General features: G+C 63.5%; 33 protein-coding genes and 2 pseudogenes (1 of these 35 running past the window's edge). 13 read left to right on the top strand and 22 right to left on the bottom strand.

Annotation, left to right across the window (positions count from 1 at the left end):
• The coding region (locus BW971_RS18915) for an MlaD family protein (protein ID WP_159441889.1) at nucleotides 1-437 on the bottom strand (437 nt) is incomplete at its 3' end.
• Nucleotides 438-617: 180 nt separating this feature from the next.
• Nucleotides 618-1,259: a TetR/AcrR family transcriptional regulator gene (locus tag BW971_RS18920; RefSeq protein WP_076482646.1), complete on the bottom strand. Its 642-nt coding sequence runs from the start codon at nucleotides 1,257-1,259 to the stop codon at nucleotides 618-620.
• A 93-nt stretch (nucleotides 1,260-1,352) separates the two neighbouring features.
• Between BW971_RS18920 and BW971_RS18925 the strand changes: the two genes are divergently transcribed.
• From BW971_RS18925 to BW971_RS18955, 7 genes are all read left to right on the top strand, one after another.
• Complete coding sequence (locus tag BW971_RS18925; protein WP_076482647.1) at nucleotides 1,353-2,363, top strand: NADP-dependent oxidoreductase; 1,011 nt, start codon at nucleotides 1,353-1,355, stop codon at nucleotides 2,361-2,363.
• Between the two features lie 258 nt (nucleotides 2,364-2,621).
• Nucleotides 2,622-3,158 carry an alternate-type signal peptide domain-containing protein gene (locus BW971_RS18930; RefSeq protein WP_076482648.1) on the top strand — a complete coding sequence of 179 codons (537 nt, stop codon included), beginning with the start codon at nucleotides 2,622-2,624 and terminating at the stop codon, nucleotides 3,156-3,158.
• Nucleotides 3,159-3,160: 2 nt separating this feature from the next.
• Nucleotides 3,161-3,745 (top strand): hypothetical protein, encoded by a 585-nt coding sequence (locus BW971_RS18935; RefSeq protein WP_083710397.1) that lies wholly within the window; start codon nucleotides 3,161-3,163, stop codon nucleotides 3,743-3,745.
• Nucleotides 3,742-4,311, top strand: a complete 570-nt coding sequence (locus BW971_RS18940; RefSeq protein ID WP_076482649.1) for a signal peptidase I — start codon at nucleotides 3,742-3,744, stop codon at nucleotides 4,309-4,311. The genes BW971_RS18935 and BW971_RS18940 overlap by 4 nt, the downstream gene beginning before the upstream one ends.
• Nucleotides 4,308-4,874: a SipW-dependent-type signal peptide-containing protein gene (locus BW971_RS18945; protein ID WP_076482650.1), complete on the top strand. Its 567-nt coding sequence runs from the start codon at nucleotides 4,308-4,310 to the stop codon at nucleotides 4,872-4,874. The genes BW971_RS18940 and BW971_RS18945 overlap by 4 nt, the downstream gene beginning before the upstream one ends.
• Before the next feature lies 1 nt (nucleotide 4,875).
• The gene (locus BW971_RS18950) at nucleotides 4,876-6,372 is read left to right on the top strand and encodes a signal peptidase I (protein ID WP_076482651.1); all 1,497 of its coding nucleotides are present in this window, start codon (nucleotides 4,876-4,878) and stop codon (nucleotides 6,370-6,372) included.
• Between the two features lie 20 nt (nucleotides 6,373-6,392).
• On the top strand, nucleotides 6,393-6,812 hold the full coding sequence (locus BW971_RS18955; protein ID WP_234974494.1) for a DUF1801 domain-containing protein: 420 nt from the start codon (nucleotides 6,393-6,395) through the stop codon (nucleotides 6,810-6,812).
• A 19-nt stretch (nucleotides 6,813-6,831) separates the two neighbouring features.
• Here the strand turns inward: BW971_RS18955 and BW971_RS18960 are convergent, their stop codons facing one another.
• Nucleotides 6,832-7,494 (bottom strand): hypothetical protein, encoded by a 663-nt coding sequence (locus BW971_RS18960; RefSeq protein ID WP_143690469.1) that lies wholly within the window; start codon nucleotides 7,492-7,494, stop codon nucleotides 6,832-6,834.
• 368 nt (nucleotides 7,495-7,862) lie between these two features.
• Here BW971_RS18960 and BW971_RS18965 point away from each other — a divergent pair, with 368 nt between their 5' ends.
• Complete coding sequence (locus BW971_RS18965; protein ID WP_076482654.1) at nucleotides 7,863-8,306, top strand: hypothetical protein; 444 nt, start codon at nucleotides 7,863-7,865, stop codon at nucleotides 8,304-8,306.
• An 82-nt stretch (nucleotides 8,307-8,388) separates the two neighbouring features.
• Here BW971_RS18965 and BW971_RS21995 read toward each other — a convergent pair whose 3' ends face one another.
• Genes BW971_RS21995 through BW971_RS22010 form a run of 4 tightly spaced genes read right to left on the bottom strand, consistent with a single transcriptional unit; the run spans nucleotide 8,389 to nucleotide 9,983 of the window.
• On the bottom strand, nucleotides 8,389-8,676 hold the full coding sequence (locus BW971_RS21995; RefSeq protein ID WP_327202000.1) for an NrtR DNA-binding winged helix domain-containing protein: 288 nt from the start codon (nucleotides 8,674-8,676) through the stop codon (nucleotides 8,389-8,391).
• Complete coding sequence (locus BW971_RS22000; RefSeq protein WP_234974496.1) at nucleotides 8,677-9,084, bottom strand: NUDIX domain-containing protein; 408 nt, start codon at nucleotides 9,082-9,084, stop codon at nucleotides 8,677-8,679.
• Nucleotides 9,081-9,584 (bottom strand): AAA family ATPase, encoded by a 504-nt coding sequence (locus BW971_RS22005; RefSeq protein ID WP_076482655.1) that lies wholly within the window; start codon nucleotides 9,582-9,584, stop codon nucleotides 9,081-9,083. Before BW971_RS22005 ends, BW971_RS22000 begins: the two co-directional genes overlap by 4 nt.
• Nucleotides 9,585-9,983, bottom strand: a complete 399-nt coding sequence (locus tag BW971_RS22010; RefSeq protein ID WP_234974497.1) for a hypothetical protein — start codon at nucleotides 9,981-9,983, stop codon at nucleotides 9,585-9,587. It lies immediately after the preceding gene.
• 349 nt (nucleotides 9,984-10,332) lie between these two features.
• On the opposite strand from BW971_RS22010, the gene BW971_RS18985 reads away from it, so the two are divergent.
• The gene (locus BW971_RS18985; protein WP_159441890.1) at nucleotides 10,333-15,150 is read left to right on the top strand and encodes an AAA domain-containing protein; all 4,818 of its coding nucleotides are present in this window, start codon (nucleotides 10,333-10,335) and stop codon (nucleotides 15,148-15,150) included.
• Nucleotides 15,147-16,874 carry a DEAD/DEAH box helicase family protein gene (locus BW971_RS18990; protein WP_076482658.1) on the top strand — a complete coding sequence of 576 codons (1,728 nt, stop codon included), beginning with the start codon at nucleotides 15,147-15,149 and terminating at the stop codon, nucleotides 16,872-16,874. Before BW971_RS18985 ends, BW971_RS18990 begins: the two co-directional genes overlap by 4 nt.
• Before the next feature lie 1,505 nt (nucleotides 16,875-18,379).
• Here BW971_RS18990 and BW971_RS22015 read toward each other — a convergent pair.
• Nucleotides 18,380-18,601: pseudogene (locus tag BW971_RS22015) on the bottom strand (IS3 family transposase); the annotation flags it as partial.
• On the opposite strand from BW971_RS22015, the pseudogene BW971_RS22020 reads away from it, so the two are divergent.
• A pseudogene (locus BW971_RS22020) lies at nucleotides 18,601-18,717 on the top strand (IS3 family transposase); the annotation flags it as partial. The pseudogenes BW971_RS22015 and BW971_RS22020 sit on opposite strands and share 1 nt — an antisense overlap.
• A 456-nt stretch (nucleotides 18,718-19,173) precedes the next feature.
• On the opposite strand, the gene BW971_RS19005 reads toward BW971_RS22020, so the two are convergent.
• The 14 genes from BW971_RS19005 to BW971_RS19070 form a co-directional block, all read right to left on the bottom strand.
• Nucleotides 19,174-21,273, bottom strand: a complete 2,100-nt coding sequence (locus BW971_RS19005; protein ID WP_076482660.1) for a DEAD/DEAH box helicase — start codon at nucleotides 21,271-21,273, stop codon at nucleotides 19,174-19,176.
• Nucleotides 21,273-22,553, bottom strand: a complete 1,281-nt coding sequence (gene brxD / locus BW971_RS19010) for a BREX system ATP-binding protein BrxD (RefSeq protein ID WP_083710399.1) — start codon at nucleotides 22,551-22,553, stop codon at nucleotides 21,273-21,275. The genes BW971_RS19005 and brxD overlap by 1 nt, the downstream gene beginning before the upstream one ends.
• Nucleotides 22,550-25,216, bottom strand: coding sequence for a BREX-2 system phosphatase PglZ (gene pglZ / locus BW971_RS19015; RefSeq protein ID WP_076482661.1), 2,667 nt, complete (start codon nucleotides 25,214-25,216; stop codon nucleotides 22,550-22,552). The genes brxD and pglZ overlap by 4 nt, the downstream gene beginning before the upstream one ends.
• A complete protein-coding gene (locus BW971_RS19020) occupies nucleotides 25,213-28,920 on the bottom strand; it encodes a BREX-2 system ATPase PglY family protein (RefSeq protein WP_076482662.1) in 3,708 nt (1,235 codons plus the stop codon). The genes pglZ and BW971_RS19020 overlap by 4 nt, the downstream gene beginning before the upstream one ends.
• Nucleotides 28,917-30,788 (bottom strand): GmrSD restriction endonuclease domain-containing protein, encoded by a 1,872-nt coding sequence (locus tag BW971_RS19025; RefSeq protein ID WP_076482723.1) that lies wholly within the window; start codon nucleotides 30,786-30,788, stop codon nucleotides 28,917-28,919. Before BW971_RS19025 ends, BW971_RS19020 begins: the two co-directional genes overlap by 4 nt.
• Nucleotides 30,785-34,372, bottom strand: coding sequence for a BREX-2 system adenine-specific DNA-methyltransferase PglX (pglX, locus tag BW971_RS19030; RefSeq protein WP_076482663.1), 3,588 nt, complete (start codon nucleotides 34,370-34,372; stop codon nucleotides 30,785-30,787). The genes BW971_RS19025 and pglX overlap by 4 nt, the downstream gene beginning before the upstream one ends.
• Entirely contained in the window at nucleotides 34,369-38,643 is a 4,275-nt protein-coding gene (pglW, locus tag BW971_RS19035) for a BREX system serine/threonine kinase PglW (protein WP_076482664.1), read from the bottom strand. The genes pglX and pglW overlap by 4 nt, the downstream gene beginning before the upstream one ends.
• 828 nt (nucleotides 38,644-39,471) lie before the next feature.
• Nucleotides 39,472-41,295: a DUF2075 domain-containing protein gene (locus BW971_RS19040; RefSeq protein ID WP_407701238.1), complete on the bottom strand. Its 1,824-nt coding sequence runs from the start codon at nucleotides 41,293-41,295 to the stop codon at nucleotides 39,472-39,474.
• A gap of 116 nt (nucleotides 41,296-41,411) precedes the next feature.
• Entirely contained in the window at nucleotides 41,412-42,128 is a 717-nt protein-coding gene (locus tag BW971_RS20940; protein WP_200799475.1) for a DUF6308 family protein, read from the bottom strand.
• On the bottom strand, nucleotides 42,128-44,866 hold the full coding sequence (locus BW971_RS19050) for a helicase-related protein (RefSeq protein ID WP_076482666.1): 2,739 nt from the start codon (nucleotides 44,864-44,866) through the stop codon (nucleotides 42,128-42,130). The genes BW971_RS20940 and BW971_RS19050 overlap by 1 nt, the downstream gene beginning before the upstream one ends.
• Complete coding sequence (locus tag BW971_RS19055) at nucleotides 44,854-46,869, bottom strand: phospholipase D-like domain-containing protein (RefSeq protein WP_076482667.1); 2,016 nt, start codon at nucleotides 46,867-46,869, stop codon at nucleotides 44,854-44,856. Before BW971_RS19055 ends, BW971_RS19050 begins: the two co-directional genes overlap by 13 nt.
• Nucleotides 46,866-48,089: a hypothetical protein gene (locus BW971_RS19060; RefSeq protein WP_076482668.1), complete on the bottom strand. Its 1,224-nt coding sequence runs from the start codon at nucleotides 48,087-48,089 to the stop codon at nucleotides 46,866-46,868. Before BW971_RS19060 ends, BW971_RS19055 begins: the two co-directional genes overlap by 4 nt.
• 321 nt (nucleotides 48,090-48,410) lie before the next feature.
• Nucleotides 48,411-50,195, bottom strand: coding sequence for an RBBP9/YdeN family alpha/beta hydrolase (locus BW971_RS19065; protein ID WP_076482669.1), 1,785 nt, complete (start codon nucleotides 50,193-50,195; stop codon nucleotides 48,411-48,413).
• Between the two features lie 140 nt (nucleotides 50,196-50,335).
• On the bottom strand, nucleotides 50,336-51,421 hold the full coding sequence (locus tag BW971_RS19070) for a hypothetical protein (RefSeq protein WP_076482670.1): 1,086 nt from the start codon (nucleotides 51,419-51,421) through the stop codon (nucleotides 50,336-50,338).
• 471 nt (nucleotides 51,422-51,892) lie between these two features.
• On the opposite strand from BW971_RS19070, the gene BW971_RS19075 reads away from it, so the two are divergent.
• A complete protein-coding gene (locus tag BW971_RS19075; RefSeq protein WP_083710402.1) occupies nucleotides 51,893-54,679 on the top strand; it encodes a PD-(D/E)XK nuclease family protein in 2,787 nt (928 codons plus the stop codon).
• A 2-nt stretch (nucleotides 54,680-54,681) separates the two neighbouring features.
• A protein-coding gene (locus BW971_RS19080) for a UvrD-helicase domain-containing protein (protein WP_076482726.1) crosses the window boundary here: on the top strand, nucleotides 54,682-57,671 show its 5' portion. The gene runs 229 nt beyond the window's last position; the window shows 2,990 of its 3,219 coding nt (coding positions 1-2,990); it begins with the start codon at nucleotides 54,682-54,684; its stop codon lies beyond the right edge, outside the window.

Consider the following 57,671-nt stretch of genomic DNA (forward strand, 5'->3'; position numbering starts at 1 on the left):
GCACTGGAGATCACCGTGTCCAGGGGTGGCGGGATGGCGACGTCGGTGATGACCGAACCCTCGTGCAGGAAGGGGCCGGCCGCTGATGTCGGCCGCAGGTCGACGAACTGTTCACCGACCGCGGATCGGTCCGCGACCACGGCGGTGGATGCGGCGGGTACCCGCGCGGCCCCGGTTTTCAGACGCAGGTCGACATCCACGCCCGCGTTGGTCAGCCGCAACGCACTGACCCGGCCCACGGCCACGCCCTGGTAGGTCACCTCGGCGTCGGTGAAGATGCCACCGGAGTCCGGGAACACCGCCCGCACCGTGTATTCGCCGATACCGACGGCCGATCCCAGGCGCGCATAGTGGATCCCGGTGTAGGTGAGGGTGACCAGCGCGAGGACGGCCAGCACGATCAACTGACGGGTCTGCAGTCGGCTGATCGTGTTCATCCGGGTGCATACCTCATCTCGTCGCCCCGACCCCTCGCGCCTCCGCGAGGCGCTCATCCGTGAAAGCCGGTTCTGCTACGACATTTTCACAGTGCTGTGGCCGTCGCCAAAGCAGCGAGACGTATCCGCCATCGCGCGACGTGTGGGTTTCCCCACGTCTGTCTACGCATACGATGCAGATCACATCGAGGACTGTTGCTTCAGCAACCTTGCGACTCGTCGTTCTGGTTCGGGCCGGGGCAATGCCCCGCCCGTGACCACCACCCGCGCCGCGTCCACCACCGCGGCCGCACCTTCCGCATCGAGCCGCGCCAACGACAGTCCGGCGACCACCGAGCCGAACACCACCGTCGCCAGGTGGTTCACCTCGTCATCCGTCCGCGCTGGATTCTGTGCGGCAACGCCTCGGCGTAGGGCCAGGCGCACCTCGTCGAGATAAGTGGTGATCACCTCATGAACCGCGGTGTCACCGCACATGGTCGTGGCCGACCCGAGGAGCAGACAACCCGGGGGGAGATCGGCACGGTCGACGGAACGGATGCCGTCTGCGAGACCGACCAGGTAGGTCACCAGTGCGTCAGGCGCCACGTGCTCTGCCGTCAGCGGAATCAATCGTGGTCGGATGACCGAGTTGAGATAGTCCTGCACGGCGGCGTCGAACAGCCCACGCATGCTGCCGAACGCGTGATAGAGGCTGGAACGTCCGACGCCCGTCGCCCGTTCCACCTCCGTCACCGACGTAGCCTCGAAACCTCTCTGCCAGAACAAGTCTCTGGCCGCGGCGATCACCACTGCGGTCTCGAAGCCTTGTGTGCGTCCCATCACGGCCTCCGTTCAGCGATTGTGAAATGGCCGTTCCACTATATAGTGGAACGGCCGTTGCAGAAAACGTCAGTATTATTGAGGAGGACACCGATGTCCGTCGTCAGTACCCAGATCCAGCTCGTCCAGCGTCCCCACGGTTGGCCCGAACCGTCCGACTTTCGGACTGCCGAGGTCACCTACGGTGACGTGCAGCCCGGCCATGTGCGAGTGCGCAACGAGTTCATCTCCGTCGATCCGTACATGCGCGGCCGCATGATGGACACCCGCAGCTACGTTCCGCCGTTCCAGATCGGCGAGACGATGACCGGTGGAGCCGTGGGCCGCGTGGTCGAGAGTGCGGTAGACGATTTACCGGTCGGCACGCTGGTGCTGCATCAGTTCGGTTGGCGCGACATTGCTCAGGAAAGCGCCGACGGGTTCCGCGCCGTCCCTGAGCCGCCCGCCGGTCACCCGTCGTCGGTGTACCTCGGCGTTCTCGGACTGACCGGTTTCACCGCCTATGTGGGGCTGCTGGACATCGCTCAGTTCACCGAGAACGACGTCGTGTTCGTCTCCGGTGCTGCAGGTGCGGTCGGCACCATCGTCGGTCAGATCGCCAAGCTGAAGGGATCACCCCGCGTCATCGGTTCGGCCGGTAGCAAGGAGAAGGTCGAGGTACTCACCGCCAAGTACTCCTACGACGTCGCTTTCGACTACAAGACGGCACCGGTGCGCCGACAACTGGCGCAGGCCGCGCCCGATGGCATCGACGTCTACTTCGACAACGTCGGCGGCGACCACCTCGAGGCCGCGCTCGACGCGTTCAACGACGGTGGCCGAGCCGCGTTGTGTGGCGCGATCTCGCAGTACAACAGCACCTCTCGACCTGAGGGTCCCGACAACATGGCCAACATCATCACTCGCGGCCTCACGCTGCGCGGCTTCATCGTCGCCAAGCATTCGGATCTGATGAGCGCATTCAACCGGGAGATGAGCCAGTGGCTCGCCGACGGTGAGGTCGACTACGACGAGACCGTGGTGGACGGCATCGGCAACTCTGCGGACGCGTTCATCGGCATGATGCGCGGGCAGAACACCGGCAAGATGGTGGTCAAAGTCTGAAATTCGACGGCAATTGCATCGTTATTAGTGCTAGGTAATTACTGAACCGAAATTTTCCGCATTCACGTGAAATCGGTGTAACGCCGCAGGCCACACCTGCGACACTCTCCTCGAGATCATCACAATCGCGAGCCAGTGTGCGCTAGAGCACTCCTCGAGTCCGACGTCGAAACCTCCGGCGATCCGAGCAGAGCGGGATGAACTCATCCCCCATTGGCGACGGTCACCCTCACCGTCCGCACCACGAGGAATACCCGAATGAATCGCAGTGCCAAAGGCGCTCTTGCCGCCGGAGCCGCTGTCGTCGTCCTGCTCGGAGGAGCCGGGTCGTATGCGCTCTGGAGTGACTCCGGGGCTTCGACTCCGGGGAACCTCAGTACCGGGCAGTTGAAACTCACCGCTCAGGGTGCTGCGGCCTGGAAGGACGTGTCGGCCGACGGCATCATCGGTGGGACCACCATCAACCCGGCCACCGACCTCCTGGTCCCGAAAGACACCTGGGAGTACACGACCACGTACAACGCGCTGGCCACGGGAAAGAACATGAAGGCGCAGGTCACTGTGAATCCCGGTACTGCGGGGACATTGCCTGAGGGTGTAACCGTGACCCCCACCGCAACGGTCGACGGCGCCTCGGCAACCACCGGCACCGCGGTGACCATCACCCCAGGCGCGGCCCGCACCGTGGTCGTCAAGGTGACGGTTGCGTTCGCCGACGTCACCGGACAGACCAGCCAGAACGCGGCGGTCAACGTGTCCAACTTGTCGGTCAGTCTGAACCAAGTTCGACCCTGACGGTGGCACAGGCGGGAACGGGGGTTCTGCCGGGTCGGGGCCGGCTGTTGGTGGTTGCGCTCGTCGTCGTGGTGGTCGCACTGTCGCTCGCGGCAGTGCGATCCACCGGCGCGCTGTGGTCGGGAAGTGCGGCCACCGGTGCCACCGCGGTCACCACCGGACAGCTGAAGCTGGTCGCGGGCAGTGGATCGGCATCGACGTACCAGTTTCCGGCTCTCACCGGGTCGGGAGTGTTGCCCGGTACGCAGACGCAGGCACCCCTGACGGTCACCAACGCCGGCAGCACACCGCTGCGGTATCGGTTGACCGCGGCCGGGCCCCAGGTCACCTCCGGCCCGGGGGTCACGGTTGCGCTCTCCGGTGTGGTCGGTGGTACCTGCGCCGCCGGCGCACTCAGCGGTACCGCTGCCTTCCCCACGACGTCCACCAGTGCCGGCGGCGCCGCGGTGGCCGGGGTGTGGCGCTCACTCGCCCGCGGCGCGTCCGAGGTCCTGTGCATCCGCAGTGAACTGCAATCCGTCGCGGCCGCGGGGGCGTCCACCTACTTCATTCTCTTCACCTTCAACACGGAACAGACGCGATCATGACCACCGAGACCAGCACGGCCGAGGCGAAGAAGCGAACCGGTCCGTTCTGGTGGATCTGGCAGATCGTCACCTGGGCGCTGCTGCTCTTCTTCGTCGGCATCCTGCTGGCGACGATCGTCATCCCGAAGATCGCCGGTGCCCAGCCCTACACCATCCTCACGTCGTCGATGACGCCGAAATACCCTCCGGGCACCCTGATCGTGGTCCGGAAGGTCGACGCATCGTCGCTGGTGATCGGCGATGTGGTCACCTACCAGATCCGTTCCGGTGAACCGGATGTCATCAGCCACCGGGTGGTCGGCTTCACCTTCGACCAGCAGGGAAACCGACTGCTGACCACCCAGGGCGATGCGGTGCCCGTCCCGGACGAACGTCCCGTGCAGGCGGCGCAGGTGCGCGGAAAGCTCTGGTACTCCGTCCCGTATCTTGGATATGTCAACAACTGGTTGACCGGCTCCACCCGTTTGGTGGTGGTCTACGTCATCGCGGGGATCCTGTTCCTGTACGCCATAGCGCAATTCGTCGGGTCCGCGCGTGAACGCCGATCGGCCAGGGTGCGATCATGACACTCCTAAACGCGCTCGGCGTGCTGGTCTCACGCCGCGTTCGTGCTGTGCTGTCGATCGGGATGGTCCTCGGCATCGGCGTGGTCGGCACGCTCGCGCTGTGGTCGTCGTCCGTGGCGACCCAGTCCGGGGTGTTCACCACCGCCACGGTCTCGATCCTCGCCGACGGTTCGAAGGCGGCCGCGTTCACGTTCAGCCCCACCGGATTACTACCCGGGCAGTCCGCCGCGAAGGTGATCGCGGTCAGCAATTCCGGCACGGCGGCGATCACTTACTCGGCGGCAGTCGCCAGCTCCAACGCCCTGGGACAGGCGATGACGTTGACCGTGGTGCCCGGTGCGTCCGCGACCAATGGTGTGTGCGGGTCCGGGACCAAGATCGCCGACGGGATCGCCGTCTCGGCTACGGCAACAACCTTCTCGACCAATCGCGGACCCCTCGCCGCGTCGGGTGGCGCGGAGAATCTGTGCGTACAGGTGAATCTCCCGCTGACCGCCGACGCGTCAGTCGCCGGCACCACCGGGACCGTGGTCCTCACCTTCACCGGCAGCGCGGGTACCTGACATGAGTGACCGCGCCAAGAAGTATCTCACCGAGACCGCGTTGACGGTCGGTGCGTTGGCGGGAGTGCTGTGCGTCCTCGTCGCCATCGTGAGCGTGGTGGGCGGCTTCTCGCCGCTCGTCGTCCGCTCGGGCTCGATGTCACCGACCATCGGAGTCGGCGACATCGCCGTCGCACGGACCGTGCCTGCCGACGACGTCCACGTCGGAGACATCGTCAGCGTCACCCGCGCGGACGGTGCCCGCGTCACTCACCGCGTCGCACAGATCCAGACGCGGGTGGGCAACTCGACGACGATGACGCTGCATGGCGACGCCAACCGCGTGCCCGACGCGGAGCCGTACACCGTCACCACCGTCGACCGCGTCGCATTCCACGTCCCCAAGCTCGGCTACGTTCTCACCTGGTTTGCGACGCCGTATGTGTGGGCGTTGACGACCCTCGTCGTTCTCGCGTTGCTGTGGATCGCTTTTCGGCCGGACAGATCGTGGCGGCAAAGTCAGCGCGGGCGGCACTCGACGGCACCGCGACGGTCGCGGTCGATCTCGATCGCGATGCAAGTGACCGCCGTTGCGGTGGTGGTTGCCTCGGCGGTAGCGGGGTACTCGCGGACCAGTGGAACGCTGGCTGCGCTCACCGACTCCGCCACAGCCACCGGCACGGTGTCGGCAGGACGGCCGACTGCTCCGGCCTCGTTGTCCTGTGCAACGGTCAGCACGGGTCTACTCAGCTCGGCGGCACAGCTGTCCTGGCCGAACCCGACTGCGAGTCATGGCTACGACTATCAGCTCACGTTCACGCCGTCGCTCCTGGGCACGACGCGAGTGGTCACGGTCGCGGTCTCGACCACCAATCCGGCGACACTGCAGGTCTCCAGCGACTACGTGACCACCATCCTCGGCCTGTCGGTCCTCGGCATCTACACCGTCGAATTACGCAGCAAGGTAGGCAACTTCACCTCGTCTGGATCGGTGTCCATCAAGCTGAACGTCCTGCTCGACAGCGTGACGTGCGGCTCGTCGGCTGGCACGGTCTCGGCGGCAACCGCGACCCGCCAGGCCGCCCGGGCGGCGGTTCCTTCGACCACGTCGACGTCCACCACCGCAACCCCCTCAATCGCCCAGGCGGCAACCTCGGAGACCACGCCACCGACCGCCGCCCCGACCACGTCGGCCGCACCGGACACGACCACCACGACATCCACCTCGGAGGCCCCTACGACCTCGGCGGCGCCCACAACGGAGGAGACGCCGGTCCCCGTCGGGACGCTGTCACCCGGCGGTGACTACCGGGCCTCGGCCACCGATGGGGTGGTGGTCATCCGCAACGTGGCCACCGGCACTGCGGAGTACCAGGGGAGTGGCTCGACCGTCGAGTGGACCGGCACGTCAACGCTGCGCGTCACCGCGGCCGACGGGAGCACCACCGACCTCACTCGCAGTGGTGGTACCTGGGCTGTCGCGACACCCGTCGTCACGGAGACGACCCCGGCAGGCTGAACGCCCGACTGCCTTCCGGAATGAGTGAAGTCATCGCATACTCGACACGTCCGCAGTTCCGCACAGAGGGGTTGACGATGGAGCCGGCCGAACAGATCGACAAAATGATCGAAGAGCACCCGGACTGGCGTGGGGAGGCCCTGGCGGAGGCGCGACGCATCATCCTGGGTGTGGATTCGGGCATCACCGAACACTGGAAGTACATGGGCGCGCCTGTCTGGGAGTGTGACGGCCCGCTTGTCGTGGGGAACATCTTCAAGAGCAAGGTGAAGCTGGGGTTCATGTACGGCGCGCAACTCGATGACCCCTCGGGCTTGTTCAACGGCGAACTGAAGGGCAATCAGCGGCGCTCGTACGAGTTGTACGAGGGTGACCAGATCGACGCGGACGGTCTTGCCGGACTTGTGAAGGCTGGGATCGAGCGGAACCGGTCGAAGTAGTTCCGCGCGGCATCATCTTTCACCACTCCTCACCGCACGCGCCGCACACCCAGTCCGGCATGTGGCCGTCCATGATCACGCATCCGCCGGCGACGGCGCCGTGCGGGGGCGGGCCCGGTGGCATGCCCAGAATCAAGTGCAGTGCCTGCTTTTCACGACACCTCGGACACTGCGGTCTGTTGCTGAACATCAGCTCGTCGACGGTCGGTGCAAGCGGTTGGTGCAGGATGTCGTGGCACGACGGGCAGACACCTACTCCTTTCTCGCTATGAACCCAATCGGCACCCGAATGCTCAGCGTGACTCTCGAACCGCGGCGCGAACTGCGCATCTCTGTCACGGCCGCAACACCGACACCCCCAGATCTCCGCCTCCCCAATGGCATCGCTCCTCGGTGCATCGCATTCGGGGCTCGTGGTGCGCCACGACGTGGGCGCGTCGACCTCGGCGCGCAGCGCCTCGAGAAGCGCGGCACCGAGATCGGACGACAGCGTCTCGGGACGCCTGGGCAGGGTGGTCTGCATGTGCGACTCGATGGCGCCCAACGAGACACCCTCGCGGGCAATCGGCCCGACGTGATGCAGCGTGGCCGGCTCTCCGGTCATGGCCCACCACACCGAAACACTCGCGACCGCCCAGTCGCGTGCCTCGACGATCGTGATCACCGTGTCATCCAGACCCACTCCGTCGGGATACTGTCGCGCGACGATGTCGGGTGACTCACGCAGGTACTGCACCGTCGCCGGTTCTGCGACGGCGATGTGCAAGGGCCGAGTGGGATCTGTGGCGGGCCGGGGATGTTCGCGGGCAGATGGCGAGACACGGACGATCGGGCGTCGGGCCGAGGCCTGCGCCGACGGCGCGTTCTTGCGCACCGTGCGCGAGCGTTTCGGGTTGGGCGGCACTGGCGAGCTCCGTTCTGCGGCACTCAGGCTGTGGAGTGCGGTGCTCGCAGACTAGGGGAGGGGGCCGACATCGTTGGCGGCCGATCGACAGCCTCGTTCTGTCGGTACCCCTCGATATTCTCTGGGTGTCGAGGTGAGGAGGAACCATGGCACGAGAGACGGATTCGGCCAGTACGCACGACTGGCCGGGGATGACCGACTGGATCGTCGAGTCGTTGTCGGATCAGCCGACGGGGTTTGTGTTCGAGCTCGGCCCGCGTGATTACGGGCCGGCCGAAGACGATGAGGGGATCGAGGCGATCAACGCGCAGGTGCAGGTGCTGCGCGACGGGGTTCTCTTGCTGCGGCGTTCACGGACGGTGCTATACCGCTTGTTCCTGGGTGACTACCGCGTCGCCGATCTGCCGCTGAATCGCTGGTTGGACGGCGAGCACTTCGACGACTGCACCGACGGTTACATCTTCAGCCGCGACGTGAACCTCATCGCGGAGGCCATGACCGCGTGGTTCCGGCATTGTGGCCTGGTAGAGAGCCCGCAGCTGATCGGTTGCGACTATGAGTTCCCGGACGTCCTGCTTCCGGAGGGGTGAGGTCAGGCGAGGGGGAGAAGGTGTTTGGAACGCCGACCCCCGGATGACGGGACGGCACTCTCAAGTCCGAGATGTCACCCGATCACGACCGAAGTATCGGCGGGTGCAGCGTGGTCGCCGATCCGGCCCGATACAGCTGCGCGTGGCGCCCTCGCGATCCGTTGGACGCCGTCTTTCCCTCGATGGGGTGAACGAAATCGGGGGTCGCCAGCACTTTGCGACGGAAGTTCGCGCGGTCCCAGGTGGTGCCCCACACCGTCTCGTACACGGTCTGCAGGTCGCGCATGGTGAAGCGTTGCCCCACGAACTGGGTTGCCAGTGTCGAGTATTCGAGTTTCGCGCGAACGCGCTCGAGCGCGTCGACGATGATTTAATGATGGTTGAAGGCGATGCGATCAGGCAGCTCGTCGACGGGAATCCACGTCGCATCGTCGGCGTCGGTACCCGCGACCGGATCGGGAAGATCTGGTGCGAACGCCGCGTACGCCACCGAGACCACCCGCATCCGCGGGTCGCGGTCGGGTGACCCGTATGTCGCCAGCTGTTCGATGTGCCCGGTGAACAACTCGACCCCGGTTTCTTCGACCAGCTCTCTCGACGCCGCGTCATCGACCGATTCCGCCGCCCGCACAAAGCCCCCGGGCAGAGCCGCGTCCCCACGAAACGGCTCCTCGCCGCGGGTGATCATCAGGAGGCAGAGGCGGCGTTGCCGGATGGTGAGGATGGCGAGGTCGACCGTGACAGCGAACGACGGAAAAGCGGAAGGGTCATACGTCATTGCATCACCGCCGGTGGTGCGAAGGTGGCTCGATGCGCCAGGGCGCGGCCGACGACGCGCGTCGCCAGGTCGAGTCGGTCGTCGAGACTGCCGGTCAGCAATACCCACGAACGTCCGTGGCGGGTGAGGGCCTCGACGAACCAGTCGGTCATCTCCGCTCGTATGTGCTCGCCGTCGCGGATGCCGTCCTGGACGAACGGGACATCCCGGTGATCGGTGACCAGGTAGATGCTCCCGCGGTGGGGTGCTTCAGGTCGGGCGAAGTGGCTCTGCGGGCCGAGGTAGCGGTGTTCCCAGACGGTGGTCGCGAAAGAATCGGTGTCACAGACGAGTAGCGGTGACCCGTCGTGCGCGGCGGCATCCTCGCGGGCCTGCTGGGTGTGGGCGATGTGCGCGAAGTCGGCACCGGTCCAGGTCACGTCGGAGAGGTCGGTGTCGGGATCCGCTTGCCGTAGCGCTGCGAGTTTCGCGATGGTTGCCTCACGGCCGTACTCGGCCACTCATCGGGTTGGCGCCCAGACGCCACCGCGGTCTCGGAATCGTCGCGCGAGGGCGCGACTGACCGTCGTCGTCCCTGTCGACTCTGAGCCCAGAACCACCGCACGGGTGGTGAGTGCGGCGCGCGCGGGGACGTCCAGGTGGTGCCAATTGCCGGCGAGGTCGGCGCGGCACGCGGTGCCGGAGATGGGTAAGGCACGGCGGTCGGGGTCGACGGAGACATGCTCCGCGTGGAACCAGCGGGCCAGTTCTGGACCGTAGGATTCGCTGCTGACCACCACGTCGATCGGGTCGGTGGTGACCGTGCGCACGGCTGCCCGCATACAGGCGACCTGCGCGGCCCACACGGTGGTCGAGGTCAGATCGACGGGAGCGTCGCACCGGATGCCGGTGACGGTCACATTCGGGTCGTCGCGGTGCGATTCGTTCAGCCACGCCACCCGATCCGACAGCGGGATCGTCTCGAGACAGAACTCGAGGGATTAGCCAGGGTTGTTCGAGAGCCCTCGATCTGGCTGAGCAGGTGGCCGATGCTGCGCTGGTGTTCCGCCACCCCGCGAAAGATGGAGGTTAAGCCGCGATTGTCGGTATCGCCACCTATCCTTTCGGTACCGCCACCTTCGCTCGGCGGCTATCGAAGATTGGAGTCACCGTTTGTCGGTCACGGGCAACCGCGGGGATGTCGCGGGACGCGTCACCCGGCTGATGGAGTTCCTCCACGAGGTGGTGAAGGCTCGAAGCACTCCCATCTTGGACACGCGCAAGCATCTCAAGACAATGCCGATCCAGAGTGACTCGATTACCGCGCTCCTGGTCGACGACGCCTCGGCGGGGGACGTGATGCTACGGGTCCAGAGGGTCGACCTTGACGAACCGCCGCGACTGCCCGCCATCCTGGCGGGCCGTGTCGAAGGAAGTATCGGAAATTCATCTGCGACCCTCCGGCTACTCGAGGGGGAGAGCGACGTCGGCCCCGCATACGACCGGTGGATTTCGACATGGAATGCCTGGGCCGCCGCTGATCGCGCGCGCCGTCCACTGGCGAATCTGCGCGCTGATCTGCTCTGGGCTCTGCAAGAACTCCAGTCACGGCCGGAGTCGATCGAACTGGTGGTGGCAGCAGGTCGACTTAGGCTGCCTGGCGGCGCCGACTGGTCAGTGAACATTCACGTCGTAACGCAATCAGCGGTGATCGAGCGCGATGATCACTCCGGTGACATCGTTGTTCGGCTCGACGATGAGTCGACTCCGCGGCTCGAAGACACCCAGCTCTTCGCGTCCGCGAGCTACTTCGATGGCAGTGGGTCACGCGCCATCAACTCAGCGCTGCGGGACGCCGTGTTTTCGCCCATCGACCCCGCCATCGACGGCGTACTTAAGGACTGGTCAAGTCGTGCGATCACTCTCAAGGTTGAGGTTAATGGCGGTGACGACCTCGATCCCAGCCGCTGCCGCCTCGACACTGCACCCGCGCTCATTGTCCGACGTCGAGGCGACTATGCCCTCTTGGACTACTACGAGCGCATAGTCCAGGGTCTTAAGGACAGTGGTACTGAAGTACCACTGGGGCTCGCACAGCTCATCGAGGCGTTTGAGCCCGAGCAGCGAATTGCCGCGCTAGCGAATGTCGCAGCGGGTTCGACGAGCTTTACGCAGCCGCCGCTGTTCCCCCTCCCTGCCAACGAAGAGCAGCGCCAGATCATCGAGCGCCTGGCTACCGACAGTGGCGTGGTGGTAGAGGGCCCCCCAGGAACGGGTAAGACCCACACCATCGCTAACCTGGTGAGTGCGCTCCTCGCTCGGGGTCAACGAGTGCTCGTCACTAGCGAAAAAGCCCAAGCGCTCCGGGTGTTGCGGGACAAATTGCCGCCGGAGATGCAGGAGTTGTGCATCTCTGTCACGTCTGGCACTCCAGCAGAGAAGTCGGCGCTCAAGAAGAGCATCAACGAGATGGCGACGCGCAAATCCGGATTCAACAAAGCAGCGTCGATGCGGCGTATTGACGAACTCGTAGAAGACCGGGGGCGAGCGCTACGCAAGCGGGCCAAGCTGCTCTCGGATATCCACGCGCTGCGCGAAGCGGAGACGGTCAACAATCCTGAGATCGCGTTCGGCTACCAGGGAACAGCAGCGGCCATCGCGCGGCAGGTCGCCGAGCTACAGTCGCGATTCGAGTGGATGCCGGAGTCGGTCCTGACCGATGAATGTCCACTGTCGACCGACGAACTCCTCGATCTGCTCGAGCTTGCTTCGACCCGCAGCAAGTCCAGAATCCGCCGCCTGAACGAATCGCTCCCCGATGTGGCAGGTCTGTTCCCTGATGCGGACGTGCTGATCCGATGGTGCGACGACCTCGTTGGGGCCGCGCCAGCTGAACAAGGTGACGGTCAGAGTTCAGCGCTGCGCGCGCTGGTTGACGGCGCTGATCATGAGGCTCTCGACGAGCTCAAAGAAGGGTTCTCTCGCCTTCAAGATGCGCTAGTCCCGATCCAGCACGCGCCTGCACAGGTCGGGGCACTTGCTAATGAGGTGTTATCCCAGCGGAATGAGTATTCTTGGTCCAAGACCAAAGCCCTCGGCGGGTACCTAACCAATGCCATTCAGGCCGACCGAGAGGTTGGCGCCGCGCAGGTCACGGCTCCAGTTGTGACCGCAGTCGCGACCCGTGCCTACCTAATGCTGGCTAACACTTTGGCTACGGGCGAGAAGTGGCACGGCAGGTTTGGTAAGTCGCCGGCCCAGAGGGGCGTCGAGAATCTAGGTCCTATCGCACAGGTCGACGGTGAGGATGCGATTTCAGCTCAGTCCGCACGAATCGTTGCTATGCATCTGACTGCTCACGAATGCCTTTGGTCAGCCGAAAAGCTGCTTGTAGACCTCGACTACCCGCTGAGACGATTTGAGTCGCGTACGGCACGAATTAATCAGCTGCGCAACGCAGTACGGGATGTCGCCAGCATCGACTGCCTCTTTGATACTGCACAAGTACTTAATCAACGTTTACGCGCAAAAGGTCTGGCGGCACTGCCACTGACGAGCATGAAGTACGTCGACTCGACAGTGCGTGGTCTCGGGTTGGTTCTCGCTGAAGAGCGCAGACGGCACGCACGCGAGAATCTCGAACAGCTTGCATCGGCAGTCGCGACAACTCTAGGACAGGCGAACTCGGCCGAGGCGGCACTGCTGCAGCCGTGCATACTGCATGGCGAGTACCGGTACATATCCCATGCGCGCGAGGCGTACTCCGCAGCGCAATCGGAACAGGCGGAGGAGCGCCGTTACGTCGCGCTGCGTGATCGCATGGCAGCCGCGAATCCCTCTCTTGCTGAGGAACTGACGAGAAGAGGCGCAATTGAACTTTGGCGCGACCGAATCGCTGGCCTGTCGGCCGCATGGGCGTGGCGGCGTGCGGCGATGTGGATTGCCGAAAACATTGGCGGCGACGCGGGGGTCGCACTCAATGCGCAACTTGACTCAACCGACCGCGAAATCAGCTTCTTAACGTCGCAACTAGCCGCGGCGCAGGCGTGGTACAGCTGCCTGCAGCAGATGACTGCCGGCCACCAGCAGGCCTTGCAGGCCTATCGCGACCATGTCACGAATGTTGGGAAGGGGACTGGCAAGCATGCCGAGCGCTACCGAGTTGCAGCGCGAGCGGCAATGCAAGAAGCGCAGACTGCAGTCCCAGCCTGGATCATGCCGATTAAAGAAGTGCTTGGATCCATACCGCCGCAGGCCAACATTTTCGACGTGGTCATCCTCGATGAGGCTAGCCAGGTCGACATCACAGGAATCTTCCTGCTGTCGCTCGCGCCACGCGTCATCGTAGTGGGAGACGACATGCAATGTGCACCAAGTGAAGTCAGCAGCGGTGCGCTAGAACCAATATTTGAACGGCTCGACAACTACCTGCCAGATGTCCCTATACATCTGAGGCAGGGCTTTACCCCTCGGTCGAGCATCTTCACCTTGCTCCGATCCCGTTTCGGAACAGTCATTCGGCTACGCGAGCACTTCCGCTGTATGCCTGAGATCATCAACTGGTCCAGCAACCAGTTCTACCGCGACGCCCCGCTAGTTCCTGTTCGCCAATTTGGCGCTGACCGACTTCGACCGCTGTGCTGCGTTCACGTCCAGGACGGTTACACCGATGGCAGTAACCAGTCGATCAGGAACGTCCCTGAGGCTAAGGCGATCGTCGACCAGATCGAACACTGCGTTGCGGACCCCGCATACGCAGGCAAGACTTTCGGCGTCGTAGTTCTGCAGGGGACAGCGCAGGTCGATATCATCAACAGTGAACTCTTGCAGCGGCTGGACCCCGACGAGCGGGAGCGTCGTCGAATCCGGGTCGGCAATCCACCGGACTTCCAAGGCGACGAGCGTCACGTCATGTTTCTGTCGCTAGTCGTCGCCCACGAAACGTCGTTCATGTCCCAAACGAGGACCGAAATGCAGCGACGTTACAACGTGGCCGCATCGCGCGCTCAGGACCAGATGTGGCTGTTCCATTCGGTGACCCCGGCAAGACTCAAAGAAGGCGACCTTCGCAGATCTCTACTGCAGTACATGCTGTCGACATCACCGGTCCCCGCGCCGCCCATGCCGCAGAGCGTTTCTCGCGACTCTCGACATGAGCAGTTCGACAGCCTATTCGAGCAGCGAATTTTCTTGGAGATCACGGCGCGCGGGTATCACGTCAATCCGCAGGTCGAAGTCAACAGTCGAAGAATTGATCTCGTGGTCACCGGTGCGGGTGGAAAGCTCGCGGTCGAATGCGACGGCGACGCGTGGCACAGCACGCCCGAACAGCAACGTGCCGATCTCGATCGGGAGCGCGAACTGCGTCGATGCGGATGGGAATTCTGGCGGGTTAGGGAGTCGGCGTACTACATCGACCCGGTCAGCTCGATGGCTGGGCTGTGGCAGGCCCTCGACGCCCGAGGTATCGCGCCGGGCGGACTCGAGGATTATCCCGCTGCTGACGATAAGGTTGCTTGGCAACCCGTTGGACTACCGCCGGACGACGGAACTACATCTATGGACGACGCCCTTGACGACATATCATCGGGTGACGCGCGCGTCGAGTGGCCAGGCGACGCTGAAATTTTGAACGTTGAGAGTCCGCCTGTGGCCGTCGTGGTAGAGACTGCCCTTCCGCCATCGATTGCCGAAGAAGGCAGCGCTGTGGAGGAGCACCCAGTTCTACCCGCGGAAGTTGCGAACGCGCCGGAGGTGCCCCTACAGACATCGGTCGGAAGAGAAGGTCATTATCCGTTAGGTGCCTGGGAGATAGTCGCCGATTCTGATCTGCCACAACGCTCCAGTCACTTCGCGGCAGCGCCTTCCCGCGCTGACGGGTTGGGTGGCCGACATCCAGATTCCATTCTGCAACTCCTCGTTGCAGCGGCGTGGCACCGGGAGGTCACGGTAGAGCGCGCCATGACGATCAGCCAGTTGGACGAAGAGCGGACCTTGGCGCTGCTTGCGGACGCCGAAAAGGCCGGGAAACTGGCCCGAGTCACGACGAAGTCCGGAAAGACTTGGATTATGGCGCAGTCGAAGTGACCACGAGTACTCTTGTATCTGGAACTTTGCGGGCGTGGCAGCAGGAGGCCCTCGACCGGTGGAATAAGTGTGACCGCCGCGCCGTGGTGGAGGCGGTGACGGGTACTGGCAAGACGACTCTCGGGATCCACGCTGCGGCTGACGCACTGGACAGAGGTCTGTCGGTTTTGGTGGCAGTTCCGGGGAACGAGCTGGTCAATCAATGGCACCGCGCAATCGGTGCAGCGCTGCCGAGTGCTCGCGTGGGCAGGAGGGGGGACGGCTACCGAGACACCTTTTCAGATCACGACATTATTGTCAGCACAGTGCATTCGGCTATCACACGTTCCGCGCCCCGTCCGTCGGGACCAGCACTCCTTGTGGCAGATGAGGTTCACCGCTACGGTGCGTCTTCGTTTTCACGGCTCCTATCCGACGACTACAACGAACGACTCGGTCTGACAGCGACATTCGAGAGATCAGACAACGGAGTGGCAGAGCACCTGTTGCCGTACTTCAAGAACGTGCTCTTCGGCTGTGACTACCTACGCGGCAGGTCGGACGGAGTTCTTGCGCCGGTGAGGGTGATGTTGGTAGCGGTCCCGCTGACGCCCGACGAGCAATCGCGCTACTCGAACCTCGATGAGATAGCAAAGAAGGAACGCTTTCTCCTCACCACGAAATACGGATGTCGAGCCGAACCGTTTGGGCACTTCATGCTTGACGTGCAGACGGTGAGTGACGGACTGCCTGCCGACCCCGCGACGAGATCCGCGTGGACGTATCTGCAGGCATTCTCGCGGCGGCGCGAGTTGCTCGCTCAAACCCAAGGCAAGGTAGACGCGCTCCGGTCGTTGGCGCCTGTCCTCCGTGCGGGCGGCCGGACCCTAGCGTTCTCCGAGACCAAGCAGTCGGCGCAAATTGCAGCAGAGACGCTGTTGGACGAGGGAGTTCTGGCCGCGCCATACACAAGTGACCTGAAACCGCGGGATCGAATTCAGCTATTAGACGCGTTCCGGTTCGGTGAAATGACGGCGTTGGTTGCTCCGAAGGTTCTCGACGAAGGAGTCGATGTCCCCGAGGCCGATGTTGGAATCATTCTGGCCAGCAGTAAATCCCGACGACAGATGATTCAACGGATGGGTCGGATCATCCGACCCAAGGCGGACGGTAGGACCGCCTCATTTCTCGTCTTCTTCGCCCGAGGAACATCAGAAGATCCTGCTAATGGTGCACACGAGACGTTCCTCGAAGATCTCACCGCGATCGCAGAGGAAGTCCTAGATGTCGCCGCAATAGATGCGGTGGATCATTTAGCTGATTGGCTTCGCGTCAAGGTGACGCAGACGGAGCCGGAAGCGCTCGTGGATAACGACGTTCGACCCGTGTCGCTGCCGATTGCAGAACGGCTGGTGCACGAGCGAGTCAACGACTCTGTTGACGATCAACCTCTTGCGGAGGGCGAACACATCCGCGCAGTCATCCAAAGTGTTGGGGCGAGACCGGGTCAACGCAGCGTCGACATTGTTCTAAGCTGTCTCGGTTCTCTGCCGCCGGATCAGGTGGCTGTGCTCTTGCTTCGGTACGGTCTCGCAGGTGACGCACCTGCCGCGTACACCGACATCGCAGCAATATTTTCCACCACAACAGGCGAAGTTAAGCATATAGAGCAGCGAGCAGTGGAAGCGCTGTCACAAGGCCCGGAAGCAGACATACTCTTGGCGAGTGGAGCGGTCAACGAATGAGCTTATGGAGTCAGTGGTTTCAAGGTTCAGACGGAGACGTGTGCCTGGATGAGGAATTCGTGTGGCTAATTAGGGGCTACGAGCCTACGTCAGGTGGGTCTCCGCCCATTGAGGCTCGCCCGCGTAGGGCTCGTCTAGCGGACCTCGACCAGATTCTGAAGCGCGACTACGGACCTCTTGGCGGTTGGCTCCATATTGGTGTTCGAGGGATCGAACCGCTCTACACATCGGCGCACGGTGCGGCAAGTTCGTGCCCTGACTGCGTTAAGTACTCTGCAGATGCGCGATCGGAGTTTGCGCGCCTGTACGCTGAGCTTGCGGCACATGCACGTGAATCCACTGAAAGTGCAAAACCGACCGATTCTACTGTGGCCGTTGACAGCGAGCACGAACCTCAGCATGTGGAGCTGCCTGCCGAGCGACCCGACTCGGTGTTGCTGGCGCTTGATCAGTTGGGCGGAATAGCAACGTACGAAGAGATGCGGCGACGGGTGGGGGATTTGGCCAGGCCTCGAGCAAAGCACTTTGGGCTTGTCTGGCGCCGTTTCGGTGACGTCCATGTTGCGATCGGCGGGACTGAAACGTCGTCGAAATTCCAGTGGTCGCGTGAGTTCACGGAGCTAGAACGCCGAGTTGTTGCTGTTGGTCGAAACCCGACGGTTCCCAGAATCCGCCGAGCGATCGAGGGCTCCGCATTAAAGCGTTTCGACTTCAGTCGGCTTGCGGCGGTCTGGGAAGTGCTGTCGGAGCAGATCTCTGCGACCCCTGAAGAAGTGGCCGTTGACGGTCAAACAGATGCCTCCCGTGTGCCCTCCGCGTCTAGCCCAACTGCACCCGACTATCCGCCCTGCCTACAGGCAGCGCGTCCTGCAAGCCCCACACTCATGTCAGGTAAGGAATCTGGGTCGAATGAAGCGATTGATGAATCCGCGGAGGCCGGCTTACACGACGAAGATGGGGGGCCGAGCGCTTCCTCGTCGGTCGCGAATAGGCGACTACGAAGCACATTCGGTAAAAACCGAATCACACTGCCGGCGCTAGGACCTGTGCCCAGCACGTCGCAAGGCCCGTCGGTCGTTGGCCAAAGGTCGGAATTTACTCGGGATAGCCGACTTAGGGTAATAATCGAGTGCGAGGGTCACTTCGTTGCGGGTCTTTACGATGAGACCACAGGGGCACTCCAGATCACTACAGATGGCCTTGCGAGATCCACTCCGTACGCGACGCCGACTGCAGCTGCGCAAGTTGTCTTCTCGCGCTTCAGCCAGCCTGACTCGAGGCGAATGGACGGGTCTGAACTCTGGACAAAGACGAACGGAGAACCGATTCCGCGCCCGCGTCGCTGAAGTGTGGCTAACCCAAACCCGCAACGAAGAACCCCGAAGCGGGAATTGATGTAGATGACTCACCTCCTGCAGACACCAAGTAACTCGGTGAAACCTGATCCGGAAGATGGGCTGATGGGACTGCGCGGTGAATCGCCCTGACTTCGATGGAGACTCGGGCTATTGGATTTCAATCAAGGTTTGGTCGGTCCGTTCCGTAGCGTAGAACGCGGCGTCAGACTCTTTGGGCGGTAGGTCGCCGAGGTCGCCGAGGTAGCCGTGCAGTCGGCGAGTGTTGTGCCAGTGGACCCACCCCAGGGCGCCCAGTTCGACGTCCTCGACGGTCTTGCAGGGCCCGGTGCGGACGGGTCCGTAGATCAGTTCGGCTTTGAAGTAGCCCGATGATCGAATCATTCTGGGGTCGAATGCGAACCGAACTGCTCAACCGCAAGCGATGGAAGACCCGGATCGAGCTGGCCAACGCGATCTTCGACTAGCTGGAAATCTTCCACAACCGCTAACGCCGGCACTCCGCCCTCGGAATGCGCACTCCGATAGAGTTCGAACTGCTACACCAGACCGCCCACAGCGTGGCCTAGAACCAAGTAGCGCGACACCGCGTAACCGGGGCACATCAGAGCCCCTCCAGCCTTTCCAAGGCGATCTAGGATGTCGTCGCGCATCCAGTTTTGCGTCGAGAACCCGGGTAGCACTGATTCGGGCGGTGCATGTCGACAAGACCCACATGCGTCGATTCGTATGCGGCGAGGTCCAACGTCGGTTCCCGGAGCCTGCCAATCACCGCGTTGGTTGATCTCGAGCTTGACCAGATGGCGACTTTCATCGGAAGCATTGGTCTCGACCAACGCTTCGCGCCAGCCCGGCGGCACAACGGTTCCCACCTCGTCGTCGAACCCCCAGCTTGAAACTGTTCGAGTTCGTCGCTTCGCACGCTCATCTGTCGCTTCTTGCCGTCAGCCCTGCGGTCTGTTCGTCACGAGTGCTTCGGTCGCGACGCTTCGCGCGTTATACGGATCACCTAGTCGCTCCCCCAATGTGCGAGCCGCCCGACCAGGCGGCAACGCCGCGGAGAACTTCAAGCCAGACAGTGCATTTGCCGCGACATCGGGGCACCTCCACTCGACAGCGACGAGTTCCCGGTGCAAGTCCTCTCGGGTGACGCCAGGCAACAATCGCAGCGACTGCTCATCGACACGCTGCCGCGCATCGACCAGGCGGGGCAGGGACACCTGCAGGGTTCGGTTGGCGGCTGTGCCAGCCCACGTCCACCATCTACCGGTCCCCTGGCTGGGCAGAACGGCAACGAGTTGGCGATCGACGACGACTCCGCGAAACGTCTCCCGCAGTTCGGCCAACCCATCCAGCGCACGACGGGTGAGAGTCACACCGGAGGGGTCTATTCCGAGCAACACCGACCGCATCCCGCGAGCGATGTCGAAGGACACGGCGCCGCCGAGCCCAGACCACTTTGCTCGCCCACCGGAGTCCGCAGGTTCAACGAAACAGCGGTGGCGTTTCCAGTCGACGTGGGCGACCGACCACGACCGTCCACCCAGGAGCAGCACGCGTGGGCCTTGAACCTCCCCGACGAGGAGATCAGTGCCGATGGTGCCGACCTCGTTGCGGCCAGCCAACACGGTGAACTCTGGTGGGGCGCTGAAGACGGCGGTGAGGTCTGAGAAGTATCGGCGACCAAAGCGGCGTTCCGCCTCAGGTCCGATGTGCAGGAAGTCTCCGTCGCGTTCGAAGTAGCCCTCGGCAACAAGGAAGTTCATGATCTCGGCGGCGGTGTCGTCGAACACCGGTAGCTTGCCCCACCAGTCTCTCCACGACGATCGCCCGATGCGGTGCTCCTGCAGACACAGGGCCAGCATCTGCTGTGCCGCGATGTGACGAGGCGAAGGCGGCGGATTGATCGGCTCTACCCAGCCGCGCGCCCAGCATTCCAGCATGCCGAGGGCAAGCAGTTCCTCGTCATGGTCGATACAGAGGAACAGGCAATTGCGGACGGTGTCGGGCCGTCGACCGGTGCGGCCAAGTCGTTGCAGAAAGGATGCGACAGTGCGGGGTGAGCCAATCTGGATGACGCGGTCGAGGTCGCCGACGTCGATCCCCAGTTCGAGGGTGGAGGTGGCGACGATGACGGTGTCGCGGGCGTCGGCGAACGCCAGTTCGGACCGGCGGCGTTCGGTCGCCGGCAGCGACGAGTGTGACAGAAAGGTGTTCACTCCCCGATCGCGCAGCGCAGCACCGAGTTCTTCGGCACGCCTGCGTGAGTCGACGAACACCAACCGTTTCTCGCCCTGATGCAACGAAGCGATCACCGTAGCCGCGTTCTGCAGCGACCCGACGTGGTCGACAGTGATCTCCGGCGCCGTTGCTACCACATTGGTTGGCGGCGACACCACGGTGTGCGGACGGTCTGTGAACCCACCCTGCAACCAGCCGAGCAGCTCGTCGGGGTTGCCGACAGTCGCCGAAAGCCCGATCCGTTGCAGCGGTCGCCCGGCGATCCGGGAGAGCCGTTCCAGCAAAGCGAGCAGGTGCCACCCACGGTCGTCCCCGGCGAAGGCGTGCACCTCGTCGACGACGACCGTGCGCAGTCCGTCGAACAGCACGCGCGGGTCGACCTTCGTCGACACCAGCATCGCTTCCAGCGACTCGGGGGTGGTGAGCAGGATGTCGGGGCGTTCGCGCAGAATCCGCTGGCGGGCAGTCGGTCCGACGTCGCCGTGCCACACGTCGGCGCTGCGGCCGATCCACTGGGCGTATGTGTGTAGCCGTGGTTGCAGGTTGTTCAGCAAGGCCCGCAGCGGGCACACGTAGAGCACTGAGACGCCCTGCCAGCCGTGTTCGGCCATCGCCGAGAGAAGCGGGAAGGTCGCGGCCTCCGTCTTGCCGCCCGCGGTCGGGGCGAGGACCAGCGCGTCATCCCCGGCGAGGATCGGTTCGACCGCGGCGGCTTGGGTGGGCCGCAACCCGTTCCAGCGCAGCGTGTTCGCCAGGTGATATTGCACCCCGGGGTGTAGTAGATCGAACGGGTCGGTCGTCATCAGACGTCGAGGTCGATATCGTCGGCCGAGAGCGCTTCACGCTCCGCGTCAGACATTTCGGCGTCGCTGATCGCGATGTCGTAGTCGGTGTACGGGTCGAAGTCGGGGTTTAGTTCGATCACGTCGAGCACGTCGACCAGTCTTCGGAGGAACAGACGGGGTGCGATCCCTACCTTGCCGCCCAGGCCGCCGGCCACGGCTTCGGCGAAGCGCCGCAGGAACTCGTGATCGGCAGTGGCGCGGACGCGGTCCGCCGATTCGATTCCGCTGCAAAACAGTTCACGTACCCGCCCACCGAGTTCTACCAGCCGGTCGACGTCGAAACCGGTCAACCGCAGCTGCGGGGCGCGCGGGTTGTCGAAGCGGGGGTCGCGGGAGAAGTCGGTGTGCAACCGGTCTGCGAGCGGCGGCAGCAGCTTGATGCCCTGCCGGCCCTCGAAGAACGCGGGGGTTCCAGTGATGAGTAGATACAAACCGGGAAAATGTCCGTCGTGCACCTCATCGACCAACTGTCGCAACGCGTTCAGCGCTTTGGCGCGGGCGTCGGATCGAATCCGTTGCAGCGTCTCGACCTCGTCGAGAATTAGCACGAGACCCGCATTGCCGGCATCAGACAGGACTGCGAGCAACCCTCGCAAGAAGCCCAGCGCGAGATAGTGGTCGAGGTCGCCCTTGATCCCGGCACGACGTTTGACCGCAGCCGCGACGTGCGGCTGGCCGCCGAGCCAGGCGACGAGTCCGTCAGCACCGTCGTTGTCACCGTCGGCGATCATCCGACGATAGGCGCGGATGGCCATCGGGAACACCGGGGCACTGGTGGCCACAGCAGCCAGGCGCCGTTCCAGCAGTTCGTCGATGCCCACGCCCTGGGTGGCTGCGTCGTCTTCGATGGTGAACAGCCAGGCGTCGAGGATGGGGCGCAGCGACGATGGTGGGATCGATGCGGTGCGCAGCGATTCGATGCTGCGCCGGTACACAGTTTCGAGTTTGTGCAGAGGCGTGTCAATTTCGTTGATCTGCACCTCGGCTACCGCGAATCCGCGCTTCATCGCACGGTCGCCGAGCCAGCGCGCAAAGAACGTCTTGCCCGAGCCGTAATCACCCCGGACGGCCTTGAACATGGCGCCGCCGGCCGCGACAACACCCAACTCGGTCTCGATCTCGGACTCGAACCGGCCGAGGCCGACTGCCAACTGGTCGAGGCCGTTGGACGGGACCGTCCCCCGCCGTAGCGCGTCGAGGATCTCGCGTCGCCGCCGCGGCGACACCGCTGCAGTCACGGCCCGACCCCGAATTGTTCGCGTAGCAGGTCCTCGTCGAGGCGCACCACTGGTCCGTCGAGGGCGAGGACCTCGTAGCCTTCGACGTCGAGGACCCGCTTGATCTGCAACAGCGCGCCGGTGACTCGATTCTCGCCCAGCCCGAGAATACGGGCGGCCTGCGCAAGGAGCAGTTCCCGGTTCGACGTGCTCAGCAGACCGTCGATGAGCGCACCGGTCTGCGCCTTGGAGACCACAATGCGACCGGCCAGCTTCCATTGGGCAGTAAACACCGCGGTGCCAAGAATCTTTGTGGCGAGCGATGTTTGGGGGTTCGCAACAACCGGTTCGTCGTCGAACAGGGTTGGTGCCGTGTTCGCCGGCTGCGTTCGGATCGTGCGCACCGGCGTGTCCGTATCGCTGGTGACAGGTCTATGCCACCAGCCGGGTTCGACGTCACCGACGGATTGCAGGGTGTCCGGCACGTCACCGGTGTAGAGCCCGATCACCGGGACCACAGCTTCCGCGGGCGTACCGCCGCCGTGGTAGCCGGCGTTCACAGGTCCGTAGCGGATGGTCTCGTCGACAGCGAGCACCACCGCGTGGTCGTTGGTGAGTACCCGCGGGCCACGCACGAGAATCTCGCCGTCGGTGATGGTGTCGAGCTGACCGTGGGCGCGTTGCCCGTAGTGGTTGGCGCGGATCAGCTTCACCGAGTCGCGTCGTTCGATGATGTGCCCGTGGTCGGAGGTGATGATCACAGCACGTCCGGCGCGTTGAGCGTCGCGGAGCAGCGCGCGCAGGTGGGTGATGGTGCGTAGCGACCAGTCGGTGCCGCCCGGGTCGGTGTGGTGCAGGGTGTCGTCGACGTAGTTGAGGACCGCCGCGACCAGCGGACGGCCGGTCGGGTCGGCGATGGCGTCGGCGACCTCGGTGGCCAGATCGGCACCGGTGGGCACCGTGTCGAGGGCCTTCTTGTGGAAGATCGGATCGGGGCGGCCGGGTGCCGCCTGGAGCCCGGCCTCGCGGATCGCCTCGAGGAAGCCGGCACGCTCGGCGGTGTCCGTGCCTTCGCGGAGCTGCCCGCACAGCAGCGAGCAGCGGCTGCGGCCAGTCAGCGTGGGCATCACCGCCAGGGCGCCGGTCCGTTGTGCCGCCCCACCGACGGCCGCCTCACTCCAACCCGCCTCCCGAGCCGCGGCGACCACGTCGATTGCCGCCGCCACAGACAACGCGTCCACCACCACCAACAAAATCGGAGTGGAGACTGCGAGCGGTAACACGATGTCACGCAGCAGGTTCTCCACCAGCAGCCCGGCGGGGTACGGAGTGTCGGCGAGCGCGGCCGCGAACCGCCGGTCGATGGCGCGTCGCCGCAAGACGACACGGTCGATGACGTGGGCGATGGCCTCGGCCAGGCTGCGGTGGTCGACGCCGCGGCGCGCGGTGATGAGGGCGGCGTCGACCCAGGCTCCGCTACCGACGTGGTCGGCGGTCAGTGCGTCGAGGCTGCCGGCCGTGTCGAGGTCGGCGATCAGCCAGCGCAGCAGGCGCACCGCAGCCTCCGCGCCCGGCATCGAGGAATCCTCCGGAGCCAGAAAATGGCGGGTCACATCCTGCCACGCGTCCTGGACGTGGGCCGCCGCCGCGGAGGTCGGTGCGGTTGCGGGATCGTCCGGGATCGCATCGGTGATGGTCTGTGCCAGTGTGTCGAAGCGGGCGGACAGGCCGTGCGGGAGGAGTTCGGAGGTGCGCGCCAGTTCGCCGATGCCGCGGCTGTTGACATGTGCTGCAGCAGCATTGAGGACGGTGTTCCTGGCTGCGGGATCGAGTTGTCCGATGACCAGTCCGGCGGCGTCGTCGGACCAGTTGCCGAGATCGGGTTCAGTCAGGCCGTCGAGCGTGTACGTGCCGAGGAACAAGCCGCGAGCCAGTTCGCGGCCGGGTGCGTCGCCGACCATCAGTCCGGCGACCAGACCCAGCGGCACGAGGTCGCCGGTCCGGTTTGTGGCGAGCAGTCGTTCCACCACCGGGCCGAGGCGGCCGGCACGGTCGGCCAGCCATGCTGTAACCGACGCCATCACCGCGGGTCCTCCGACCGCACGCAGGTGCAAGAGGTCGTCGGACAGGTCGCGGCGCAGGCTCCATTCCAGCACGGCCGATGCGTCAATCTCGACCTGCGGGTCGTCGGTGACCCGCAGCGCCGCGTGCGCCAGTGTGGACATGGCGTGGTCTCGGGTGAGAACGCCGCCCGGTGCGGGTGTCACGGCCGTATTCGGTAGGACGGCAAGTAGTCCGAGCGCGAGGCCCCGGTCGTCGGGCACCCGATAGAGGGCTGGTTCGATGGTGTTAACCGAGAACATCGATCGCAGCGCCGCCCACGGGTCCGGGGTGAGCAGCCGGTTGTCGATCAGGTGCGCGAGCACCCCGTCTCCTAGTTCCTTTTCGTCGACCGAGGTGAGGATCACCAGCCATCCCTGGTCGTCGCGGGTTTCGATCGCCTCCCACACCGCGAGCGTCGACGGGCAGCCCACCACTGTTACCGGCACGCCGTCGTGGGTGAACGTCCCGTCCTGCCAGGTGGGCGACGCCCGTAGTCCGAGGACGCCGCGGCGGTAGCGCTTGTCGACGGCCTGCTGCAGTCGGGCCGCGATGATCGGACGGGTCGCGGTGAGTGTGCTCACTCGATCCACCACTTCACTCGCACCCGGGAACCGTTGGTGGCCAACGCCTCCCGCAACGACGCGGCCAACATGTCGATATCGGCGACACCCGTGACCTTGACGTCGTGCGTAGCGTTCGGCTCGTCGGTATCGGTCGAGTCGTCGTCGACCTCTTCGGGTTCGTCATCGGGCCGCGGCTGGCCAGCCACCACCCAGTCAACGACCTTGCTCTCGATGCGGCCGACTTCGTCGTTCAGCGACCGGCCGGGGGTAACGATGAGCTCTTCGAGGCTGCGGACGATCGACCGGGCCGCGCTGCCCCGATCACCGGCGAGGCCACGGCCGGCGAGGACCGAGTCGAGGAGCCGCCACTGAAAGGTGCGGAGCGCGACGGCGTCGGCGCCGGCGTCGGCCCGCATCTGGCCTGCGGTCTGGCCGGCGACAGCGAGCTGCATCTGCGCCAGCAAGGCGATCAGCGCGACGTTGCCACTCGTCGCGGCGAGACCGTCAAGGAATGCGGTGAGTCCACGGATGGCGGCGAGCCGGTCGGAGTCGGCCACCTCCAGCCCCAGCGTGCGATGCGCAGTGGCGAGCTGATCGCCGACGTTCTGCAGGTCGGTGCGGTGCTCGGCACTGCGGGTACGGACGGCGTCGGCGAACTCGGCGACGTTCGCGCCGGTGAGGAAGGTTCGTGGCATCGTGTAGCCGAAGAGTTGGCTGGCGTGCAGCCGTGCCTTTTCCCAATCGGTATCGTCGGGTAGTTCCTCGGCACGCAATTCGATACTTTCGCGCAGTGCGCCAAGCTTCAACATGCGGGCCGGGGCACCTGCGTCCAACCACGCTCGTTTACGCAGCAACGCCCAGGCCCACACGATCAGATCCCGCGCTTCGGGCCGCAGCCCCCAGGCGGGGGTGACGGTGTCAATGCGGCGTTGCAGCATGCCCACGGTCACCCGGTCGGCGTCGGCGACGGCCCGATCGAGCTCGCCGGACCAGAACGCAAAGGTGTCCTCGCCGAACAGATAGTGGTCTTCGGTGGCCTTGCCGACCCGCAGTGGTTCGGCGATGCGTTGCACCGCTTTACGTTCGGGCCCCGGGAGCGTTGGCACCCGCCCGGCGGTATCGGTGGCCGCCCGCTCCACGTAGTCGCGCACAATCTCGTATTGGCGGGCGGTGACTTCGTCCCCAGGGTTGGCGTATTGCGGGTGCGCCGGATATACGGCGGTGAATGCCTGGTCGATTACCTTGTCGAAGGCGTCGCTGAGAGACAGCGCAGCTGGCAGTTTGGGGCTGAAGTCCTTGCTCAGCGAGATCAGCACCTCGGTGTGGCCGGGGTCGTCGACGAACATCTTGGGGTCTTGCGGCTCAATGCCGTAAGCCTGCCGCAAGAGCAGGTCGAACGAGGTGAGGATGCCGCGGTGCAGGTTTTCCAGGATGCCGCGAGCCTGCGCCCGATCCGACGCGGAGAGATGATCGGAGTTCTCCTGCCACCGTTCGCCACTGCCGGTGAACAACCAGTCCAGTTTGACCAGCAATGCGAGATCGTCGAGGGCCTTCGCGGAGAGGAACTTCGGCAACCAGGCGATCCCGTGCCGGTCGCCGCCGGCCAGCAGTCGGTCGATGCGGGCGATGTCGTCGGCGGCCGAGAAGTTCTGTTCGTCGAACGGGTAATCGACGACGAGTTTCCAGGTGCCGGGTCGGTTGTCGAAGCTCTGTTCCGGCACCGACCCGGGATCGCGGATGTTGCCGAACGCCACGTCGACCTCGCGGCGCGACCCCCGCCAGGTGATAGAACGGGTAGCGGCGCCGACAAGGTCGTCCTGCGCAGTGCTCACACCCAACGCCCGGTGGACGAGGGTTCGGATCAGCACGCGGCGACGTCCGGCGTTGTCTTCGGCCCGGATGCGGTCGAGCACCGACTGGTAGTCGACGTCGGACAGTTGCACCCGGATGATCGGATTGGCGCCTTCGGACACCGTGATCTCGGGGACGTCCTTGGCCCAGCCGCGAACGACGCCGAGCACTACGCGGGCCTCACCGCCGCGCAATTTGGAGCGGATCGAACCATGGTTGAGTGCTGCCAGCCGGGATGCGGTGATGTCTTGCAAAGCCGGCACTCTCGGCGCGACCGCCGACAGTAACAGCGTCTTGGCGATCCGTTCGTGTGCCCGGAATCCGACCGGGATGGTCGCCGGGTCGTCGGTGAGTTGTTCTTCGGTGACCTCGTGTGCGCGCAGCAGGATCGGTAGCAGTTTGGTGCGGTAGAGCTCGGAGGCAGCGGTGAACATGGTGCCGGCGTGCGAGTCGATGGGGGTGTTGCCTTCGACGATGTAGTCGAAGGCGTCGCCGACCGGGATCAAGTCGGCGGTGGTCAGTGTGTCGCGGCGGTCGACGAGCATCCGCTGCATCACCTTGAGGGCGGTGCGTTCGCGTTGCATCACCGACGACAGGTGCCGCAGGCTGGCGACCAGTGCCGGGGAGAACGGGTAGGTGAGGCGGAACTCGCGTTCGGAGGCGCCGCTGTGGCTGTCGGTGGCGTTCATGGTGTCGCGCAGCACGTCCCACACCTCGGGGCTGCGGCTGACCGACCCAAAGGCGTTGTCAAGCAGGGCGGCCGCGGCGTCGTCACGGGGCTGCAGCAGACGTGCGTGAGCGACTTCGGCGAGGTTGTCGTCGCCGAGTTCGATCTCGTAGAAGCGTTCCTTCTGGTAGTGGAACGCCCGGTCGAGGGCGTCCTGTTCGGCACCGGAGGCACCGGCGTCGGCGAACCACTTACGCAGGTCCATCTGCCGGGACACGAACGACACCAACGGGATCGGGCGGCGACTGCCCGATGATTCGACGAGTTTGGTCAGTTTCTGAGATTCGCGGGAAAAGAACTCGCTGTCGGTGACGGAGAACGCCAGCCACAGCACCAGCTCATCAAGGAACAGCACCACAGCGCCGTACCCGAGGGTTTTGGCGTGCTCGGTGATGGCGACGAGACCGCGGTCGAGGTCCACGTAGGTGGCCTGTTCCACGAACGATCCGTAGTAGTTGCGCACCAGCGCCGACACCAGGGTGGTGCGTTTAGTGTCCTCGGGTGGTGCACCGACCGCAGTCAGGTAGGTGTCGAGGTCCCAGGTGTCGCCGCCGAGCACCGCACCCCACGCGTCAGCCGAGCCACCCCCGGTGTCTCCGCCGCTGAGGCCAGCGAGGAACGCGTCGTCGCCGATCTGAGCGCGCAGCTTCTCGGCATCCTTGATAAGGGTGTCGGTAACGTGCACGGCGGGCAGTAGTGCATCAGGGTGCAGGCGGGCGATCTGCCGCAGGTAGCCCCGGAAGACCGCTTCCTCTAAGCTTTTTGCGCCGAGCAGGTGATAGGTGAGACGCAGTACGGACTTGCCGTTGAGCTGCTCGTCGTAGCGGCCGGTGAGTGAGGTGTACTTCATTGTGCGGGCGGCTGGGTGGTTGCCGAGCAGCGCGTAGAGAACAGCCATGAAGTGCGACTTACCGGAGCCGAACGAGCCGGTGAGGAACGCGGCGCGTGAGGTCTGGTTGTCGATTCCGTCGGCCACCAGACCGAGCGCGGCGACGAAGTTCGCTTCCAGTGACGGCGTGAGCACGTACTGGTCGAGGGTGGCCCGAATGTGCGCGTCGTCGTCTGTGCTGTCGGTCAGCCGCAGAACGTAGTCGTCGGCTCCGGTGCGTTCGGGAATGTTGATGACATCACGCAGAAAGGTCATGGGAGCTGCTCCTTGAGCCTGTCGGGTGACCAGATCTTGTTGGCTATCTCGAGGAGCAGATCGGATCGCTTCTCCTGCTCGGCTTTGCCGAAATGCTCGAACGGCGTGAAGTCCAGCCCCTGCTCTGCGCTGAATTTCGCGAATTGCGGTTGGTGGTCGTACGCCGCCGCGGTCAGACTTGCCGCGTAGAAGTTCTGCTTGGCGTAGTGCGGCGCCTTGGCCTCGAATTCCTTGTCCTGGTAGCTGCGGTTGACGTCTGCCGGAAGTAGGAGGAGTCCCGACGCGTTGTCGCGCCACGCCTCGAACTCAGCAGCCGAGTCGAACTCGTCCTCGTACCGAGAGAATTTGTTGGCCCAGATGTGCTCTATGTCAAAGGGATTCTTCCGGGTACGGTCCACCAGTGTCGGGAACGAGTCCGCACGACCGGCACCCACATCGACGTAGGCGGTTACCCGTGCCAAGAGATGATAGATGTACCGTCGGCTGAATTGATTCAGACGTAGATCTCCGATACCGGATCTCCCGCGGCTTGGGCTGCCTTCAAACGTTGCGTCGTCTTGCCACAGCTTCTCCTGAAGGATCTCCACCAGCTTGTCTAGCGGTTTGCGCCTGATGTCCTTGCACAGCAACCACATCGCATAATTCACCGCCGAGTACCCCACTCGTACGTAATTGACTGTCCTACGCATGACCCAGACGTCCAGGTAGGCGGCGGTGGCCTCAATCTTGCGCCGTACGGTCTCGGTGTCGTCGGTGGGCGCTAGGGGTGCCAGCAGAACCGTGTACTGCCAGGTGAACTCGTTGTGCGAGTTGTAGAAGACTGACTCAAGGCCCGGCATGTAAGTGCTCGCAGCTTCCAAGATCGTCTTGTAGGCGCGTGCATAAAAGTCGAACTCTACGGTCATCAGCCGCAGATTGGAGCCGCTGTCTCCGATGCCCAGATGTGAAGCGTTGTCCCGGACCCATCGATGGAAAGTGGTACCGATCAGTTCCCAGTCCTTGTCGGACGCACCGGCCCTTCGGTCGCGAATTGTCACGGCGTACTGCGCACGTAGCCAGGCCTTAATGACGATCGCGTCTCGGTCGCCATCGGGACCGCCCGACCACGAGGTGAGATCAACCACCGTCCGCTTCCAACTCCGGTTGGCCTCCGCCCGCGCAGCTTCATCGTGGATAGGCGTCAAGAGGTACGCCTTGAGCATGTCCACAGGACTCAATGGCTTGCCTCGATCGTTCATCGCCTCGAAGATCGAATACGCGTGAGTGTCCGAGTCCGTCGTGATCTCGATGAGACCAACGTTATTCAACAACCAATAGATGAAGACCGGCAGAGCATCGCCCAGTTCGTCCGCGAGGTCGTATCCCTCAATGTCGCGGTAACGAGCGAGGATCGTTGCGGTGGACTCGTCTTTACCGTTCGGGTTGAAATCGTCGCCGTTGAACAGAGCTTTGATCACAGGCGTTCGGTCAGGGATATCAAGATTGAAGCTCTGCTCACCTAGATTGTCTGAAAAGACGAGGCTTTCAATCGTTGAGGTCACCGAGTGACCGTGTTCTTTTACGGTGCGATACAGATATATGAGCAGCAGGGTCAGTGACGTGACTCGCTGTTGCCCATCGACGAGATAACTCTTGGTTCCACGTCGCGCCACGATGATCGACCCGAGAAAATAATCCGCATAAGTGGCTGTTTGCTTGGGTCCATCGCCTTCACGGTAGGAAGTCTCGAACTTGTTCTGCAGGTCGCTCAGCAGCTCCTGAATGTTCGCCGTCCCCCACTTGTACTCGCGCTGATAGTCATCGATCGAATACGAGCGACTCTGCAGGAGCTGGGTAATCGTGCGATAGTGCGGGGAGATGCTACTCATCGCTGTGAGTCCTCCGTCTTCGTCTTCCTGGTGCGACGTCCGCGGGTGGCGGCCGGCGGCCGCCATGCGGCGAGTTCGTCGGGGCCAATGCCGAGTTCAGTGCAGCGCGAACGCAGGACCTCGTCGATGGTGTCGGCCACCGACTCACCGAACTCGGGGTCGATCTCGCCGTGCCACTGCCGCACCCACGGCAGCAGTTCGGCCAGACCGCCGAGCATCGGCACCAGTTTGTCGCGGCTGGTCTGGTCCCATCCGTCGGCGCTGATCCGTTTGTCGATCACTCCGGCCAGGGCGAGGGCTTGTTCGGCGTGATCCCACCCGGCCCAGCCGAGCAGCATCGTCGGGTCCGAGTCGCGGCCGGCACCCGGGTAGGAGATCAACCGTTCCTTGGGCACGTCGAGCTTGCCGCGCCGCGCCCAATACGAGGTCTTGAGGAAGTCAGCGGGCTTGTACTTTGGTGGCACCGGAATCGGTGCGCCCAGCTTCTCGCCGGCATCTTCGCGGCGCTGCAGATCCCAGGTATGTTCCCACGCTTCCCGTTTGGTGAGACCACTCGGCTTGTACCGCCACGCTGCCAGGTGCGGCACCCCTTCGTCGGCGAGGAGCTTCTCCAGCGCGGCGCCCGTCGACACGTCGGGACTGCCCGCCCACAGCCGCAACACCTGCCGAAAGTCCTGGTCGCGGTCGACACGATCCGCGAGCTGCGCGACACTGCGCGGCGTCGGATGACCCTCCTCAAACCACACGTCCCTGTTCTCAACTCGCTCGAGCAGCCAATCCCGCAGGGCTTCGGCGACACGCTTGTCCCACGGCTCACTGGCCCACCGGCGTTTGTGTTCCGGCTTCTCCAACAACCGAATTCCCGGATTCGATGCGATGACGTCAAGGCGACGTTGGAGCAGTTCACGATAGTCGGCCGGGAGGTGCGACGGGATCTCGGTAATGGGGGTGGAACGGTGACGCTCGAACCATGCGGTGTGTTCGCCGTCTTCCACTGCCCGCGCGAGCACAATCTCGAATGCACGCTCACCGAGCGCGATTCCGGGAAGGTCGCCAGAGTATGTCAGGTCCTCATCGATAAGGCCGTAGAAGCGGTAGCACTCCCAGTCAAGTTCTTCTTGATGAGCGATCATCAACGCGCGCAGTCGTTCTGCATCCGCGCGGGCGGTGTCGAGAGCATGGGCGGTGGGCACGTCGCGCTCGGCGATCGCCGATGGCGCCTGGGCCGCGAGTTCCTGAGCCAGGGTGTCGAGCGTGCTGGCGCGGGCCAACGGATACGACGACGGCAACGGGAAGTCATTCAGAGTAGTGCCATTGAACTGATACCGGTCACTCCAGGACTCTGCGCTTACCCGCGCGCCATCCGTACCTACGGGGTCGCCGCCCTTCGGATAGCACTTCTGTTTGAGCCAGAAACACGCAACCGAACTGTTCAATATTCCGAGCAGTCGCAGATGATCGTCCTCGCTGGCCCCCTCCGGCAACTTGATGACCGGAGCAGTCTGCTTGAACACCTTGCCGCCACGGTCCAGGACGAAATGATTGTGGGTTGCGACTTCGGCGAAGGTGATTGAGAGGGGGGTGCGGTAGCGCGCTGGAACCCAGCGGTACCACACCCACCACTGCTTCCCAGCCTCTGCGGTCGTTTCACCACCAAAGCCAGTCACGGCTCCGAGCGTTGTTCGGAGTGGCCATTGCCACCGCCACCAGCTCGCATCCTGGTCCTCACCGATTGGCTGCGCATCCCGATCGTAAGGGACGAATGCGGAGTCACCGGACTGGATGTCCCAGTCTCGGACGTACTCGCCCAGAATAATCGGACGCGAGAGCGATGTCTCTATGCCGAAACGGCCAAGCGAATGGCGTGGAGCAAAGAAAGCGTCGTCTGCGCCCGGAAAGCTTGCGAATCCGATCTTTCCGGAGATCACCGACCCAAGCGTGTCTACGGTCGGCCCGTCGATGTCGTGAAGCAGCTCTACTGCTCCACCCCCACTCAAACTCCACGGGTGTGATCGAAGCAGTGCGCGGTCGAGATCAGCTACCGTAATCCAAGAACTCTCGTAGCCAGGCTCATCGATGTGGCCGACTATGTCAGACCAGACAACACCTTTGGCCGGGTCGTCTGGTCGTCCAGGTTCACCGCGAACACCAAGTACAGCCCTCACGGTCTCGCCTACCGGTGATCGGTTGCGGCCGATGAGGATCACCGTTGGCGTTCCATGACCCGGGATGTAGGCGCCCGATGAGTCAATGACTCGGCGAAGGTCGCGGGTCCATAGAAACTCCTCGATGAGCTTCACGCCGGATTCGCGCTTCATGAACGAGTTCGACGTGATCTGTCCGACCCACCCAGCCTTGCCGCGCTCAGTTTTCGCAAGATCGAAGAATAGCTCCATGAACGGCACCGTCAACGGGTACGGCCCCTTGCAGTAGCTGTACAGCTCGCGGTACGTCTGGTTGAGAGCTTTGTCTTTGACCACGATGTAGGGCGGGTTTCCCACTACAGCGTCGTATTCTCGCTGCAGAATCCCGCGCAACGCCGAGGCGTCTTCTAGGGAAAGAGTCAATTCCAGCGCGTCATCGGTCACCAACTGACGCGCACCCCACAACAGCGAGTCACCCGCAGCAAGATTCAGCTGGATGTCGATCAGTTGCTCGATCGACTTGTCGCCACTTGCATGGAGTGCTTCGACGAGAAGCCGGAAGCGTGCGATTGCGACGGCGAACGGGTTGATGTCCACGCCGTACACAGATTCGACTGCGCGCTGTACCAGCACCCGCTGCCCCAGGGCAGGGGCTTCGCGCTGCCAGCGGTCGAGGAGCCGTTGGAATGCGCCGAGCAGGAAGTGCCCGGACCCACAAGTGGGGTCGATGACCGTGAAACCTTCGAGCGGCCGTTCGTCAAGTGCGGGTTCGAGGGTCTGGTCGAGGATGAACTCTTCCACGAACTCGGGGGTCTGCAAGAGCGCGTAGGTTTGCTTCGCAAACTCAGACAGATCTTGGTACACGTCCCCGAGGAATCGGGTATCGACGCCGGTGAAGCTCCTGCGTGGCTCACCCGAAGCGTCTTTGTCCCACCAGAATTCGAGGAGTTCGCGGGCAGCGTCACCCGATGGCGCGACTTGATGCATCGGTGAATAGGAGTCGACCAGGCCGCGGGTCGCATCGAGCGTGGAGAAGTGGTCGGCGATCGTGTTCAGCCAGTCCCGGTCGGTGTGTTCGGGATTGGCGGCGAAGTAGGCGCGCCGCGCGTCGAGCGCTTCCTGACGAGAGTCCGCATCGGCCCCACCGATCCACGCCTTCGACACCAGCGTGTTGTCCTCGCAGTAGCGGGCGAACACCGTGAGCAGCAACCAAGCCACCGCCGACTGGGTGACCCGCTCATCGCGCCACGCCTGCCACGACGCGGCGGTTCGCTGCGCGGCCAACGCTTCGGCGTGCTCGGCGTGCCACAGGACTGCAACAGCTTCCTGGCGGGCCGCGACGTCGTCGCCGTCGACGCGAGCCCGCAGGTCATCTTCGAGCCGGCCCAACTGTGTCCGCAAGGCCTTCACCAACTGGGCCGCAACAAACGCCACAGTCACACCACCTCACTTGTTTCCGTGTTGTCGTCGCGTGTCGACGCCGCGTCGGCCGCGGGTGACCATACGACGAATTGACCTCCTGGCGAGCCCAATTGGATAGGCTTTCCGTCCACCATGGCACCGCGCTGCCCGCGCAGCTGCGGGACCACCACCCACACCGGGCGTCGGCGGGGCGCCGAGAGGTCGCTCAGGTGGGCCAGGACGTCGAGGTAGCCGTAACGGGCCAGCGGCGAGAGCTCTCGCAGCACCAGCGGGCCGATGCTCGGTTGCACGTCGCCGGAGAACACCTGCTGTTCCAGTTCAGTGCGGAACTGTGGCATCACGTGATCGAGTACTGCTCGCAGGCCACGGGCGTCGCGGGTGCCGGACTCTGCTGCGTCGGCGCTGAGAACCAGGTCCCACGGCAAACCCTTGGCCGAGGAGAACTCGCGCATCTTCGCGACGATTGCGCCGGTCACGTCCAAGAGCTCGCCGTGATGGTCGCCCGCGAGAGAGTGCGCGACCGCGTCGTGCTCACCGGGCCGGTGCACCGGTACGCCGATGACGACGAATCCATTCTCACGCAACGAGGTGGCCAGTATGTCGCGTTGGGCTCGGACGTCCCCGCCGGTCCACTGCCCATCCACCGGTTCGGGAGTGGAGCCCTGGTAAGTGGCCGGTCGGGTGTGCAAGGACGTTTGGCTTGGTGGAGCCTGCGTCTCGTATCGGTAGCGCGAGCGCGTCTCGTCCCACGAAAGTCCCAGTCCGGCACGCGCGACGATCGGATCGAGGTGGGGGCGCTGGGGTAGCCGATCCAGGTCCGGGAAGCGGGCGGCCACCCGGGCCCGCACCTCTGCCGCGGTGAGTTGTTCGGTCTGGGCGAGGCCACCGAGCGCGAACCGCAAGGCTGCGGCTGGTTCCATGATGCGCGAATGCAATTCGCCACGACCGGACACTGCGGCATGGCGCGAGATTGCGGCGGCCAACCGCACCAGGCGTGCGTCGCTCGGTACGGGGACTGCCGTGTCCGGGTCGGTAGCGCTGCGATACGCGCGGCTGAAGCTGCCGCCGAGTTCGCGGACGGCGGTGCCGGCGGCGACCACCCCGTCGGTGGCGCCGGTTGAGTGCGCGGCGGCCACCAGGTCGTCTGCTCGTTTGGCGGCTGCGTCGGCGGCGGCCAATAGCTTCTCGTCATCGGCGACCAGGGTCAACCGGCCGCCATGCCGACGGCGCACCAATTGCCTGTCACCTTCGGCGGATTCGTGTTCGGTCAGCCGGTCGTAGGCGACACGCAATAGGCCGGCCGCGGCGCGTTCGCGGCGGGTTCGTTCGGCGAGGTCTGTGGTCCCGGAGTCGGCTTGCGGCAATCGCGCGCGGATCTCGGCGGTGAGGGTGGAGATCGCCACCACGCCTCCGGAATCGCGGAGCACGGTGTTGGCGAGGTCGATCAGACCGTCGAGCAGGATGCGAGTCTCGTCGTTGTCTCCCCAGTCCTCTTGTAATTCTTTGAGGAGTTGATGGCCGCGCTGCGGGGCCTTATGCAGCGCAGCGGCGAGCTCGTGACCGCTCGCGAAGGCATCCAGTCGGGCACGTGTGCCGAGCAGCAGTTCGGCGGCGTGACGTCGGGTGCTGGCACGTTGGGTGCCGACGGCGTCGAGAAGGAGTGTTACGGCGTCGTCGAGTCCAAGGAGGCCCTGCGCGCCCGTCGAAGTGAGACGCTTCTTCTTGGTATCGAGCTTCTTGACCCACGCCTGGTAGCGGTCCATGATCTCGCGGCGGGTTGGTTTGGCCTCCTTGGCGACCAGCCGGTTGAGCCGGGTGGAATCCAGCACGAGGAGTTCGCCGACGGTGGTGACCTGTGCCGCCGCGAGCGCCGAGACGGCGCGGGCGGACAGGCCCGCGGCCAGCAGGGTGGTGGAGGTGCCGAAATCCGTACTGACCTCGGGTTCGGTTGTCGCCGAGTCCAGTTCGGTGAACACCTGCCGCCAGGCGTGCAGCATGTCCTCGGCGGTGTCGGGGCGGGTGGCCGCATTTCGGGAGAGGGCGGCAGTGAAGAACGTGGTGAGTGCGCGGGCCACGGCGGGTTCGAACAGGTCCGGGGTGACGGTCATGTCGTCGTCGGTGGCGGCCGGGTTGACATCGGGATCGGTGCCGTAGCGCGGTGCCTGCCCGGTGGCCATCTCGAAGAGCACCACGGCAGCGCCGTAGCGTTCGGCGGCGGTATCGAACTGGCGGCGACCGTCGAGGCCGAGAAATGGGTCCAGGTAGGGCGGGGTGCCTGCTTCGATGTTGCGTGGGTCTACGCCGGCCATCGAGAAATCGAACAACATCAAGTGGGTGTCGGCGCGGCTGCTGGCGGCGAAGACACCCAGGTTGGACGGTTTGAGGTCGCGGTGCATCACACCGGCGCGCTCGAGGGCGACTAACGCCTGCAGTAGGTCGGTGCCCCACCGTTCGAGGAGGTCGATCGAGAGCCGACCGGCCTTGGCGGTGAGTTCCTCGGCGAGCGTGGTGCGGCCGGCGTACTGCACCACCAATGCGTCGCGGCCGCCGACGGTGACCTCCGAGGACAGTTGAACGATCCGCGGGTCGTTGAGTTTGCCGAGGAGTTGAGCTTCGTCGTGCAAGCGGCGGGCGGCCTCGTCGTCACGGGCCACCTTGAGCACCCTTTCGGCGTTGCCTGCCTGCCGGTCAATCACCAGGATGCCGACGGCTGTGGATCCTGCGCCGAGTCGTCGCTTGTACTCGAAACGGCCGTCGCCGATGTCGTCACCAGGACCGGCTTCGAGGGGGTCGGAGCCGCTCTCAGGTTGGGCGACGTCGCGGCGCACCTGTTCGAGGCCGTCGAGCAGATCAGCCATCGTCGAAAAACGTTCGGATGGAACGGGGTGGGTGGCGGCAAGCACCCAGTTGCGCAGCGCGGAGGGTGCCTGCGGCATGTCGGCGGCGAGGTCGAGTCCGTGGTCTCGACGTAGGCGATCCATCAGTTCGCCACGTTCGGTGGCCGGTGCCCGGCCCCCGGTCAGCAGGTAGAACGCGAGTGCGCCCACCCCGAACACGTCGAGACGTGCCGGGTCGGTGGACTTCATGTCCTCAGGGGCGGCGAACAGCCGGGCCTGATCGCTGAGCGCGCCGGCCATCAGGCTCAGCGCGCCGGCGGTGAGCCGCGTGACCCCGGATTCGGCATTGGCGGGGAGCACGCCGGCAGTGTCCCAGTCGGTGACCTGCGGTTGCACGCTGTTGCTGCGGGTGCGGATGGTGATGGCGCGGGGGTTGAGCGTGCGGTGCACCACGCGGTGACGGTGGGCGTACTGGATGATCTCGGCGATCTCGGCGATCAGTTCGAGTTGGTCGTCGAGGGTGAGTCGGGTGCGGTTGTCGGCGAGCCACAGGTCGAGGCGCGCGTCGTCCTTCGACTGGGTGAACACCAGACCGATGCCGAGTTCGGGTTCTTTCACCACGTCGACCGGGACCTGGAGACCGTCGCGGCGTAGCCGCGTCAGCAGCCGGTATTCGTGCTCGACGGCGCGGGCCTGGGCGTGCTGGTCGGCGGAGGTGGCGCCCGGTCGGGGTAGGTAGAAGCGGATGCGGGCGTGGCGTTCGGTGTCGACGTGATGGAACGCAGGCCAGTCCTGCCAGCCCTCGCCGTCGCCGAGCGGTTCCTCGTCGATCACCCACGACCCCACCTCGCGTTGCCGACGCGGCGCCAGTCCGATCGCTTCCATCAGGTCGCGGATGAGCAGCGATTTCTCTTCGCTGACCGGTTCATGGCGGGGGGCTTGCAGCAGCCGCTGACCTATGCCGGTCAGTCCGCTGGTGCGTTCGTTCTCGTCGAATCCGTAGATGTTGATCGTCGAGCTCGCGGGCATCTCGCAGACGAGGTCGGGGTGGTGCAGGAACACCAACTCCTGCACGTACGGGATGACCCTGCCGGCGCCACGCTGCCCTGTTCGCTCCTCGATGCAATCCTTGAGCAGCGACTTGAAGTATTGGGCTTTGCGCCGCGCCAGCAGCAGCGGCGAATCCTCGGATCGGTAGCCAGCGCGTTGCCACACGTGGTCGTTGCCGCGCAGCACGCCCTTGTAGTACTTGAGCTCGATCAGATACAGCGTGTCGGCGGCGAGGACCAGTAGGTCCACCTCGTGCCAGCGGCCGCGGTTGTCCCGGAACTCGAAGTTCGACCACGCCCGAAACGGGGGGCTGTCGGGCAGTAGTTGCTTTATGTAGGCGAGCCCCTTCGCCTCATGCTCGAACTGCGACGGTGAGATCTCGATCCACCGCTGGTCCCGCACCTACCTGCACCTCCAGAAACGCATCTTGGTGTTCGGTTCAATCTAGCGTGGCTTCGCGGCCTTAGCCGATCGGGTCAGCTGACCGTATCGGAAAGGGCTGACAGAATAGGTGGGGTTGCAGCGAAGACTTATGATGATGTGTTGTCGACGAGTCAGCTCGCGGGGCACGTCTGACGTCTGTACTCCGCCGCGAACAGCGCCGGGAGAGGTGCATGAGAAGGGGCGCGTGAGCCGTCTTGAGGCAGGCGAGGTCTGCGCCTTCGCGATCAGCACCCGCGACGTGAATGTGGTCTGGAGGCGGAACTGGCCACATGGCCATCTGAAATTTATGGGCGGCAGGTCCTCGTGACGTTCCGACTCGGGGTCGACTCCCATCTGGTCTGGCCGCTGCACATATGAGACGTTCAAACTGACGAATAAAAATCTTCTCGTGCGTATTATCAGTGGGATCAACCAATAGCGCTTGTTCGAAGGCGTTGCTGAAGCCGCCTGTCGATTCTTTGCTTATCCGCGCATTCTTTGTACGGGCCGTATTTTGTTTCAAGGTTTTCTTGCAAGGGCGATTGTCTGGAACCGGGGTGACGAGCTCGTCGATCCGGTTGATAGAAAGTACGTAGGTTTACACGTCCGCATCAGGGCCACCGTGCATTGCCGGTGCGGGGTGATCCGTCGGTGCCGACCGACCTAACGGCCGCCTCAACCCTCCGCGGCATCGCACTCGGCGTCCGCGACCTCAACCACTACGTCGTGCGGTCACTCATCCACTCCGGCGGCCTCGCAGAACACCTACACGGAAGCGCCGCTCTTAGGTTGGGCAGCTCCTTACACTCACGACATCAGCGACTGCAACAACTCCTGAGTCTCACCGTCGGTGGAATACAGCCTCATCCCGCGCATACCCCTCGTCAGCAGCACCTTGTAGGTGTTCCGAATGGCTCGATCGAACGACGGAAAGTCGGCGCGCCTGACCTGGTTGTCCTGGCTGAACTCGGGACGTGCTACCCACCGGTCTTCCCTCCAGACTAGGTCTGGACCGATAATGACAGCCCCATAGTCGTACTCAAATCCCTGGGCTGTGTAGACGCAACCGACCTGGCCGAATCCAGCCGGATCCGATGCCCAATAAGGGGTTCCTGGTGCGCCATTGTGTGATGTTGGCTTCTTGTTGTTCCACGGCCGCTGCCAAGATCCAATGACGACATCGTCGGCGAGGTCCTTGCCACGGACGGGGTCACTCCATTTCCAGCAGTACCCAGCAGCGATCCGTGCCGAGTATCCGACCTCGAGCCGTTCCAGTAGGTGCTGTTCGACGAGCGAGGGGCTCTCATCAATCGCAACCTCGAACGCGTCATCGCCAGGCCACTTCATCGGCCCGCCTGGCTCGAGTCCGAGTAGACGGAGGACCCACTGTTCATATAACCGGCTTCCTCCGCAGCGGAACTGGCCGTCGAGATCGACCCGCTTGACCTTGCATTCGAGTTTCGCAGCCGCCTGTTCGATGTCCTGAATGGTCCCGCGCTCACTCGGCCGAACCACCTGGTGCTCATCGAGAAGGAAGACCGGGACACGTGCTGCGTCGATCAGCTCCTCGACCTGTGGCCGGCCTGTCCGCAGATGGGCACGGGTAAATCGGTTGGTGGATACCTCTTTGATGCGGTGGGCCTCGTCGTTAATCAATACGTCGATGCCGTTCGGCTCTGCGTCGATGAACTGGTTGTAGTACGTGAACATCTGCTTCACGCGAGGCGCGCGTGCTCCGGCGATGCGCCGAAGGGTCTGCGTGAACGCCGACGATCCGGTGGCGTGGAGAGCTGTGCGACCCTGCCGTGAAAGTTCCCCGAGCAGACTGAGCGCGATGACCGACTTGCCCGACCCCGGGCCGCCTGTGATGACAATGACCTCCTTCGTCGCCGAGCGACGGGAGGCTTCGACAGCGCGCATGACCATCGAGTAGGCAACCTGCTGTTCGTCGAGCAGCACAAACTGCTCGCGACGCTGAACTTCTTCGGCAGCAAGGTCCATGAGCTGTTTGCTGGGGAGAACAGCCGACGACAACAATTCGTCGGCCGCTTCAGCGCCACTCGACGGCGTCAGTTTGGAACGGAGGAAGGCGATCAGGTCAGCTCGTCGTTGGCCTGAGAACAATCGGCCAGTCTCTGACTCCGGATAGTCCCACAACGTAGCGATGCCCTGGTCTGTTGCGTTGTGGAGATACGCGACCCCGGCCAGCTGGTCGAGACTGCCGCCGAGTGATGCCTCGAAGTCCGCCAGGTGCTGGCAGTACCGCTGCACCTGCTCAATCGGGTGAAGTCGTTCAGCGAAGCCGTCCAGAACGACATCCTCGGTTCCGTCGACAAGTGTTGCCTGGCTCCACTGCTTCAGTTCGACGACAACGTACGACGGCGCCCCGGTACCGGGATGGGTGCCGCAGACGATTGCGTCTGCGCGCTTGCTGGTTAGTGGCAGTTTGAACTCGAGCAGCAGTTCGGCGTCGCTCAGGCCTGCGTCGATGAGGTCGTTGACGAGCACAGGAATGCTGTTTTGCCAAGACCTCACTTCGGACCTCGTTGGGTGATAACCGAAATCGAACCGATAGCTCTCAACGAGAGCGGGGACGAGCTCTTTGGATTCCAGGCGTGATCGAGCGCTCACGACAGAGCTTCGGTACAGCAAGGCGGCTCCAGGAAGGCACAAGTGTCTTCCCGCACGGGTTGGAGCCTTGTCGTATAGACGCGTCTGTCGGGCCGTAGCGGATTACGGCGGCTAGTCTAGCGGGATCGGGCTCCTTGATCATCATGTGTGGTCTGAGCTGGAGTCCTAGGGACACGCGGACGCTGTTGGTCACTTCCATACATCCATACGACTACGTCGAATACGCGGATGATGCTGATGTCGTCGCCGACACCAGCCGCGCCGCGCATCTGTTGCAGGCGGCGATAAAGAGCGCGATCATCGGCGTTGAGGATGCGGCGCATTTCTCGGTAGAAGTCAAGCCGTCTGTTGTTGTGATTCAGCTCGGTAGAAACCACGCTATCGATCACGGGCAGGAGGTGCGGTCTCTTGCGGGCAAGAAGTTTGCTGGTGGTGGTCGGGCCAACCTTGCAGCCGCGTCGCACTCTTTGCCACAGCTCATTTGCGTCGACGAGATGCTCATCGGTCGCGCTGACTAGTTCGACGTTGGTGGGCAGCTTTTCGAGGAGAAGGCTGATTTTCTGTGGGTGCTCGGTCGGATGATCACCAAGCAGTCGCAGGGCCGCCGATCCGGGGACCTTCACACTCAGTAAGGTCACCGACACCAGATCAGAGGGCACGATCTGATTCTTGATCTCCGGGAGATCGCCACCCCTGGCGAAACGCTCGAAGCGGGACCCGGTGTATGCAGGATCACCGTTGGACACGGTTCCAAAATATCTCTGCAGCAGGTCAACCGCCGCGGGTTCGTGACCGGGCAGCAAGGGCTCCGGAAGCGTCCACGACGCAGCCATCAGTGACCCTCACCTCGTTCGGCCGACTCTGTCACGTCGTGGACAGCGAGATCCATCGTGAGCCTGGCCGCGAGAGTCGCGGGTAACGGCAAGTGATCTGTTGGTTCACCACTGGTTCGTGTATCGCCCATGACAACGCCGAACCAGCGCTCGCGCTCCTTGACCACTCGAAACATCTTCTCGTCATGCGTGCCGCCGAGGTATGGCTCGTAGACGACCACCGGTTGCTTCTCCAACAAGGCTGCTGACCCAATGCGATCGAGCCGCCCGGTGCGTTGCTCCAATGTGGCCGGGTTCCAGTCGAGATCATGATGGATCACGTGGCGACAAGCAGTGTGGAGGTCAACCCCCTCGGCCATGACGGAACTCGCAACGAGCACGTCCGGGAAAAAGGGGGAATTGAAAGCTGCCATCAACCGCTGCCGAGTTTCCGGTTTGACCTCGCCGTTCGCGAGCCGCACATTTGGGGCAATGGTCTGATTCTGCGGTGAGTGCTCGGCAGGGTCGATGTCGTCCACGGTGATGTCGCCGGTTTTCATAGACTGCAGGACACCGAGGATCCGCGTGCGGTCCTCGACCTCACGCTTGGACAGGAACTGCGCGAACGCCTGCACCCGTTCGCGAAGCGTCACGCCTTCGGGGTTGGCATGCTCCATCGCTTGGAGGAGATCATCGACGGTCGTGTTCTGTCGTGGCTTCACGAATCGAACCAAGAACGAGTCTGTACGAAGAAATCGAATGGCGATGTCCACCAGCTGGTCTTGCTCTTCCGCTTCAAGAGCAGTTGTCCACGAACGGATGTGGGATCGTACTGTACTGAAACTTGCAGAATCGCTGCGCAACAAACGATCGCTGAGGCGATGGAGCTCGCTGTCGATCTCATCGTCAGTGGCGTTGGGCAGATTCAGTGACTCTCGGGCAAGATCGCGCGTGCGACCCTCGATAGCTCGGGAAATATGAAGTCGCAGAGCCCTACCAGTCTCACGGTAGAAGCAGAAGATGAGGACCTTGCTCCCCCTGCTCCACAACTCGAGCGCCGCTGCCACCGTCGCCGCGATCTTGGGGTGCTTGGCCATCAGCTGCGGTTGATCAGGAAGGCACTCGTCGATCTGACCGAGGTACCACGCCAACTGTGGATGCGTGGTGCTGACCGTCGTGTCTTCATCTGAGTCGTCCACTGCAGCCGAGCCTGATGTCCTGGTACGCCGGTACGCCTCAAACGATGAGGTTATTCCGTAAGCGAACAGAGATCTGGTCGACTCGTTGCTGTTTCGTGTCAACCGTGCCACCGCGTCGGCGCGACCGCTGAGCAAGAAGGGGAGGGCGTACGTGCCGTCAATCTGAAGGCCGCGGTCGGGAAGACCTCCGCCGAGTACGGACGCTCCGGGTCGATACTTTCGGCGTTCAATGGTATTCGGCTTCACGTGCCTGATGACCCAGGGGCGGAGTGACTGCTGGGCGGACATTGCGGCCGCCTGTGCGTCGTTGGCAGCTATCACAGCGGCCTGCGCAGTCGGCGACAGTGTCAACGGTTCGATATCGGCAACATTGCCGTCGGTCGCCAGCGCAGCGTCGGCAATGGGGTCCAACGCCGACCATCGCTTCTGAAAATTCTGAACGCGGAGCTGGGCCGCGTCCAAGGCCGTCCTGAGACTCTCTTGCGTCTCAGCGAACACGGCGCGCTGTTCTTGCGTTTCCCAGCGGATTCCGTCGAAACGGCCTAACACGTTGAGCAACTCATGGTGTCCGAGCTGAAACGGTGTCGCTGTCAAGAACAACATTCGTCCGAACATGCCACCCAGGGCACCGCGGCCGACGTGGTTGACCTCCGCATCCACCGTCTCGTTGGAGAACAGGCTCGCCGTCTTGTTGTTGTTCTTGACGTGGTGTGCCTCGTCCAAGATCAGCAGGGGGAGCGACTCATCGAGCCGCGTCAAGCTTGCCGACCACACATCCTTCATCGCAGCGGTGAGCGCCGCCTTGGCGGCCTTCAAACGTTCGTTGAAGTACTTGGAACGATTGATGGGAAGTTCAAGCAGTGCTTCCTGTAACCCGCTGATGAGTCGCCTGTCGATGGCTTTGAGTAGTGCGGCAGGGACCGGGTCGTCATCGATCTTCTTGGACGACTCATGGTTGTTCCAGATCTGCATCCATCTCGACTCTTGGGCGCTCAGGAGCTTCTCGACGAGTTCAGAATCGGCGAACCGGGGGTCGCCGACCAAGAACGAAGCCTCTTCGATGATTCGCTTCTTGTGCCTCTGCAGCTCAGCGCGTTTGCCCAGTGCGCGGTGCAGCAGGCTGAGGCGAACAAATGGGTCGGTGACGGTCCGATTGAGTGCACCATGGGTCAAGAAGATGATGTGCTTCCGCCGACCAGGCGGATCATCGAGGAGTTTGAGGAACTCAGTACCTCGGCGAATGGCGCCAGACACTCGGATGTCGGATGAATCGTCGAGGCAGTTCCGCGCAAAAACGTTCCACTCTCTGGGCCACTTGTCCACCACGGAGGGCGGAACCATCACTACGACTGGACGTTCGTGGTCGGTCGAGCGGACGACCGACGCCGCGACAGCGAGTGCCACGAACGTCTTCCCCATCCCGACCTCGTCGGCGAGAACAAGGCCGGCTTGTGAATTCAGTCTGTGGAGGATTTCCTTTGCTGTCAGCAACTGTCGTTCTGCGTCTGCTGTCGGAATGTTGTCGTTGGATAGGTCGATATCGGGACTCAGAGTCCACATGTTTGCCTCGCATGCTCAAACGCTCGACCAATGTAGGCGCGGACGCTCGGGTCTGACGGTTCGACGGCCTCGTCGTGACTGAGGGCCTCAAGGTCTGTGACGGCACGGTCTGTGGCCATACGGACACCTACGACATCGCAGGCGACAGCAGTGGAGTGCCAGTCAATTCCCGCGACGGTCAGTGCGATCTCCGCTATGAGGAAGCTGGTTTCCGAATCGAAGGTTCGTTCGCCAACCCGTGCCTCGTCAACCATGCGCTGTGCTATCGACACCGGGCCGAAGAAGCCTTGAAGGCGGTTCTCAAGGATCTCAAGTGACTTCGTGGGTCGCTGTAAGCGCCCCTTGAGTCCCAACAGTGACTCGGAATGGCGTCGCATGCGATGCATCAGCAGGCTTGTCGAGTCGAATGAACGCAGGGGGTCGAGAATGTTGTCGTCCTGAACAGCCGCCTGTCGTTCGAGCTGTCGGCAGGCGTCTTCCACGTTGGCGGGGAAGGGTTGAGTTGACTTCAGGGCGAGAAGTAGGTGTTCGGCGGTCAACGACGAGAGCTCATCCGGTGCCGGTAGATGCGCCGTGTCGTCAATCGTGGCCACCCAGGTACCGCTCATCTCCTGGCTACCGTTGTCCGACCACGTCACGTCGAACACCGTTGGAATCGCCTTTCGGTCGATTGGCAACACCAGGTGTGCATCTTTGTGCTCTCGCCACTGGTCGCTGGTGAGGAGCACGGCCCCCTGCGGTTCTCGAACGGCCCACGTCGATGTACTCTCGCGGTCAGTGGCAAAAGAGAGGCGAACACTTGCTGAGCTCTTCTCCACAAAGATTGTGCACCAGGAAAAGAACAAGGGAAGTGCCGGTAGCATCTGCTCTTCGTCGTTCTCATCGCTCACTGGCTCGGTTGTGAGGTCAACGTTCTTATCGGCTCGCACCAACGCGCGGAGAGCTTTGCCGACCTGCGATGATCGTGGGGCTCCGATCCACACGTTGAGCTCGCGGTGGCCCTGGTTGTCGGATAACCCCAGCCCGGCGATGGTTGCGTTGGATGAGCCAATGAGTGCGCTGGTCCACTCGTCGTTCTCCAAGAGAATGGCTTTCGCATGCAAGGCCCGTCGTTCGCTGTCCGTGCGTTCGAGTGCGCGCACATGGTCAACACGGTCGGCGAGCGCCGTCGGCGCCTGCCAAGCCCCCTCGTGGTTCTCGCCGATGACGGCAGTGAGCGAGCGCTGTGCTGCCGGGATACCGGTGAGGCAGGAGCGAACCTTATCGGTAACGTTGGGTGAGTGGTTGTCCCAGAAGGGTGAGAGAATACTTGCAGTGAGTGGCCGTTTCCTGCTTCCCCACGAGCCGTCGAACGCGTCGAGTGGGCAGACTCCCGGCGAGGACGGCGAGACGGTCACGCGCATCGTATGCGATCCCGACTGCAGGGCGTGCTCATTGATCCGTTCACGCAAGGTTCTCAGGGTGCCGTACGCGCGGTCGCGGGCCTTCCCAGAGTCAATTGGCAACAGATCGAGGTAACTGGACAATTCATCGGAAATCGCCAGCAGCGGTTCGCTGCTGAGTTCACATCCATCGCGGATGTCGAAGGCCACGGCTGATTCGATCTGTGTCCGGTAGCCGGCCGGCGTGAGATTGGCCGAACCTATGACTATGCGGCAGTGGTACTCCCAGATGAGGACGGCAGCTTTCGCATGCAGCAGCCCAGTGGAAACCGGTATCGGCAGAATGTCCCAGCGGAGGTTGCGCTTGTCGGCAGCGGTGCCTCGATCGATCAGCACAGAGATAGCAGCAACCTCGGCCAACCGTTGCTCCTCTTCGACCACTGCACTGATCGATGACGCCTTGTCTCCTTCGCCGGTTACAGCTGTGAGCGCAAGGAACCGGCTCAAGCAGTCGTCGGTGAAAAATTGTGGATCGAATGTGAAAGTGGTGGCCAAGCAAGCGACAGCCGTACCGGCGTCGTCCGGTGCCGACCAATTGTCGAGCAGCTTGCGAGTGGTCATGGCTCAAGCCCCCAAAGGAAGCTCGCGAGAGCGAAGATGCGGACGGGATGGATATAGGAACCGTCATACGCAGGAAGGGCGCGCTCCTTATATCCGGGACGAATCGTCACGCCGCCCTTGTACGGCTCGAACCAGGGGCGCTTCCCGAGGGGTGGTTTTGCCGTCTGGATGGCCTGATGATGTTGCAGAAGCACTACGACGAGGTCGCGCGGCGCCATCGCTGTAGCAAAGGGTGCGAATCGTCCCTCGAGTTCGGGCACTCCGATTCCGAGCTCGGTCAACCGCCTGAGCGCGTCTCGGTGAGAACTGGGCAATTCTAGGGCCGCCCGGACGAGATTTGGCTGATTGCTGACGCCGTCCGGGGTGATGACGCTCGGTGACATGCTGCCTGACACATGGCACAGCGTGCGAAACGATACATCGAGGATTCGAGCGAATTGTTCGTACGCGTCGATAGCTTGCAGGATGTGGCGCAGGTCAGGCGATGCCTGCGGCAGAAGCCACTCGACAAAGTCTTTCTCGGAGAGGGCCGAGTCAGCCCGGTCCGCCATCAGATGGGCGAGCTCGGAGCGTAGAGGATAAGCGGCGTGTAACGCCGTCCTGAGGACGGCTCTCTCGTTCGGTCCAGCCAGGTCGGGATGGAGGGTTCCAGCGATGCATCTTGCCACTTCGCCAGTCGGTGGGAGTTCGCTGTGCTTGTTGCTCAGAGACTTTCGTAGAGCATTGGTGAGCCGTTCTCGTACTTTCTGCCCGTACGTGCCTGTTTGGCGGCTGACAAATCCCTCCAAGTCGTTGTCGGTCTCCCAGGCCACGAGCAGCTCGTCGCGGAGCGGTCCCGCGTCGAAACGGGTGTCGATGATGCCGAACTCAGTCGCCAGCGGCTTGTACACACCATGGAATCCGAAGACCTTTGGACCTTTGAGGTACGAGTTCGCTGACAGCCGCTCTCCCCTGCCGCGGGTCACTCTTGCCTTCTGGAGTCCTGGCACGCCTCGAAGCGGGTGGTCGGCAGCAGCTTGGTTGGCGAATGCCTCGAGTGTCATCCACTCGAACGCGATCTGAGGCGTCGTGCGACCATCGGCGGACAGGTCAGGGTCAACGTCTTCGCAGATGGCACTGGCGACTGCGATTGCGGTCAATAGGCGGAACTGAGACATGCGCGCTCGAAATCCAGGGACCAGCAGGTCGGCCAGACGCTCCGACACAGGGCCGACGCCCATGGGGTCGAGACTGCCCTCACCTGCGACGGGCGGATCGAACTCAGACAAATGTGGAAGCGTTAGCCCTGCCAATGTCACAGTCCATGCCTCTCTGTTGAAGGACGTGGTAATCCACTTGTAGCAGATCAAAAATAAGCTTCTGCGGAGTTTGGTGGAGACTTTTCTTTCAATGCAGGTCAACTAACACGAAGACCGCGCCACTGATCGTCGCTTCCTTGATGCGATGTCGAGTGTAGAAACTCGAAGACATATTGCAAATTTAGCTACTTTGTCGTTTTACGAGTTGCAAAGTTGTCACAGTTCAACATGAAAGGCATCTGGTCAAGAATTTGTCCTCTTGTCCTGTTCGCTAATCTGTTCGACATGAGCCTGAAGGCGCTCCGCCAGCGCCAGATCGTCTCTAAGGCTAGAGATACTCGCCGACTTCTTGTCGGAAAGTGCTTCGGTCTTGCTTAGTTGCGAGGCAAGGTCGTTGACGAACGCCGCAAGGACCTCGGGCAACTGCTCATCGTGTTCCTCACCGAGGGCGTTCTGGGCGTGTGCAACCGCTGACCTCAAGTAGAGTTCTGTCGTTTGCATTTTCTGGTTCGGACTGGACATTCCCGCAGCAGACGCGGTTATAGCGGCTCCAGAACCGGCTAGTCCACCAAAAGCCGCTAGCCCTCCGACCATCCCGCCGGGCCCGAAAGCTGCGAGACCTCCGGTCATCGCTGCCGCGCCACCCAAGCCCATCGGCGCAGCTGCCGCAAGGCCAACGGGTCCTGCAGCGATGAGCGCGATCCCTGCAGCACCAAGTGCGTACTTACCCCATTTGTGGTTGGTCTCGGTACGTACAGCCTCCTTGAATGAAGCTATTGCATTGGCGATCGTCGCACCGTCGTCTGGGCTGAGGTTGAGAGCGGAGGCAATCTTGGGTAGCGCCTGCAGTTGCTCGTCGAGCGTGTCAATTTCGAACGGAGCTATCAGGTTTGACAGCGCAATGATCGTAAGCTCGGCGGTTGCGGCTCGGCGATCCCATAACTTGGGCATTGGGGTCAGGTTGCCCTCGGCCAGTTGATGCAACTCCCGTGGAAGGGGGTTGCCGGCCTTGTCCTCAGCGAAAATTGAGTCAACGAAGTCGTTCCGGAGCGACTCGATCACCTGCTCAAACCGCACTTTCTTGTTCCCATCGAGGAGGTCGGCGACGGCGTACCGGTAGTGCAAGGCAAGCAACATACGCGCGACATCCTCGGTCATCGCGCTCCGTACGCGCGAAGTCTTGCGCGGCGGATCATTGGTGGCGAATAGCGACGCCGCGATGGCCTGCGCTACGGCGGGATGCTGGAAGTACCGAGCGGCGTCGTGACCAAGCCCGCCGGACGATGCTTCGTCGTCGCTGGGAAACCTGATTCGAACGTCCTGAACCTGAGACAGTTCAGTCGCAAGCCCTCGATTCGAGGTGACCGGGTCTCCGAGGCTATAGAAGTTGAGCCACGATCCGATGCGTGGGTACGGAAAGTGCGCAGCAAGTGTTTCTCGAGACTTGGCGAATAGCGTCTTGTCGGCGGGGCTGCCTATAGTGACGACCCGTCGGATCTTCAGCTCAGGTGGCAGTAGGGGTATGAGGTCCATAAGGATCACACTCCCTAGGCTGTGTCCAACCAGGACCACCTCTCCACTGTTCGGTACCTGGTCGATGATCGTGTTCAGAACAGCAGCCTTGACACCCTGCTGAGTGCAGTATCTGTTCAGCTGGCCGACTAAACGACGTGCTCCAGCAGTTGGTCCGTTGCGAGCTGCGAAGTTGACAAGCTGATGCCCGATGCCAACGTCGAGGAGACTGATGCCGGGGACCCAGGTGTCAGGTTCGGATATAACGGATCGTGCGGCGTCGATCTGACGACACTGATACTCCGCCGTTGCCGCGACGTCGTGTGCCGTTTTTCTTTTCGGCTTCGGCAGGTCAGCATCCTGACTGGTTGCCAGTGCGCCTGCGTACCTCGGTGAGACCACAGCGCGGCGTTCCAGCTGTTCCCACCCGTGCTTAGCGAACTGTTCATTCAGCGCAGCGAACCACTTGTCGTCAATCCCGCCTTCGCCGAGTCCGTGAAGAAACATCAGCTGCATGTAACTGGTCCGCTCTCTTCGTTGTCGAAGGCACTCTCGGCTGAAGAAATAGCATCCTCCGATGCGATTACAATCTTTTCACGAAATGAAACGTTCGCGATGATTTTCGTCACAAGGGAGGCGCAGCGTGCGAGCATCACCTAGGGGCGTGCAAGCCTTTGCAACTCTGCTACCTGCAACTCAATAGTTCCTAGGTAGCCTTCTGCGAGTATCGCGGACTCCCGTGCTGACATTCTCATGCGTTCCGCACGCATTCGGTCGTCGACCGTGACGGCATCGGTCTCGTGCCCCTCGACACCGTTTATTCGGTGGAGCTGTTGCTGCTTGCGTACCCCGATTTCGACCTGCGCGACGCCTTGCTCATACGTCGCAAACGCCATCAACCTTTCCATGTGCACGTCGAGCTGTTGGTTTAGCAGTTGCGCCCTCGAGCAGTACGCTTCGGCGACCTCAAGATCGTCGCGTAGTTCACCGTCCGGTGGTGGTCCGAGAACGGCGATGCGGTGTGCGATATCGGCAGCACGTCGCGAGATCGACGTAACTTCATCATCCAGGTCCACGCGCACGCCGTAGGTGTCGAAGAAATCAGTGCTCCAGCAGTTGTACGACGACGTTCGCGACGCGAGTCGTGCCGCGGCGTAGGCCAATGCGCCCGTGCGATCGGTGCGCATGACGTCGACGGCCGCCCGCTCCTCGCTGGTCATCAACAGTCGCCGCGCGTGACTCTCTACCTCCGGGGTTGAGGGTTCCGGTTCGGAGCGGAACCATTCGAGCGGTTTAAGCGCTGGCGAGTACCGCTCGATGAACGTCGCATCTCGCACCGGGCGCTCGCTGAATTCACGCCCATTCCACGCGTCGAGGGCGCGGAACATGAACTGATCGCCGTCAACGTCGGTGCTCGTTTGACCAAGTGCATCACCGACCTCCACCAGTATATCGTCGCAGGCCTGCTGACGTGCTCGACGGCTGCGTTGCAGGTCGGCTGCCAGTGCGCCGAGAGGGTCCGTGCGGCGGAACTCCTGTTCGGCGCGCTCCGCACTGAGGCGTTGCCGCTCGGACTGGCGCGCGATCAATCTTGCCCGGAACGGGCGCAGCCAATCCACCGTCCGCAGACGGCGCGCAAGCTGGGATTGGTACATGCTCGCACCGATCACCATCAGACATAGAACGAGGGCTAACAGCAGGACAAATACGACCAGGATGAGTATCCCAAGGAACTTGTACACGGCGTTGCTCCGACCAGCAGAATTGGTTGCACAGCATTCTTGCACGACGCTCTGACAATTATTGTGTATCCTCGAGTCAGCGTCGAGACGAGGCATGGCAGAGCGTCGCTACGCCTCATCGAGCTATTCATATCCGAACAAGTGCCGAGGCGGCGGCGAATCCGCGTTGTATGAAGAGCTGGAGCACCCACGGTTGCGGTTGGATGAGCTTAGACCCGATGTGCCGTGCTTACGGCGTTCCGCGCATCCACGTGAACACACCTCTCTTTAATCTCACGATCGCCATGACTCCGAACGCAAGTACGCAAATGTGGTTCCCCTGGAAGGTTCGGAACCGGTGGAGTGAGACAGGAAAATCGCATTACAGCGACCACATTTGGTCACCGGTGGTGATCACTCCAGGTGGGAGCGGCAAGCATTGATGCGACGATGCCCGAGAATTCTGTCTGAGTGTCCTGATACGACTGTCTCGTGAGCAACGAGCCCCTCAGCCAGCTGATGCAGACGGTGGCGGGCTGTCGCAGCTCATGGGCTGTCCCTTTGACGGTAGTGGTCCCCAACTCGTCGTCGCGCGCCGACGTGATCCGTGCCCTGAGTCTTGGCGGCGGAGTGGCCAATCTGCGGGTGGAGACACTGGGCAGCCTCGTTGAGCGAATCGCGGGCGCCAAGCTATCCCCCAGGGTTCGACTGAGCCGCGCCACAATCGCCGCAACGGTCGATTCCGCCCTCGCTACCGACCCTGGACTCTTCGCCGAGGTAGCCGAGCAGCTCATCACCGCCGAAGCCCTGGCCGCCGCCTGCTGGGAGATCGCCCATCTAAACACAAATACTATGACGGCACCCACCACGTTGGCCGGAGAAGTGCTGCGCATCTTCGACGCTGCGGTTGCGTCTTTGACGGCTGAATACTACGTGCCATCCGAGGCGTACCGGGCCGCGATAGATAACCTCGAGCAACTCGGCGAGGTGATTGTCTACGGCCCGACTCCGAGCACGCCACGTGATGCGCTGCTTGTGCACGCGTTGGCCGCGCGTGGTTCGGTCATTGAGGCGTCCTCGCCCGAGTTCGGCACGCAAGTCATCCACGCCTCCGACGCAGACGACGAGGTGCGGGCGGTGGCGCGGCTGGTGCGGCAGCACTTAGCCGACGGAACGCCCGCTCATCGCATCGCGATCCACTACGGCTCGGCAGAGCCGTATCTGCGTCTGCTGCATGAGCACCTCGCGGCCGCTGGTGTCGTCATCAATGGGCCGGATGCGGAGGGGCTCGCCGATCGGCCAGTCGCGCGGGCTCTTCGTACCCTGCTCCGCTTCGATCCCGATGACATCCCGCGCCGGGAACTCCTTGACGTACTGTCCGAGCGCACGCTGACCCAGCCGCCGCTGGCGGACGGCATGATGGGTCAACCGCTCGTCGAACGGCTGACGCGCAAGAAGGTTCCGATCGTTCGCGGCGACGATTGGGAGCGCCTCGCGCCCGGACGGGTGGAGGGCAGTCACGCGAGCGCCGCAGAAGCTCTCCACGCATGGGTCACCGACCTTCGGCATCACCTCGCGGAGATCCACCAGGCTGCCAGTTGGACCGAGGCGTCCACAGCGCTCTCCGGTCTGATCGACGCGATGTTTCGACCGCCGACCGACGAGCTCGCCGTGCGGGATCTAGAGGCCATCCGATCCCTCATCGCCGACCTCACCCAGATCGAGGGCATCGCCCCGGCACCCACCGCCGGGCGAATCGCTGATGCGGTGGACACCCGCGTCCGGTCGCACATCGGTCGCGTGGGCACCCGCGGTGTCGGCGTCAGCATCGGGCCGCTCAGCGACGGCGTCGGACGCGACCTTGCCGTCAGCATCATCGTCGGGGCCGCCGAGGGAATCATTCCCACACGCCGTACCCCGAACCCGCTGCTCCCGCCCGAGGTCACCGGCATCACGCCCGCCGACGACATCGCATACCAGCGCGCCGTATTTGAACGCACTCTTGCTGCCGGCGAACACCACCGCGTCATCACCTTCCCCCGCGGCAGCCTCCGCGGAGGCGCCGAGAAGGTCCCGTCACGCTGGCTGCTCCCCACGCTGGAACACCTCGCCGGCCACCCCGTCGGCATCACGAGCTGGGGCGACGACACCCGCGGCGTCGACGCCATCGTCACCGTCGAATCGTTCGATTCCGCCGTGCAGTCCATCGACCCGCGTCTTGGATGCAGCGCGGCATCGGCCACCGAATGGCGCCAGCGCGCACTCGCCGTCGTGCCGGCACACGAGCGCCGCGGCGTCATCGACGACCCGACCGTCACCCTCGGCATGACCATGCGTAGCGACCGTCTTCACGGCCGGTTCACCCGCTTCAACGGGAACGTTTCCGCCGTCGCCGATCTCATCCGAGTCCTCGACGAGCCCATCGCCGCAACCACGCTGCAAGACTGGGTGGCCAGCCCGTACCGACTGTTCCTCACCAAGGTCCTTTGTGTGGACGTTCTTGCCGACCCCGACGCCGACCCACAGATCGACGCACTCACCAGCGGCAACCTGATCCACCGGACTCTGGAGAAGTACATCCAGGAACGGATCGACGGCGACGAACCCTCGTTGGAGCGGCTGTTGACGCTGGCCGACGCGGAACTTGCTCGCGAGCGCGATGATTCACCCGGATGGCTAGCCCAGCTGTGGGACCGCGACCGGGCGCGCATCCGCGCCGACATCGAAGACTTCTACGACCACGACCTCGCTGACCACAACACCGGCTGGGGACCCCACTCCGTAGAGCGCAAATTCGACGCACTCGAACTCCTCCTACCCGGCGCGCCGATCACTCTACGAGGATCCGTCGACCGCATCGACCTCCGTGACGGAGCAGTCCGCGTCACCGACTACAAGAGCGGCTCACCCACTCCCTACAGTGGGATCACCGCCGGCACACCCACCGACGAGGGAACCAAGTTCCAGCTCCCGATCTACGCTCACGCCGCCCGTGACCTGGGTGCGCCCGTCGACACCCGCTACTGGTTCATCACCCGCAAGGGCGGTTTCGAAGAAGTCGGGTACCGGATCGACGACGCGGTGCAGGACATCCTCGTCGAGGACCTGCGCCTGGTGTGCGACGCGATCCGCGCCGGTTACTTCCCGCCGAAACCCGTCGACAGTCACTGGGGTGACGACCTGCTCGAACTGATCGGGATCGCCGGCCTCCGCCGCAGCTGGACCAACCTGGATGACGTCGACGAGATCGCCGAGTACACGGCGAAGTACGGGAAGTGACGATGACTGAGCAGGCACTCGTCGATGCCGCGGCCCGTACGCGTATCACCACCGACACCCGCAGCACGCTGTTCGTCGAAGCCGGCGCCGGCAGTGGTAAGACCCACGCGATGGTGTCGCGCATCTGTCAGCTCGTGATCGGGGATGGCGTCGACCTGGACCGCATCGCTGCGATCACCTTCACCGAGAAGGCCGCCGCCGAACTGCGCGAACGCATTCGTGTCGAGCTGGCGCAGCACAGTGGGGACCGGGCCGAACGTGCGCTGCTCGCCGTCGACACGGCCGCGCTCGGGACACTGCACGCGTTCGCGGCTCGGATCATCAGCGAGCACCCGCTGGAGGCGCACGTCCCGCCGAGGATCTCGGTCGTCGATGCGCTCGGCTCGCAGCTCGGCTTTGAGCACCGCTGGCAGCGGATCCGCGCGCAGTTGTTCGGCGACCGTGACCTCTGCCCGCCGGACCTTGTCGCCGCCACCAGCATCATCCTCGCCGCGGGAGCGTCCATCGACCAGGTGCGCACCTACGCCGACTCGCTCGACCGCAGCTGGGACCGCCTTGCCGTGGCTGAGCCCACACCGGCGCTCGCTGAGGCCGACATCAGTGAGATCGAGTCAGTCGTCGACGATCTGGCCGACTGCCTCGGCGGCTGCTTGGACCCCGAAGACGGTCTTGCCGTGCGTATCTCCGAGGTGATCGCCTGGCGTGACGACCTGTGTGCAGGGATCGACACCGATCGCTGGGTGCCCCTCGCGCTCGCCGCGCCAGGTGCGCCGAACAAGGGCAAGGGCGCGTGCTGGACCGGCGGTGCAGCGCGCGTCCGAGAGATCAAGGAACAGCTCCGCGAGCTCAAGGCCCTCGGGCCGGAGGTCGCCGGCCGGTACATCGGCAGCGCCGTCGACGTGCTGACGCATCACCTGTCGCGCATCATCCTCGACGAGGCCGACGCGCGACGGCGTACGGGTGAGTTGGAATTCCATGATCTGTTGGTGCTGGCCCGCAACGTGACTCGCGATCCGGCGGTGCAGAAGGCGGTACACGCTCGGTACGAGCGGATCATGCTCGACGAGTTCCAGGACACCGATCCACTCCAGCTCGAGCTGGTGAGCAACATCGTCGCCGGGGCCGACGCCGAGGGTCGGCTGTTCACCGTCGGCGATCCGAAGCAGTCCATCTACCGTTTCCGTCGCGCCGACATCGCCGCCTACATGACCGCGCGAGAGGCGACACCAGCCGACGACATTGTCAGCCTCACGACCAACTTTCGGTCGACGGTGCCCGTCATCTCCTGGGTGAATCACGTGTTCGGTGCGCTGATCGCCGCTGAGCCGCGGATTCAGCCGGAGTATCAGCCGCTCGATGCCGCGCCGGGTCGGCCGGAGTGGGATACTGCCGGCGGGCCCGGCGCGTTCGTCTTTGCCGAGACGACCGATGCCACCGAGGACGAAGCGGACCTCAGCGGCAGCGAGCTCGCGCGGACGCGGGAGGCCCGCGACGTCGCGCAGATCATCTACGCCGCGGTGAACGACGGGTGGCGCAAAGAGGTGCGCGCCGGCGACGGCTATGAGCACAAGCCGATCGCGCTGCGCGACATCTGTATTCTCATCCCTTCGCGCACGGTGCTGCCATATCTCGAGCGGTCGCTCGACGACGCGGGTATCGAGTTCCGATCCGAGGCATCGTCTCTTGTGTACTCGACGCAGGAGGTCCACGACCTACTGCTGACCGCGCGAGCGCTGGCGAACACGGCCGACGAGGCTGCGCTGGTCGGTGCACTGCGCACACCACTGTTCGGATGCGGCGACGACGATCTGCTGCGCTGGAAGGCTGCGGGTGGACGGTGGAACTGGTACGGGGATCCGCAGCCCGGGCTGGAGGAGTCGCCTGTTGCCTCCGGCCTGCGCTACCTGCGTGAGGTGTGGTTCGAGCTGGGCCAGCTGACGCCGGGACAGCTGCTGAGCAAGCTCGCCGTCGACCGGCGGGTGTTCGAGGTGTCGATGGATTCGCCGCGGCACCGGGACGTGTGGCGGCGGCTGCGTTTCGTCATCGACCAGGCTCACGCCTGGTACGAAGAGGACCGCGGATCGCTGCGCGAATACCTCGACTGGGCGGCGACGCAGCAGGAGGAGACCGCCCGCGTCGCCGAGGCGGTGCTGCCGGAGATCGGGGTGAATGCGGTTCGCATCATGACGATTCACGCCGCGAAGGGTCTGCAGTTCCCGATGGTGGTGCTCGCCGGGATGAGCGGGGGAGTGCGGCGTCAGGCCGAACCGCTGATCGTCGACGACGACGGAACCATGCACTCCTACATCTCGAAGGGCGCGAAGAGCGTCGACTACGAGACCGCGAGTGCGCGCGAGAAGCAACATGCGATGGCCGAGAGGATCCGGTTGTTGTACGTCGCGTGCACGCGGGCCGAGTCACAACTCGCGGTGTCGGGTTATGGCGGCACTCGCGACGCGTGGAGCGCGGTGCTGCAGCCCGGACTCGACGCTGTGGTCGATCCGGTGGCGCCCGAGCTGCGCGACATCGAGCGGTTCGAGGAGCCGGTGGTGGAACCGTCGACCGTCGGCGAGACGTGGGATGAGTGGCTCGCGACGACCGCGCTGGTGAAGGAGAACTCGTCGAAGGTGTCGCTGATGTCGGTGACGTCGATCGTGCACGGGGAGTCGCCCGTGCACGCTGCGGTGAAGGGCGGGTACGGGGCGCCGGCCCGTCCTGACGACGAGATACTCCCGTCCTCGACCGGAGCTGTCGACCACGGCAAAGAAGTCGGGACCGCGCTGCACACCGTCCTCGACACGATCGGGCTCGTGGAGCCGGATGACCCGTCGGTGGCGGAGGGCGCCGAGGCCATCGGCCTGAGCGCGGGCATCACCGACATCGAGTCGTTCACCGCGATGGTGCGATCGACGTTGGCGTGCGACGTCGTCCGTCGCGCCGCGGCCTCCGAGTACTGGACGGAAATGCCGCTCTATGGGATGGCCCCCGACGG

Source organism: Williamsia sterculiae (genome assembly GCF_900156495.1).
Taxonomy (GTDB): Bacteria; Actinomycetota; Actinomycetes; order Mycobacteriales; family Mycobacteriaceae; genus Williamsia_B; species Williamsia_B sterculiae.

What these genes read in the sequence shown, in the direction of transcription:
- BW971_RS19055 (WP_076482667.1), bottom strand. Translation starts at nt 46,869, where the DNA reads ATGACCACTCGCAAGCTGCTCGACAATTGGTCGGCACCGGACGACGCC.
- BW971_RS18940 (WP_076482649.1), top strand. Translation starts at nt 3,742, where the DNA reads ATGACCACCGAGACCAGCACGGCCGAGGCGAAGAAGCGAACCGGTCCG.
- BW971_RS18950 (WP_076482651.1), top strand. Translation starts at nt 4,876, where the DNA reads ATGAGTGACCGCGCCAAGAAGTATCTCACCGAGACCGCGTTGACGGTC.
- BW971_RS19065 (WP_076482669.1), bottom strand. Translation starts at nt 50,195, where the DNA reads ATGCAGCTGATGTTTCTTCACGGACTCGGCGAAGGCGGGATTGACGAC.
- BW971_RS18955 (WP_234974494.1), top strand. Translation starts at nt 6,393, where the DNA reads ATGAGTGAAGTCATCGCATACTCGACACGTCCGCAGTTCCGCACAGAG.
- BW971_RS18925 (WP_076482647.1), top strand. Translation starts at nt 1,353, where the DNA reads ATGTCCGTCGTCAGTACCCAGATCCAGCTCGTCCAGCGTCCCCACGGT.
- BW971_RS19050 (WP_076482666.1), bottom strand. Translation starts at nt 44,866, where the DNA reads ATGTGGACTCTGAGTCCCGATATCGACCTATCCAACGACAACATTCCG.
- BW971_RS20940 (WP_200799475.1), bottom strand. Translation starts at nt 42,128, where the DNA reads ATGGCTGCGTCGTGGACGCTTCCGGAGCCCTTGCTGCCCGGTCACGAA.
- BW971_RS18945 (WP_076482650.1), top strand. Translation starts at nt 4,308, where the DNA reads ATGACACTCCTAAACGCGCTCGGCGTGCTGGTCTCACGCCGCGTTCGT.
- BW971_RS19020 (WP_076482662.1), bottom strand. Translation starts at nt 28,920, where the DNA reads ATGACCTTTCTGCGTGATGTCATCAACATTCCCGAACGCACCGGAGCC.
- BW971_RS18965 (WP_076482654.1), top strand. Translation starts at nt 7,863, where the DNA reads ATGGCACGAGAGACGGATTCGGCCAGTACGCACGACTGGCCGGGGATG.
- BW971_RS18930 (WP_076482648.1), top strand. Translation starts at nt 2,622, where the DNA reads ATGAATCGCAGTGCCAAAGGCGCTCTTGCCGCCGGAGCCGCTGTCGTC.
- BW971_RS19005 (WP_076482660.1), bottom strand. Translation starts at nt 21,273, where the DNA reads ATGACGACCGACCCGTTCGATCTACTACACCCCGGGGTGCAATATCAC.
- BW971_RS19025 (WP_076482723.1), bottom strand. Translation starts at nt 30,788, where the DNA reads ATGAGTAGCATCTCCCCGCACTATCGCACGATTACCCAGCTCCTGCAG.
- BW971_RS19060 (WP_076482668.1), bottom strand. Translation starts at nt 48,089, where the DNA reads ATGGGCGTCGGCCCTGTGTCGGAGCGTCTGGCCGACCTGCTGGTCCCT.
- BW971_RS18920 (WP_076482646.1), bottom strand. Translation starts at nt 1,259, where the DNA reads ATGGGACGCACACAAGGCTTCGAGACCGCAGTGGTGATCGCCGCGGCC.
- BW971_RS22000 (WP_234974496.1), bottom strand. Translation starts at nt 9,084, where the DNA reads ATGACGTATGACCCTTCCGCTTTTCCGTCGTTCGCTGTCACGGTCGAC.